The sequence below is a fragment of the Cupriavidus sp. MEYA8 genome (assembly GCF_059278825.1).
The window spans coordinates 3,310,774-3,364,589 of record NZ_CM181221.1 but is presented as its reverse complement, the minus strand read 5'-3'; the positions used below and the strand labels follow the sequence as shown (position 1 = coordinate 3,364,589).

57 protein-coding genes (2 of these 57 only partly in view) are annotated in these 53,816 nt (G+C 65.9%); 50 read left to right on the top strand and 7 right to left on the bottom strand.

Annotated elements, in window-relative coordinates:
• The 18 genes from rplE to dsbD all read left to right on the top strand — a co-directional run.
• Nucleotides 1-380: the 3' portion of a 50S ribosomal protein L5 gene (gene rplE, locus AC5WJ1_RS15720; RefSeq protein WP_010812386.1), read on the top strand. It extends 163 nt beyond the left edge of the window; the window shows 380 of its 543 coding nt (coding positions 164-543); its start codon lies off the left edge, out of view; the stop codon is at nucleotides 378-380.
• Between the two features lie 9 nt (nucleotides 381-389).
• Complete coding sequence (gene rpsN / locus AC5WJ1_RS15715; protein ID WP_010812385.1) at nucleotides 390-695, top strand: 30S ribosomal protein S14; 306 nt, start codon at nucleotides 390-392, stop codon at nucleotides 693-695.
• Nucleotides 696-722: 27 nt separating this feature from the next.
• The gene (gene rpsH, locus AC5WJ1_RS15710; protein WP_010812384.1) at nucleotides 723-1,118 is read left to right on the top strand and encodes a 30S ribosomal protein S8; all 396 of its coding nucleotides are present in this window, start codon (nucleotides 723-725) and stop codon (nucleotides 1,116-1,118) included.
• A 10-nt stretch (nucleotides 1,119-1,128) separates the two neighbouring features.
• A complete protein-coding gene (gene rplF, locus AC5WJ1_RS15705) occupies nucleotides 1,129-1,662 on the top strand; it encodes a 50S ribosomal protein L6 (RefSeq protein ID WP_133093429.1) in 534 nt (177 codons plus the stop codon).
• 11 nt (nucleotides 1,663-1,673) lie between these two features.
• Nucleotides 1,674-2,030 carry a 50S ribosomal protein L18 gene (rplR, locus tag AC5WJ1_RS15700; RefSeq protein WP_010812382.1) on the top strand — a complete coding sequence of 119 codons (357 nt, stop codon included), beginning with the start codon at nucleotides 1,674-1,676 and terminating at the stop codon, nucleotides 2,028-2,030.
• A gap of 21 nt (nucleotides 2,031-2,051) precedes the next feature.
• A complete protein-coding gene (rpsE, locus tag AC5WJ1_RS15695; protein ID WP_006160449.1) occupies nucleotides 2,052-2,570 on the top strand; it encodes a 30S ribosomal protein S5 in 519 nt (172 codons plus the stop codon).
• A 10-nt stretch (nucleotides 2,571-2,580) separates the two neighbouring features.
• Nucleotides 2,581-2,763 (top strand): 50S ribosomal protein L30, encoded by a 183-nt coding sequence (gene rpmD, locus AC5WJ1_RS15690; RefSeq protein ID WP_010812381.1) that lies wholly within the window; start codon nucleotides 2,581-2,583, stop codon nucleotides 2,761-2,763.
• Between the two features lie 19 nt (nucleotides 2,764-2,782).
• Entirely contained in the window at nucleotides 2,783-3,217 is a 435-nt protein-coding gene (gene rplO / locus AC5WJ1_RS15685; protein ID WP_063241272.1) for a 50S ribosomal protein L15, read from the top strand.
• A gap of 44 nt (nucleotides 3,218-3,261) precedes the next feature.
• Nucleotides 3,262-4,605: a preprotein translocase subunit SecY gene (gene secY / locus AC5WJ1_RS15680; RefSeq protein ID WP_029047589.1), complete on the top strand. Its 1,344-nt coding sequence runs from the start codon at nucleotides 3,262-3,264 to the stop codon at nucleotides 4,603-4,605.
• A 23-nt stretch (nucleotides 4,606-4,628) separates the two neighbouring features.
• Nucleotides 4,629-4,847 carry a translation initiation factor IF-1 gene (infA, locus tag AC5WJ1_RS15675; RefSeq protein ID WP_116320343.1) on the top strand — a complete coding sequence of 73 codons (219 nt, stop codon included), beginning with the start codon at nucleotides 4,629-4,631 and terminating at the stop codon, nucleotides 4,845-4,847.
• A 30-nt stretch (nucleotides 4,848-4,877) separates the two neighbouring features.
• The gene (gene rpmJ / locus AC5WJ1_RS15670; RefSeq protein WP_008642959.1) at nucleotides 4,878-4,994 is read left to right on the top strand and encodes a 50S ribosomal protein L36; all 117 of its coding nucleotides are present in this window, start codon (nucleotides 4,878-4,880) and stop codon (nucleotides 4,992-4,994) included.
• 19 nt (nucleotides 4,995-5,013) lie between these two features.
• Nucleotides 5,014-5,379 carry a 30S ribosomal protein S13 gene (gene rpsM / locus AC5WJ1_RS15665; RefSeq protein ID WP_008642961.1) on the top strand — a complete coding sequence of 122 codons (366 nt, stop codon included), beginning with the start codon at nucleotides 5,014-5,016 and terminating at the stop codon, nucleotides 5,377-5,379.
• 24 nt (nucleotides 5,380-5,403) lie between these two features.
• Nucleotides 5,404-5,802 carry a 30S ribosomal protein S11 gene (gene rpsK, locus AC5WJ1_RS15660; RefSeq protein ID WP_010812376.1) on the top strand — a complete coding sequence of 133 codons (399 nt, stop codon included), beginning with the start codon at nucleotides 5,404-5,406 and terminating at the stop codon, nucleotides 5,800-5,802.
• Nucleotides 5,803-6,103: 301 nt separating this feature from the next.
• Complete coding sequence (gene rpsD / locus AC5WJ1_RS15655; RefSeq protein WP_133093430.1) at nucleotides 6,104-6,727, top strand: 30S ribosomal protein S4; 624 nt, start codon at nucleotides 6,104-6,106, stop codon at nucleotides 6,725-6,727.
• A gap of 168 nt (nucleotides 6,728-6,895) precedes the next feature.
• Complete coding sequence (locus tag AC5WJ1_RS15650) at nucleotides 6,896-7,876, top strand: DNA-directed RNA polymerase subunit alpha (protein ID WP_010812374.1); 981 nt, start codon at nucleotides 6,896-6,898, stop codon at nucleotides 7,874-7,876.
• Nucleotides 7,877-8,013: 137 nt separating this feature from the next.
• A complete protein-coding gene (gene rplQ, locus AC5WJ1_RS15645; RefSeq protein WP_010812373.1) occupies nucleotides 8,014-8,409 on the top strand; it encodes a 50S ribosomal protein L17 in 396 nt (131 codons plus the stop codon).
• Nucleotides 8,410-8,546: 137 nt separating this feature from the next.
• The gene (cutA, locus tag AC5WJ1_RS15640; protein WP_133093431.1) at nucleotides 8,547-8,912 is read left to right on the top strand and encodes a divalent-cation tolerance protein CutA; all 366 of its coding nucleotides are present in this window, start codon (nucleotides 8,547-8,549) and stop codon (nucleotides 8,910-8,912) included.
• Between the two features lie 73 nt (nucleotides 8,913-8,985).
• On the top strand, nucleotides 8,986-10,896 hold the full coding sequence (dsbD, locus tag AC5WJ1_RS15635; protein WP_135706072.1) for a protein-disulfide reductase DsbD: 1,911 nt from the start codon (nucleotides 8,986-8,988) through the stop codon (nucleotides 10,894-10,896).
• An 18-nt stretch (nucleotides 10,897-10,914) separates the two neighbouring features.
• On the opposite strand, the gene AC5WJ1_RS15630 is transcribed toward dsbD, so the two are convergent.
• From AC5WJ1_RS15630 to yihA, 3 genes are all read right to left on the bottom strand, one after another.
• Nucleotides 10,915-12,132 carry a magnesium transporter CorA family protein gene (locus tag AC5WJ1_RS15630; RefSeq protein WP_195431104.1) on the bottom strand — a complete coding sequence of 406 codons (1,218 nt, stop codon included), beginning with the start codon at nucleotides 12,130-12,132 and terminating at the stop codon, nucleotides 10,915-10,917.
• A 47-nt stretch (nucleotides 12,133-12,179) separates the two neighbouring features.
• A complete protein-coding gene (gene hemB / locus AC5WJ1_RS15625) occupies nucleotides 12,180-13,172 on the bottom strand; it encodes a porphobilinogen synthase (RefSeq protein ID WP_063241266.1) in 993 nt (330 codons plus the stop codon).
• Nucleotides 13,173-13,440: 268 nt separating this feature from the next.
• A complete protein-coding gene (yihA, locus tag AC5WJ1_RS15620) occupies nucleotides 13,441-14,154 on the bottom strand; it encodes a ribosome biogenesis GTP-binding protein YihA/YsxC (protein WP_135706070.1) in 714 nt (237 codons plus the stop codon).
• Between the two features lie 506 nt (nucleotides 14,155-14,660).
• Here yihA and AC5WJ1_RS15615 point away from each other — a divergent pair.
• The 8 genes from AC5WJ1_RS15615 to msrQ all read left to right on the top strand — a co-directional run bounded on the left by AC5WJ1_RS15615 (nucleotide 14,661) and on the right by msrQ (nucleotide 22,728).
• The gene (locus AC5WJ1_RS15615; protein ID WP_133093435.1) at nucleotides 14,661-15,320 is read left to right on the top strand and encodes a c-type cytochrome; all 660 of its coding nucleotides are present in this window, start codon (nucleotides 14,661-14,663) and stop codon (nucleotides 15,318-15,320) included.
• Nucleotides 15,321-15,489: 169 nt separating this feature from the next.
• On the top strand, nucleotides 15,490-17,679 hold the full coding sequence (locus AC5WJ1_RS15610) for a cytochrome c biogenesis protein ResB (protein ID WP_195431098.1): 2,190 nt from the start codon (nucleotides 15,490-15,492) through the stop codon (nucleotides 17,677-17,679).
• Nucleotides 17,680-17,727: 48 nt separating this feature from the next.
• A complete protein-coding gene (ccsB, locus tag AC5WJ1_RS15605) occupies nucleotides 17,728-18,915 on the top strand; it encodes a c-type cytochrome biogenesis protein CcsB (RefSeq protein WP_494476547.1) in 1,188 nt (395 codons plus the stop codon).
• Nucleotides 18,916-19,076: 161 nt separating this feature from the next.
• Nucleotides 19,077-19,514, top strand: a complete 438-nt coding sequence (locus AC5WJ1_RS15600; protein ID WP_195431093.1) for a COG4315 family predicted lipoprotein — start codon at nucleotides 19,077-19,079, stop codon at nucleotides 19,512-19,514.
• 38 nt (nucleotides 19,515-19,552) lie between these two features.
• Entirely contained in the window at nucleotides 19,553-20,092 is a 540-nt protein-coding gene (locus AC5WJ1_RS15595; RefSeq protein WP_133093439.1) for an RNA polymerase sigma factor, read from the top strand.
• The gene (locus AC5WJ1_RS15590) at nucleotides 20,089-20,928 is read left to right on the top strand and encodes an anti-sigma factor family protein (RefSeq protein ID WP_135706068.1); all 840 of its coding nucleotides are present in this window, start codon (nucleotides 20,089-20,091) and stop codon (nucleotides 20,926-20,928) included. The genes AC5WJ1_RS15595 and AC5WJ1_RS15590 overlap by 4 nt, the downstream gene beginning before the upstream one ends.
• A gap of 109 nt (nucleotides 20,929-21,037) precedes the next feature.
• On the top strand, nucleotides 21,038-22,039 hold the full coding sequence (gene msrP / locus AC5WJ1_RS15585) for a protein-methionine-sulfoxide reductase catalytic subunit MsrP (RefSeq protein WP_135706067.1): 1,002 nt from the start codon (nucleotides 21,038-21,040) through the stop codon (nucleotides 22,037-22,039).
• The gene (gene msrQ / locus AC5WJ1_RS15580; protein WP_133093442.1) at nucleotides 22,039-22,728 is read left to right on the top strand and encodes a protein-methionine-sulfoxide reductase heme-binding subunit MsrQ; all 690 of its coding nucleotides are present in this window, start codon (nucleotides 22,039-22,041) and stop codon (nucleotides 22,726-22,728) included. The genes msrP and msrQ overlap by 1 nt, the downstream gene beginning before the upstream one ends.
• Before the next feature lie 48 nt (nucleotides 22,729-22,776).
• Here msrQ and lysA read toward each other — a convergent pair whose 3' ends face one another.
• Nucleotides 22,777-24,036: a diaminopimelate decarboxylase gene (gene lysA, locus AC5WJ1_RS15575; protein ID WP_135706066.1), complete on the bottom strand. Its 1,260-nt coding sequence runs from the start codon at nucleotides 24,034-24,036 to the stop codon at nucleotides 22,777-22,779.
• A 2-nt stretch (nucleotides 24,037-24,038) separates the two neighbouring features.
• Nucleotides 24,039-24,266, bottom strand: a complete 228-nt coding sequence (locus AC5WJ1_RS15570; RefSeq protein ID WP_133093444.1) for a hypothetical protein — start codon at nucleotides 24,264-24,266, stop codon at nucleotides 24,039-24,041.
• A 166-nt stretch (nucleotides 24,267-24,432) separates the two neighbouring features.
• On the opposite strand from AC5WJ1_RS15570, the gene cyaY reads away from it, so the two are divergent.
• Nucleotides 24,433-24,768: an iron donor protein CyaY gene (cyaY, locus tag AC5WJ1_RS15565; RefSeq protein WP_135706065.1), complete on the top strand. Its 336-nt coding sequence runs from the start codon at nucleotides 24,433-24,435 to the stop codon at nucleotides 24,766-24,768.
• Nucleotides 24,769-24,843: 75 nt separating this feature from the next.
• Here the strand turns inward: cyaY and AC5WJ1_RS15560 are convergent, their stop codons facing one another.
• A complete protein-coding gene (locus AC5WJ1_RS15560) occupies nucleotides 24,844-27,216 on the bottom strand; it encodes a penicillin-binding protein 1A (protein WP_167884601.1) in 2,373 nt (790 codons plus the stop codon).
• A 379-nt stretch (nucleotides 27,217-27,595) separates the two neighbouring features.
• Here AC5WJ1_RS15560 and pilM point away from each other — a divergent pair, with 379 nt between their 5' ends.
• From pilM to AC5WJ1_RS15505, 11 genes are all read left to right on the top strand, one after another.
• A complete protein-coding gene (pilM, locus tag AC5WJ1_RS15555) occupies nucleotides 27,596-28,666 on the top strand; it encodes a type IV pilus assembly protein PilM (RefSeq protein ID WP_195431139.1) in 1,071 nt (356 codons plus the stop codon).
• Nucleotides 28,667-28,684: 18 nt separating this feature from the next.
• Nucleotides 28,685-29,368 (top strand): PilN domain-containing protein, encoded by a 684-nt coding sequence (locus tag AC5WJ1_RS15550; protein WP_133093446.1) that lies wholly within the window; start codon nucleotides 28,685-28,687, stop codon nucleotides 29,366-29,368.
• A 2-nt stretch (nucleotides 29,369-29,370) separates the two neighbouring features.
• Entirely contained in the window at nucleotides 29,371-30,042 is a 672-nt protein-coding gene (locus AC5WJ1_RS15545; protein ID WP_135706064.1) for a type IV pilus inner membrane component PilO, read from the top strand.
• Entirely contained in the window at nucleotides 30,039-30,617 is a 579-nt protein-coding gene (locus AC5WJ1_RS15540; RefSeq protein ID WP_431189891.1) for a pilus assembly protein PilP, read from the top strand. The genes AC5WJ1_RS15545 and AC5WJ1_RS15540 overlap by 4 nt, the downstream gene beginning before the upstream one ends.
• Nucleotides 30,614-32,743, top strand: coding sequence for a type IV pilus secretin PilQ (locus AC5WJ1_RS15535; RefSeq protein ID WP_135706063.1), 2,130 nt, complete (start codon nucleotides 30,614-30,616; stop codon nucleotides 32,741-32,743). Before AC5WJ1_RS15540 ends, AC5WJ1_RS15535 begins: the two co-directional genes overlap by 4 nt.
• 352 nt (nucleotides 32,744-33,095) lie before the next feature.
• Nucleotides 33,096-33,629: a shikimate kinase gene (locus AC5WJ1_RS15530; protein WP_133093536.1), complete on the top strand. Its 534-nt coding sequence runs from the start codon at nucleotides 33,096-33,098 to the stop codon at nucleotides 33,627-33,629.
• Nucleotides 33,626-34,732 carry a 3-dehydroquinate synthase gene (gene aroB / locus AC5WJ1_RS15525; protein ID WP_494476211.1) on the top strand — a complete coding sequence of 369 codons (1,107 nt, stop codon included), beginning with the start codon at nucleotides 33,626-33,628 and terminating at the stop codon, nucleotides 34,730-34,732. Before AC5WJ1_RS15530 ends, aroB begins: the two co-directional genes overlap by 4 nt.
• A 57-nt stretch (nucleotides 34,733-34,789) precedes the next feature.
• On the top strand, nucleotides 34,790-35,926 hold the full coding sequence (locus tag AC5WJ1_RS15520; protein ID WP_063241249.1) for a deoxyguanosinetriphosphate triphosphohydrolase: 1,137 nt from the start codon (nucleotides 34,790-34,792) through the stop codon (nucleotides 35,924-35,926).
• 84 nt (nucleotides 35,927-36,010) lie between these two features.
• Complete coding sequence (locus AC5WJ1_RS15515; protein ID WP_494476210.1) at nucleotides 36,011-36,736, top strand: transposase; 726 nt, start codon at nucleotides 36,011-36,013, stop codon at nucleotides 36,734-36,736.
• Nucleotides 36,737-37,023: 287 nt separating this feature from the next.
• The gene (locus AC5WJ1_RS15510; RefSeq protein WP_371703147.1) at nucleotides 37,024-41,829 is read left to right on the top strand and encodes a glutamate synthase-related protein; all 4,806 of its coding nucleotides are present in this window, start codon (nucleotides 37,024-37,026) and stop codon (nucleotides 41,827-41,829) included.
• 115 nt (nucleotides 41,830-41,944) lie between these two features.
• Nucleotides 41,945-43,408, top strand: a complete 1,464-nt coding sequence (locus AC5WJ1_RS15505) for a glutamate synthase subunit beta (RefSeq protein ID WP_133093451.1) — start codon at nucleotides 41,945-41,947, stop codon at nucleotides 43,406-43,408.
• A gap of 85 nt (nucleotides 43,409-43,493) precedes the next feature.
• On the opposite strand, the gene AC5WJ1_RS15500 is transcribed toward AC5WJ1_RS15505, so the two are convergent.
• Nucleotides 43,494-44,033 carry a GNAT family N-acetyltransferase gene (locus tag AC5WJ1_RS15500; RefSeq protein ID WP_494476209.1) on the bottom strand — a complete coding sequence of 180 codons (540 nt, stop codon included), beginning with the start codon at nucleotides 44,031-44,033 and terminating at the stop codon, nucleotides 43,494-43,496.
• Nucleotides 44,034-44,283: 250 nt separating this feature from the next.
• On the opposite strand from AC5WJ1_RS15500, the gene AC5WJ1_RS15495 reads away from it, so the two are divergent.
• The 12 genes from AC5WJ1_RS15495 to hisG all read left to right on the top strand — a co-directional run.
• Nucleotides 44,284-45,372 (top strand): Bug family tripartite tricarboxylate transporter substrate binding protein, encoded by a 1,089-nt coding sequence (locus AC5WJ1_RS15495; protein WP_135706059.1) that lies wholly within the window; start codon nucleotides 44,284-44,286, stop codon nucleotides 45,370-45,372.
• A gap of 135 nt (nucleotides 45,373-45,507) precedes the next feature.
• Nucleotides 45,508-46,326 (top strand): ABC transporter ATP-binding protein, encoded by an 819-nt coding sequence (locus AC5WJ1_RS15490; RefSeq protein WP_135706058.1) that lies wholly within the window; start codon nucleotides 45,508-45,510, stop codon nucleotides 46,324-46,326.
• A complete protein-coding gene (mlaE, locus tag AC5WJ1_RS15485; protein ID WP_434033957.1) occupies nucleotides 46,326-47,102 on the top strand; it encodes a lipid asymmetry maintenance ABC transporter permease subunit MlaE in 777 nt (258 codons plus the stop codon). The genes AC5WJ1_RS15490 and mlaE overlap by 1 nt, the downstream gene beginning before the upstream one ends.
• A 77-nt stretch (nucleotides 47,103-47,179) precedes the next feature.
• The gene (mlaD, locus tag AC5WJ1_RS15480; protein ID WP_133093456.1) at nucleotides 47,180-47,701 is read left to right on the top strand and encodes an outer membrane lipid asymmetry maintenance protein MlaD; all 522 of its coding nucleotides are present in this window, start codon (nucleotides 47,180-47,182) and stop codon (nucleotides 47,699-47,701) included.
• Nucleotides 47,698-48,702: an MlaA family lipoprotein gene (locus AC5WJ1_RS15475; protein ID WP_371703153.1), complete on the top strand. Its 1,005-nt coding sequence runs from the start codon at nucleotides 47,698-47,700 to the stop codon at nucleotides 48,700-48,702. The genes mlaD and AC5WJ1_RS15475 overlap by 4 nt, the downstream gene beginning before the upstream one ends.
• 211 nt (nucleotides 48,703-48,913) lie before the next feature.
• The gene (locus AC5WJ1_RS15470) at nucleotides 48,914-49,543 is read left to right on the top strand and encodes an MlaC/ttg2D family ABC transporter substrate-binding protein (protein ID WP_133093457.1); all 630 of its coding nucleotides are present in this window, start codon (nucleotides 48,914-48,916) and stop codon (nucleotides 49,541-49,543) included.
• A gap of 153 nt (nucleotides 49,544-49,696) precedes the next feature.
• Entirely contained in the window at nucleotides 49,697-50,014 is a 318-nt protein-coding gene (locus AC5WJ1_RS15465) for an STAS domain-containing protein (RefSeq protein ID WP_133093458.1), read from the top strand.
• Nucleotides 50,015-50,275: 261 nt separating this feature from the next.
• Nucleotides 50,276-51,226 (top strand): ABC transporter ATP-binding protein, encoded by a 951-nt coding sequence (locus AC5WJ1_RS15460; RefSeq protein WP_133093459.1) that lies wholly within the window; start codon nucleotides 50,276-50,278, stop codon nucleotides 51,224-51,226.
• Nucleotides 51,223-52,044, top strand: a complete 822-nt coding sequence (locus AC5WJ1_RS15455) for an ABC transporter permease (protein ID WP_133093460.1) — start codon at nucleotides 51,223-51,225, stop codon at nucleotides 52,042-52,044. Before AC5WJ1_RS15460 ends, AC5WJ1_RS15455 begins: the two co-directional genes overlap by 4 nt.
• Nucleotides 52,045-52,095: 51 nt before the next feature.
• Entirely contained in the window at nucleotides 52,096-52,344 is a 249-nt protein-coding gene (locus tag AC5WJ1_RS15450; RefSeq protein ID WP_133093461.1) for a BolA family protein, read from the top strand.
• Between the two features lie 81 nt (nucleotides 52,345-52,425).
• Nucleotides 52,426-53,676: a UDP-N-acetylglucosamine 1-carboxyvinyltransferase gene (gene murA / locus AC5WJ1_RS15445; RefSeq protein WP_133093462.1), complete on the top strand. Its 1,251-nt coding sequence runs from the start codon at nucleotides 52,426-52,428 to the stop codon at nucleotides 53,674-53,676.
• Between the two features lie 19 nt (nucleotides 53,677-53,695).
• A protein-coding gene (gene hisG / locus AC5WJ1_RS15440) for an ATP phosphoribosyltransferase (protein WP_029047631.1) crosses the window boundary here: on the top strand, nucleotides 53,696-53,816 show its start. Its footprint extends 554 nt past the window's final position; 121 of the gene's 675 nt are visible here — the first part of the coding sequence; it begins with the start codon at nucleotides 53,696-53,698; the stop codon falls past the right edge of the window.

Sequence of the window (53,816 nt, the reverse complement as noted above, 5' to 3'; positions counted from 1 at the left end):
TCGGCGACCTGACCAAGATCGCCGGTCAGAAGCCGGTCGTGACGAAGGCCAAGAAGGCCATCGCCGGCTTCAAGATCCGCCAGGGCTACCCCATCGGTGCGATGGTGACCCTGCGCGGCGAGCGCATGTTCGAATTCCTCGATCGTTTCGTCACCGTGGCCCTGCCGCGCGTGCGTGACTTCCGTGGTGTGTCGGGCCGTTCGTTTGACGGTCGTGGCAACTACAACATCGGTGTGAAAGAGCAGATCATTTTCCCCGAAATCGAGTACGACAAGATCGACGCACTGCGTGGTCTGAACATCAGCATCACGACGACGGCAAAGAACGACGAGGAAGCCAAGGCACTCCTCGGTGCGTTCAAGTTCCCGTTCCGCAATTAAGGGGTAACCGTGGCTAAACTGGCTCTGATTGAACGTGAGAAGAAGCGCGCCAAGCTGGTGGCGAAGTACGCCGCCAAGCGCGCCAACCTCAAGGCCATTATCGACGACCAAGAGAAGTCGGAAGAAGAGCGTTACAGCGCGCGTCTCGAGCTGCAACAGCTCCCGCGCAACGCGAACCCGACTCGCCAGCGTAATCGCTGCGCGATCACCGGTCGTCCCCGCGGTACCTTCCGCAAGTTTGGCCTGGCGCGTAACAAGATCCGCGAAATCGCCTTCAAGGGCGAAATCCCGGGTCTGACGAAAGCCAGCTGGTAATTACGCACAGGCTACAGGAGAAACAGTATGAGCATGAGCGATCCTATCGCCGATATGCTGACGCGCATCCGCAACGCCCAGGGCGTGCAGAAGGCGTCGGTTGTCATGCCGTCGTCGAAGCTGAAAGTGGCAATCGCCAAGGTCCTGAAGGACGAAGGCTACATCGACGATTACGCCGTCCAGGAAGATGGCGGCAAGGCACAACTGAGCATCGGCCTGAAGTACTACGCCGGCCGTCCGGTGATCGAGCGCATCGAGCGCGTCTCGAAGCCCGGCCTGCGCGTGTACAAGGGCCGCAGCGACATCCCGCAAGTGATGAACGGCCTGGGTGTGGCGATCATCTCGACCCCGCAGGGTCTGATGACCGACCGCAAGGCTCGCGCCACCGGCGTGGGCGGCGAAGTTCTCTGCTACGTCGCTTAAGGAGAGAACCATGTCCCGTGTAGGTAAGGCTCCCATCGCGCTCCCCAAGGGCGCGGAAGTGAACGTGGCAGCTGGCGTGCTCTCCGTGAAGGGTCCGCTGGGTACGCTGTCGCAACCGATCCACAGCCTGGTCAAGGTCAATGTCGAGAACGACACGCTGACCTTCTCGCCGGCTGACGAGTCGCGTGAAGCAAACGCCCTGCAAGGCACCATGCGCGCCCTGGCGGCGAACATGGTCAAGGGCGTGACCACCGGTTTCGAGCGCAAGCTGAACCTCGTTGGCGTGGGCTACCGTGCCCAGCTGCAAGGCGCTGCGCTGAAGCTCCAGCTTGGTTTCTCGCACGACGTGATCCATGAGATGCCGGAAGGCGTGAAGGCGGAAACGCCGACGCAGACCGAGATCATCATCAAGGGTGCGGACAAGCAGAAAGTCGGTCAGGTTGCCGCGGAAGTCCGCGCGTACCGCCCGCCTGAGCCCTACAAGGGCAAGGGTGTGCGCTACAGCGACGAGCGCGTCATCCTGAAGGAAACCAAGAAGAAGTAAGGGGTGCAATGATGAACAAGAAAGACGCTCGTTTGCGCCGTGCACGTCAGACCCGCGCCAAGATCGCGGAGATGAAAGTCAATCGTCTGACCGTGTTCCGTACGAATTCGCATATTTACGCCCAGGTCTTCTCCGAGTGCGGCACCAAGGTGCTGGCTTCGGCTTCGACCGCAGAGGTGGAAGTGCGCAAGGAACTGGATGGCAAGGGCGCTACCGCCGCTGCCGCCACCGTGGTTGGCAAGCGCATCGCCGAGAAGGCGAAGGCTGCCGGCGTGGAAACCGTCGCGTTCGATCGCGCCGGCTTCCGTTTCCATGGCCGCGTGAAGGCCCTGGCAGACGCCGCCCGCGAAGCCGGCCTGAAGTTCTAAGCGCATAGAGAGAGATACGTCATGGCAAAGATGCAAGCAAAAGTCCAACAGGACGAACGCGACGACGGCCTCCGCGAGAAGATGATCTCGGTCAACCGTGTCACCAAGGTGGTGAAGGGTGGCCGGATTCTCGGTTTCGCAGCGCTGACCGTGGTTGGTGACGGCGATGGCCGCATCGGCATGGGCAAGGGCAAGGCCAAGGAAGTGCCGGTTGCTGTTCAGAAGGCAATGGACGAAGCCCGTCGCAAGATGGTCAAGGTCTCGCTGAAGAACGGCACGCTGCAACACGAAGTCGTTGGCAAGCACGGCGCCGCCAAGGTGCTGATGATGCCCGCCAAGGAAGGTACCGGCGTGATCGCCGGCGGCCCGATGCGCGCGATCTTCGAAGTGATGGGCGTCACCAACGTGGTGACCAAGTCGCACGGCTCCACCAACCCGTACAACATGGTTCGCGCCACGCTGGACGGCCTTCAGAAGATGAGCACGCCGGGCGAAATCGCCGCGAAGCGTGGCAAGTCGGTCGAAGACATCCTGGGTTAAGGTGAACGCAATGTCGCAGAAAACCGTAAAAGTGCAACTCGTGCGCAGCCTGATCGGCACGCGCGAGGATCATCGCGCCACCGTTCGTGGCCTGGGCCTGCGCCGCATCAACTCGGTGTCGGAGCTGCAGGACACGCCCGCCGTGCGCGGCATGATCAACAAGGTCTCGTACCTGGTGAAGGTTCTGGCCTGATCGGGACTTGGAGAGCAAGATGCAACTGAACAACCTGAAACCGGCTGCCGGTTCGAAGCACGCCAAGCGTCGCGTCGGCCGCGGTATCGGCTCCGGCCTGGGCAAGACCGCCGGTCGCGGTCACAAGGGTCAGAAGTCGCGTTCGGGCGGCTTCCACAAGGTGGGTTTCGAAGGCGGTCAAATGCCGCTGTATCGTCGCCTGCCGAAGCGCGGCTTCACCTCGCTGACCAAGGCGTTCACCGCCGAAGTCACGCTGCGTGACATCGAGCGCCTGGAAGCGGCCGAAGTCGACCTGCTGGTTCTGAAGCAGGCTGGCCTGGTCAGCGACCTGGTCAAGAGCGCCAAGGTCATCAAGGCCGGCGAGCTGACCCGCAAGGTGACGATCAAGGGTCTGGGCGCCACCGCTGGCGCCAAGGCCGCGATCGAAGCCGCTGGCGGCCAGATCGCAGCCTGACAAGGCATTTATCGCAGCATAGGCAGTCATAGTCGGAGCATCGTTTGGCCACGGCGAAACCCAATGCAAGCGCGCAAGCCAGGAACACGGCGAAGTACGGCGACCTCAAGCGCCGGCTGATGTTTCTGGTGCTGGCCCTGATCGTGTACCGCATCGGCGCTCATATTCCGGTGCCCGGTATCGATCCGGAGCAGCTTGCGAAGCTTTTCCAGAGTCAGTCGGGTGGCATCCTCGGGATGTTCAACCTGTTCTCGGGCGGGGCGCTGTCGCGCTTTACCGTCTTCGCGCTCGGCATCATGCCGTACATCTCGGCGTCGATCATCATGCAGTTGCTGACGATCGTGCTGCCGCAGCTGGAGTCGCTGAAGAAGGAAGGGCAGGCAGGCCAGCGCAAGATCACGCAGTACACGCGCTACGGCACCGTGGTCCTGGCCACGTTCCAGGCGCTGTCGATTGCGGTGGCGCTGGAGTCGCAGCCGGGGCTGGTGCTGGATCCTGGCCTGATGTTCCGGGCCACGGCGGTGATCACGCTGGTGACCGGCACGATGTTCCTGATGTGGCTGGGTGAGCAGATCACCGAGCGGGGTCTGGGCAACGGCATCTCGATCATCATCTTCGGCGGTATCGCGGCGGGCCTGCCCAACGCGATCGGCGGACTGTTCGAACTGGTCCGCACGGGTTCCATGAGCATCATCGCGGCGATCTTCATCGTGGCGATCGTGATCGGTGTGACCTTCGCAGTGGTGTTCGTCGAGCGTGGCCAGCGCAAGATCCTGGTGAACTATGCCAAGCGTCAGGTCGGCAACAAGGTGTACGGCGGACAGTCGTCGCACCTGCCGCTGAAGCTGAACATGGCAGGGGTGATTCCGCCGATCTTCGCGTCGTCGATCATCCTGTTCCCGGCAACGATCGCGGGCTGGTTCACGTCTGACGCGACTGGATCGGTGGGCGGGTTCATCAAGGACCTGGCTGCCACGCTGTCGCCGGGCCAGCCGGTCTACATCCTGCTGTACGCTGCTGCGATTGTATTTTTCTGCTTCTTCTACACGGCCCTGGTCTACAACAGCCGTGAAGTGGCAGACAACCTGAAGAAAAGCGGTGCCTTCATTCCGGGCATTCGTCCGGGCGAGCAGACGACGCGCTATATCGACAAGATCCTGGTGCGTTTGACGCTGGCTGGTGCGATCTACATCACACTGGTCTGCCTGTTGCCGGAATTCCTGGTGCTGCGCTGGAACGTTCCGTTCTATTTCGGCGGAACCTCCCTGCTGATCATCGTGGTCGTCACGATGGACTTCATGGCCCAGGTTCAGTCCTATGTCATGTCGCAGCAGTATGAGTCGCTGCTGAAGAAGGCGAATTTCAAGGGTAATCTGACCTTGCGCTGACTTCGGATCGGTACAGGCTAGGTATGGCAAAAGACGACGTCATCCAGATGCAGGGCCAGGTCCTGGAGAACCTGCCCAATGCGACGTTCCGAGTCAAGCTGGAGAATGGCCATGTAGTGCTGGGCCACATCTCCGGCAAGATGAGAATGAACTACATCCGGATTCTTCCGGGTGACAAGGTGACGGTCGAGCTGACCCCATATGATCTGTCGCGCGCACGAATCGTCTTCCGGACGAAGTGAGCGAACAGGAATTGAAGGAAGAGGAAAATTATGAAAGTGCTGGCTTCTGTTAAGCGCATTTGCCGCAACTGCAAAATCATCAAGCGCAACGGTGTCGTGCGCGTGATCTGCTCGTCGGATCCCCGCCACAAGCAACGCCAAGGCTAATCGGAAAGAGGATTGACGAATGGCACGTATCGCAGGGGTTAACATCCCGAACCACAAGCATACCGAAATCGGCCTGACCGCCATTTACGGTATCGGCCGCTCGCGCGCCCGCAAGATTTGCGAGGCCACCGGTGTACCGTTTGACAAGAAGGTCAAGGATCTGACCGACGCCGACCTGGAAAAGCTTCGTGACGAAGTGGGCAAGGTCACGGTCGAGGGTGACCTGCGTCGTGAAACCACGATGAACATCAAGCGTCTGATGGACCTTGGTTGCTATCGTGGCATGCGTCACCGCAAGGGCCTGCCCATGCGCGGTCAGCGTACCCGTACCAACGCACGTACCCGCAAGGGTCCGCGCAAGGCCGGCGTGGCTCTGAAGAAGTAAAGCCGAAGGCAGAGGAAGAAACTAATGGCAAAAGGTCCGAATAACGCCGCTCGCGCGCGTAAGAAGGTCAAGAAGAACGTTGCCGACGGCATTGCGCACGTCCACGCCTCGTTCAACAACACCATCATCACGATCACCGACCGTCAGGGCAATGCCCTGTCGTGGGCGACCGCCGGTGGCCAGGGCTTCAAGGGTTCGCGCAAGTCGACCCCGTTCGCTGCCCAGGTTGCTGCCGAGAACGCCGGCCGCGTGGCGCAAGACCAGGGCATCAAGAACCTGGAAGTGCGCATCAAGGGCCCTGGCCCTGGCCGTGAGTCGGCTGTCCGCGCGCTGAACGCGCTGGGCATCAAGATCGCGATCATCGAAGACGTCACGCCGATTCCGCACAACGGCTGCCGTCCGCCGAAGCGCCGCCGCATCTAAGCGATGGCGTGTCCGAGCCCGGTGGGTTTACCTGCCGGTTTCGGATATGGTAGTATGGCGCGTTGACCTGCTGCATTTGATGCGGCAGGTTTTCGTTTTGCATCGAGGGAATGTCGCATAAAGCACATTCCGGTGTCGATGCACTGTAAATGCTTTCAGCGTCGTATCCCGGCCCCAACAGGCCAGGTCGCGCTTCATAAGCCCACCGTCCGTCACGGTCTTCCCGGGTTTCCGGGAGGTACTGCGTTGGCGGACTCGCGGCGCGTCAAGAAGGCGCCGTGATCGATCAAAGGAAGACAACGTGGCACGTTATACCGGCCCGAAGGCCAAACTTTCCCGCCGTGAAGGCACCGACCTGTTCCTGAAGAGCTCGCGCCGCTCGCTGGCCGACAAGTGCAAGCTGGACAGCAAGCCGGGCCAGCATGGCCGCACCTCGGGTGCACGCACCTCGGACTACGGCAACCAGCTGCGCGAAAAGCAGAAGGTCAAGCGCATCTACGGCGTGCTCGAGCGCCAGTTCCGCCGCTACTTCGCCGAAGCCGATCGCCGCAAGGGCAACACCGGCGAAAACCTGCTGCAACTGCTGGAATCGCGCCTGGACAACGTGGTGTACCGCATGGGCTTCGGCTCGACCCGCGCTGAAGCGCGCCAGCTGGTTTCGCACAAGGCGATCCTGGTGAACGGTCAGACCCTGAACGTGCCGTCGGCCCAGATCAAGTCGGGCGACATCATCGCCATCCGCGAGCAGTCGAAGAAGCAAGTCCGTATCGCCGAAGCGCTGTCGCTGGCCGAGCAGTCGGGCTTCCCGACCTGGGTTGCCGTGGATGCCAAGAAATTCGAAGGTACCTTCAAGCAAGTTCCGGATCGCGCCGATATCTCTGGCGACATCAACGAAAGCCTGATTGTCGAACTGTACTCGCGTTAATCCGCGAGGCAGACGGCCCAGCGCTTGCGTTCTCCGCAAAGCTTCTCTTTCAGCCCGACGCGCGCTACGCGCGGTCGGGCTTCGCCCATCGTTACGATGGGTATTTTCAGGTTCCAAACGTCAGCCTTATCGGTGTAACGAGCCGAGGGTATTGAAAAGGACAACCTAATGCAAACAGCACTCCTCAAGCCAAAAATCATCGCCGTCGAGCCTCTGGGCGACCATCACGCCAAAGTCGTGATGGAGCCGTTCGAGCGCGGCTACGGCCATACGCTCGGTAACGCCCTGCGTCGCGTGCTGCTGTCGTCGATGGTCGGCTATGCCCCGACCGAAGTCACGATCGCTGGGGTGGTCCACGAGTATTCCACCATCGACGGCGTGCAGGAAGATGTCGTCAACCTGCTGCTCAACCTGAAGGGCGTGGTGTTCAAGCTGCACAACCGTGATGAAGTCACGGTGTCGCTGCGCAAGGATGGCGAAGGCGTTGTCACGGCTGCCGATATCGAGCTGCCGCACGACGTCGAGATCATCAACCCGAACCACGTGATCGCCCACCTGTCGGCCGGCGGCAAGCTGGACATGCAGATCAAGGTCGAGCAGGGCCGTGGCTACGTGCCGGGCAACGTGCGCAAGTTCGGCGACGAGTCGGGCAAGGTCATCGGCCGCATCGTGCTGGACGCCTCGTTCTCGCCGGTGCGCCGCGTGTCGTATGCCGTTGAATCCGCTCGCGTGGAGCAGCGTACCGATCTGGACAAGCTGGTGATGAACATCGAAACCGACGGTGTGATCTCGCCCGAGGAAGCGATCCGCCAGTCGGCCCGCATCCTGGTCGACCAGCTGTCCGTGTTCGCCGCGCTGGAAGGCACCGAGTCGGCAGCCGAGGCTGCTTCGAGCCGCACGCCGCAGATCGATCCGATCCTGCTGCGCCCGGTCGACGACCTGGAGCTGACAGTGCGTTCGGCCAACTGCCTGAAGGCCGAGAACATCTACTACATCGGCGACCTGATCCAGCGTACCGAGAACGAGCTGCTGAAGACCCCGAACCTGGGTCGCAAGTCGCTCAACGAGATCAAGGAAGTCCTCGCCTCGCGTGGCCTGACCCTCGGCATGAAGCTCGAGAACTGGCCGCCCGCAGGTCTGGAAAAGTAATTGTGGCGCGGGGGCGTTAGCCCCTGCACCGCGGTAACCGCCCTGGCTTCGGCCGGGGCTCGTATGACTACCGGCCCGCGTCCGCCCGTATCGGACGATAGAAGAGCTGGTCAAACACTTAACTGAAAGGAATCATCATGCGTCACCGTCATGGTCTGCGGAAACTGAACCGCACCTCGTCGCACCGCCTCGCGATGCTGCGCAACATGTCCAACTCGCTGTTCCAGCACGAGCTGATCAAGACCACCGTGCCCAAGGCCAAGGAACTGCGCAAGGTCGTCGAGCCGCTGATCACGCTGGCCAAGAAGGACACCGTTGCCAACCGCCGCCTCGCCTTCGCCCGCCTGCGCGACCGCGACATGGTCACCAAGCTGTTCACCGAACTGGGCCCGCGCTACGCCACCCGCCCGGGCGGCTACACCCGCATCCTGAAGTTCGGCTTCCGTCAGGGCGACAATGCGCCGATGGCGCTGGTCGAACTGGTGGATCGCCCGGAAATCACCGAAGCCCCGGCCGAAGAAGCCGCGGAATAAGTGCGTTTCCTGCCCGCTGCCGTCGTGAGACGGTTCCGGGCACACCGCTTACAATCGAGCCAGGCATCCGCCTGGCTCTTTTGTTTTGGGCGCCAGCCGCCCGTGCCACCCTTGCCAGCCGTACCAGGAGAGTGCCGATGCCCGATGCCAGCCAGTCACCCGACCCCGCGGAGGTGCTCGTGGTGATCACCAATACCCCTGATGCCGAGACGGCAGCGCGGCTGTCCCGGACAGTGCTGGAGGCGCGCGCGGCGGCCTGCGTGAACCGTCTGGCCCCGGTGGAATCCGAGTACTGGTGGCAAGGCGTGCTGGAGCAGGCGCGCGAATGGCCGCTGCTGATCAAGACCACGCGCGCGCGCTACGCTGCACTCGAGGCCGTGATCCGGCAACATCACCCCTATGACGTGCCGGAGATCATCGCCGTGCCGGTGACGGCGGGCTTTGCACCGTACCTGGCGTGGGTTGGCAGCGAGACGGATACCGGCGCGCAGGCGGCGGGATAATGGGCGAAGGGGGCTGCCGCGCAGCAGTAGGTACGGCAGGGCCCATCGGCCAGGACAGACAGGAAACAGCTTCATGAACATCGGTTTGGCACTTCCGGAGCGGGCACGCGGGCTGGTTCAGGCGCGGCATATTGCCGCAGGCCTGCTGGCGGTACTGGCCTGGCTTTGCCTGGCTGGTGCGGCGCTGGCGGCAACGGAGGACGACTTCCTGCCGCCGGAGCAAGCCTTCCGCTTCGCCGCGCGCCAGATCGACGACAACACCGTGGAGGTGCGTTTCGATGTCGCGCCCGGCTACTACATGTACCGGGAGCGATTCGCCTTTGCGACGGAGCCTGCCGCCGTGAAGCTCGGCACGCCGGACCTCCCGCACGGCAAGGTCAAGTTCGACGACACCTTCGGCAAGGAGATGGAGACGTACCGGGACAGCGTGACCATCCGCGTGCCGGTGGCGGCGGCGCCGGCGGACGGCAAGTGGACGCTGACGGTCACCTCGCAGGGCTGCGCCGACAAGGGCCTGTGCTATCCACCGATGGAAAGCGTCTACAAGGTCGGTGGCACCGGCCTGGCCGACCTGTTCGGCAAGCGCGGGCGCTCCGATGCGACCGCTGCCGCCCCGCTGCAGGCCCAGCCAGCCCAGCCGGCTGCCGCCGCATCGCTGCGTGCCGACGACTCCGACCGCATCGCCGGCGCGCTGGCGAGCCGCAACATGGGCCTGATCGCGGCGCTCTTCTTCGGCCTGGGCCTGCTGCTGACCTTCACGCCGTGCGTGCTGCCGATGGTGCCGATCCTGTCGTCGATCGTCATCGGCGAGCATGTCACGCGCAGCCGTGCGCTGGTGGTGTCGCTGGCCTATGTACTGGGCATGGCGGTGGTGTACACCGCCGTCGGCGTGGCTGCAGGGCTGCTGGGCGAAGGCCTGTCGGCCGCGCTGCAGACGCCATGGGTGCTGGGCCTGTTCGCCGCGCTGATGGTGGCGCTGGCACTGTCGATGTTCGGCCTGTACGAGCTGCAGCTGCCGCAGCGCTGGCAGGCGCGGCTGACGGAATCGTCCAACCGCCGCCAGGGTGGTCAGGTGGCTGGCGCGGCAGCGATGGGCGCGATCTCCGCGCTGATCGTCGGGCCCTGCGTGACCGCGCCGCTGGCGGGGGCGCTGGCCTATATCGCGCAGACGCGCGATGCGGTCATCGGTGGCGCAGCGCTGTTTGCGATGGCGATCGGCATGGGCGTGCCGCTGGTGCTGGTGGGCGTGGGTGCGGGCAACCTGCTGCCGCGCGCAGGCCGCTGGATGGAGGTGACCAAGCGCTTCTTCGGCTTCCTGCTGCTGGGGGTGGCGTTGTGGATGCTCGGGCCGGTGCTGCCGGCATGGACGACGATGCTGCTTTTGGCGGCATTGCTGCTGGTGGCCGCGGTGTTCCTCGGCGCCTTTGACGGGCTCGGGGCCGATCCGCGCAACCTGGCGCGCGTGGGCAAGGGGCTTGGTGTCTTGTTCGCGATCGCCGCGGCCATCGTGCTGATCGGCGTGGCGTCGGGCGGGCGCGATCCGCTGCAGCCGTTGTCGCACCTGAGCGCAGGCCGCGGTGGTGTGGAAAGCGCGGGCGCCGCTCAGGCGGTGCGCTTCGAGCGCGTGCGCAGCGTCGCGGAACTGGATGCCCGCGTGGCGCAGGCCGCCGCGGCCGGCAAGCCGGTGCTGCTCGATTTTTATGCCGACTGGTGCGTCAGCTGCAAGGAAATGGAGCGCATGACCTTCGTCGACCCGCGCGTGCGCGCGCGGCTGTCCGAGATCGTGCTGCTGCAGGCGGATGTGACCGCCAACAATGCCGACGACAAGGCGCTGCTCAAGCGCTTCGGGCTGTTCGGGCCGCCGGGGATCATCCTGTTCGGATCGGATGGGCGCGAGCGGCCGGTGCGGGTGATTGGCTACCAGTCGGCCAACCGCTTCCTGGAGAGCCTGGAGCGCGCCTTCGGCAAGCGCACCAGCACCTGAGGTGTACCTGCGCCTGCGCTAGTGCTCCAGCTGCCGCGCCACGGCCCACAGCGCGCCCAGCACCACCACCACCGCCCCCATCAGGCCGATCGACCACCAGAATCCGTCCGGCGCCTGCAGCCAGGGCATGCGCTCGAAATTCATGCCGAAGATGCCGGTGATCAGCGTCAGCGGCATGAACAGCGCCGTGATCAGCGTCAGCATGCGCATGGTGCGGTTGGTGCGGTGGGCCACCGCCGAAAAGTGGATCTGCACCGCCGACTCGATTGAATCCTCCAGCCGCCGCGCATGCGCGAGCACGCGCTGGATATGTTCCATCACGTCGTTGATGCGCACCAGCAACAGTTCGTCGCGACCCGGGACATCTACCGGGGTGCCGTGCTGGTCGCTGCTGTAGCGGTTGTCGAGCAGGCTGTCGCGGAATTCCTGCAGCGCGTCGCGCTGTTCCTCGCTCAGGTGCTCCAGCTTGCGCAGCTGGATGCGCGCGTCGAGCAGCCCCTCCCAACTGGAAAAACTGCGGCGCGAGTTCAGCAGCGCGCGCTGCCAGCGGTCGAGCTGGCGCGTCAGCGGGGCGCGCAGTTCCAGATAGCGGTCCACCATCGCATTGAGCAGGCGCAGCATCAGATCCTCGGGCCGGTTGGGCGGGCGCACGCCGTGCAGCAGCGTCTGGCCGTTGCCGCGCGCGGGCGACGCCTGCGGCCGCGGCGCCTGGCAGAGCTCGAGCAGGCGCTGGCGCACCTGGTCGACGGTGCGCGACGGGCCGTTGCGTACCGTGACCAGCAGCGTATCGAAGACGAAGAACGTGACCGGCTGCGTATCGATTTTGGCCAGTGCGGGCAGGAAGCCCGGCGGATACCGGCGCGCACGCGCCGTCGTCGCATCGCCAGACGCTCTGGGGTCATTGGCCGGCGTTGCCTCCTGCGGCTCGGCCTCGGCGATCGCGCGGCTGGTCTCGAAGGTCAGCTTGCGGAAGATCACCATGTCATACGCGTTGGTCGTGTCGAAATACGACGGATGCGCGGCATTGGTGGCGTCGGCCAGGTGCAGGTCGAGGACCGAAGCGCCGGCGAGCTGGCGCACGTTCTCGCGCCAGGCGTCCGGGGCAGCCGTGACTTCCTCGGTGGAAAAGTCCGCCCAGACGAACAGCGCGGCGGCATTGCCGCCGAGGAAGCTGGCCGCTTCGGTCAGCGAGGCGAGCGGGTGTACCTGGCTGGCCGAGAAGCCGAGCAGTTCCATAGGCGCTTGGGTTCCCACAGAGCGATAGAGCGATCGTGCGATGCAGGTCAGGCGGCCAGCAGGCGCGCGGCGTCGCGTGCGAAATAGGTCAGGATGCCGTCGGCGCCGGCGCGGCGGAAGGCCAGCAGCGATTCCATCATGACCTTGTCGTGGTCGAGCCAGCCGTTCTGCGCGGCGGCCTTCAGCATCGCGTACTCGCCGCTGACCTGATAGACGTAGGTCGGGAAGCGGAACTCGTCCTTCACGCGGCGCACGATATCGAGGTAAGGCATGCCGGGCTTGACCATCACCATGTCGGCGCCTTCGAGGATGTCCTGCGCCACTTCGCGCAGCGCTTCGTCGGTGTTGGCCGGGTCCATCTGGTAGGTCATCTTGTTGCCCTTGCCGAGGTTGGCGGCCGAGCCCACTGCATCGCGGAAGGGGCCGTAGAAGGCCGATGCGTACTTGGCCGAGTAGGCCATGATGCGGGTATGGATGTGGCCGTTGTCTTCCAGCGCCGTGCGCACCGCGCCGATGCGGCCGTCCATCATGTCGGACGGGGCCACGATATCGACGCCCGCGTCGGCCTGGGCCAGCGCCTGGCGCACCAGGATCTCCACGGTGGTGTCATTGATGACGTAGCCGTTTTCATCCAGCACGCCGTCCTGGCCGTGGCTGGTGTAGGGATCGAGCGCAACGTCGCAGAGCACGCCGAGTTCGGGAAAGCGGTCTTTCAGCGCCCGCACCGCGCGCGGCACCAGGCCGTCGGGATTGATGGCCTCGATGCCATCGGGCGTTTTCAGCGAGGGGTCGATCACCGGGAACAGCGCGAGCACCGGGATGCCGAGCTTGACGCAATCTTCGGCCACCGGCATCAGCAGGTCCACGGAGACCCGCTCGACGCCCGGCATCGACGCCACGGACTGGCGCTGGTTCTGGCCGTCGAGGATGAACACCGGGTAGATCAGGTTGTCCGGCGACAGGCGATGTTCGCGCATCATGCGGCGGGAGAAATCGTCGCGGCGCATGCGGCGCGGGCGGTACTCGGGGAAGGTCGACATGGCAGGCTTCTTGTGCTGGAGACGGGACAGAAATGTCCAATTTGCCAGCCGGCAAGCACTGCGCGCGCGGCGCAAAGTTGCCGGCTGAAGAAAAACTAAACTTTTATGCGTGCCCGCCATCATACTCGCGGACACTATGTGCGTTGCGCTTGCGTGGCGCGGTGTCCCCCGCTACTCCTCCCTGAGCGGGTACCCGCCCCAGCGGCGGGAAAGTTCGCCCCCGTTGCTTGCAACGGGGCTTTTTTTGCGCGCTGGCTACGCTGCGGCGTTATGCCGCAGGGTCTGTGGTGGCAGGAGGTTCAGCCGCCGTTGGTGCCGTGGCACCGTCCTGCGCCGCGTTCTTCTGCGCTTCCGGCAGGTTGAGCCAGCCGGCGATCACGCCCTGCGCTTCTTCGATGCCGCGACGCTTGAGGCTCGAAAACAGCTGTGCGGTCAGGGGCACCGGCGTTTCCAGCTGCTCTGCGTAGCCCTGCAGCATCTTGCGCGTCTCGCGCAGCGCCTTGGCGTTCTCGCTGTTGGTGAGCTTGTCGGCCTTGGTCAGCAGAACGTGGATCGGCTTGCCGGTGGGCAGGAACCACTCGACCATCTGGCAATCGAGATCGGTGAACGGACGGCGCGCATCCATCATCAGGATCAGTCCCGAGAGTTGCGGCCGCGTCTGCACGTAGTCGCTGAGCAGGCCCTGCCAGTGGTATTTGGCCGAGCCCGACACCTCTGCATAACCGTAGCCCGGCAGGTCGACCAGGAATGCCTGCGGGTCCGGTGCCTTGACCGGGGCCACCGTGAAATAGTTGATGTGCTGCGTGCGCCCGGGCGTGCGCGAGGAAAACGCCAGCCGCTTCTGGTTGCACAGGATGTTGATGGCGGTGGACTTGCCGGCGTTGGAGCGGCCGGCGAACGCTACCTCGGGCACGGCCGTGGCGGGCAGGTCGCGCAGGTGGTTGACGGTAATGAAGAAGCGGGCCTGGTGGAGAAGGGACATGCGCTGGAGAGGTAGGGCGGGGCGCCGCGCGGCGCGCATTGGCGCGGCCGTGGCCGGGGTACCGCCAAGGGTGGGCAGGGCTGCGGCGGGGCCGCTCGCCGGGTTTGATCTGGCGCAGCGCGAGACCGTTTCAACACGGCATAGCAGGGCGCAAGGCATCAATCCGGCACATAACTTATTGTACAATACGCCGGTTTACGGTCTCCTGACCGGGTGACGCGCGACATCCTTTGCCGCGTGGCTCGGCTGCCGTTGTCCGGACGGGAAGCCTCGTTGTGTCGTCCTATCGTGGGCACGGCCTTGTTTCGCATCACGCGTTGCACCTCGGGTGCCGCGGCGGCGGAGCAGGGGCTGGCGGAGGTCTGCCGCCAGGCAAACCGCAGCGGATCGGTCATCCGCGCGGGTCGCCCCGATGTCAGGCCTTTGCCCCGGCGCGTCCTCACCGCCGGCAGAGTGCCGGTCGGCATGCATCACGGTATCCAAAACAATTCAGAGAAGGTGTGCGAATGAACCGCATTGCGAAGATTCTGGGTGTCCTGGCACTGGCCGTTCCTGCAGCCGCCCTTTCCGGACTGGCATCTGCCGCAGAGCAGGCCGCCGCGAAGGCCGACCCGGCCAAGGGTGAGACGCTGTACACGCAAGGCGCCCCCGATCGCAATGTGCCTGCCTGCCTGAGCTGCCACGGCGCAGCCGGCAACAGCGCGGCCGCCGCCAACCCCAAGCTGGCCGCCCAGCATCCGGAATACGTCCACAAGCAACTGGCCGATTTCAAGTCCAAGGCGCGCAACAACGCGATCATGGTGCCGATGGCATCGGTGCTGACCGACGACGAAATGCGCAACATCGGCGCCTACCTGGCCAAGCAGCCGATCAAGCCGGCCACCGCCAAGAACAAGAACACGATCGAGGAAGGCCAGAAGATCTACCGTGGCGGCATCGCCGCCAAGGGCGTGCCGGCCTGCGCCGCCTGCCATGGCCCCACCGGCGCCGGCATTCCGGCCCAGTATCCGCGTATCGGCGGACAGTGGTCGGAATACACCGAGGCACAGCTGGTGGCGTTCCGCCAGGGCACCCGCAAGAATAATTCGGTCATGACGACCATCGCTGCCAAGATGTCGGATGCCGAGATCAAGGCGGTGGCGGACTACGTCGCCGGCGTCCGGTAACGACGTTAGCGCAGTACGCTGGCGCCGCCGGGCGCCGGCGCTTCGGCGTGCAGCCCGCGCGGCATGCAACCGAACGCGCCTGTCAAAATCGAAAAGGGTGGCCTGCTCGTTCAAGCAAGTCCACCCTTTTTCATTTCAAAGCAGCATGTTGTCTTAGGTGTCACTGCACATGTCGACCGCTTCCACTTCAGGGCTGCACCTGAAGACCTCTCACCGCGTGTTGCGCGACGCGGTCGAATTGTTGTCCTCGATGCGCTTCGCGATCGCGCTGCTGACGGTGATCTCCATCGCCAGCGTGATCGGTACCGTGCTCAAGCAGAATGAGCCGTATCCGAACTACGTCAACCAGTTCGGTCCGTTCTGGGCCGATGTGTTCCATACGCTATCGCTGCAGAAGGTCTACGGCTCGTGGTGGTTCCTGCTGATCCTGGCCTTCCTGGTGGTGTCCACCACGCTCTGCCTGGTGCGCAACACCCCCAAGATGATCGGGGACATGCGCTCATGGAAGGACCATGTGCGCGAGCGCAGCCTGCGCGCCTTCCATCATCGCGGCGAGTTCGACGGCGCGCGCGCGCGCACCGAGGCGGTCGGCAGGCTGTCGGCGCTGCTGCGCAACCGCGGCTACCGCATCAAGGCCGTCGACCATGACGGCGCCACGCTGCTGGCGGGCAAGGCGGGGGCCGCCAACAAGGTCGGCTATATCCTGGCGCATACCGCCATCGTGGTGATCTGCATCGGCGGCCTGCTCGATGGCGACATGCTGATCCGCGCGCAGATGTGGCTGGGTGGCAAGACCCCGATCAGCGGCAACGCGGTGATCAGCGAGATCCCGCCGCAGCACCGGCTGCCGGCGACCAACCCCGGTTTCCGCGGCAATGCCTATGTGCCCGAGGGGCAGACCGTGTCCACGGCCATCCTGAACGTCGCCGACGGCGCGCTGGTGCAGGACCTGCCGTTTGCGCTGACGCTCAAGAAGTTCTCGATCGACTTCTACGAGACCGGCATGCCCAAGCTGTTCGCCTCGGACGTGATCGTCACCGACCGCGTCACCGGCAAGCAGACCGAGGCCACCATCAAGGTGAACGAGCCGTTGATCGTCGACGGCATCGCCATCTACCAGTCCAGCTTCGAAGATGGCGGCTCGCGCCTGAAGTTCGTCGGCTACCCGATGCAGGGCACCGCTCGTGGCACCTTTGCCATCAATGGTGCCGTGGGCGGCAATGCGCCGCTGAAGGGCACCGGCACCGGCGCGGACAACGAAGGCGTGACGGTCGAGTTCAGCGACTTCCGGCTGATGAATATCGAGAACGTCACCGATGCCTCGGGCAAGCCTGACGCACGCGGCGTCGCGCGCAAATCGCTGAACGAGACGCTGGAAAAGCACCTGGGTGCCGCGGCCAGCGCCGACCGCGCCAAGACGCTGCGCAACGTAGGCCCGTCCGTGCAGTACAAGCTGCGCGATCGCACCGGGCAGGCACGCGAGTACAACAACTACATGGTGCCGGTGCAGATGGACGGGCAGTCGGTGTTCCTGGCCGGCATGCGCGAATCGCCGAGCGAGCAGTTCCGCTACCTGCGCATTCCCGCCGACGACCAGGGCAGCGTTGCCGACTGGATGCGCCTGCGCGCCGCGTTGCAGGACCGCGCGCTTCGGGGCGAGGCCGCCCGCCGCTTTGCGCTGGCGTCGATGCCGGGAGACGACAAGGCCGACCTGCGCCGCCAGCTTGCCGAAAGCGCACTGCGCGCGCTCGACCTGTTTGCGGGCGCCACGCGCCCGACGCCGGACTCGCCCCCGGGCGGCTTCACCGCAATCGCGGCATTCCTGGAAAAGTCGGTGCCGCAGGCCGAGCAGCAGAAGGCCGCCGACGTCCTGCTGAAGATACTGAATGGCTCGATGTGGGAGCTGTGGCAGCTGGCGCGCGCCCAGGACAAGCTGCCGGTGGTGCCAAACAGCGCACAGAGCGGCACCTTCCTGCAGCAGGCGATCAGTGCGCTGTCAGACAGTTTTTTCTACGGCGCACCGGTATTCCTGCAACTTGACGAGTTCAAGGAGATCAAGGCCAGCGTGTTCCAGATGACCCGTGCGCCGGGCAAGAACATCGTGTATCTTGGCTGTCTGCTGCTGACACTGGGGGTGTTCGCGATGTTCTATATCCGCGAGCGCCGCGTCTGGATCTGGATCAAGGACAAGCCCGCCGAGGGAGACGCCGTGCCGTCCAGCAGCCATGTACTGATGGCGATGTCGACCCAGCGCCGCACGATGGATTTCGAAAAGGAATTCACGGCACTGCGCGACGACATCGGCCGTGCTGCCGGCGGGACCCCCGCGGAAACGCCACATCAAAACGGCAGCGATTAAACGAGCAGGTACGCTATGTCTTCAAATCTGAATCCCGGCGACCAAACCATGCGCGGCGCCACGCAAGCCACGCGCGCAACGCCTGCCCCTGGGGACGCCGGCGACGAGGCCTATCTCGAACCTTCCTTCCTGCGCCGGCTGACGTGGGTGGATTGGCTGTTCGCGCTGGCGCTGGCCGTCGGCGCGGGCGTTGCGCTGTCGCGATACGGGCAGTGGATGGATGGCTACGACAAGGCGGTGCTGATCGGCGCCGTGCCTACCTTTGCACTGCTCGGCTGGCACTGGAAGGCGGTACGTCCGCTGATGCTGGGGCTGACGGTGCTGTCGCTGTTCGCGATCCAGCTCTACCAGGGCCAGCTCGCGCGTGCGGACCAGGTGTTCTTCCTCAAGTACTTCCTGTCGAGCCAGTCGGCCATCCTGTGGATGAGCGCGCTGGTGTTCCTGTCCACGCTGTTCTACTGGGTCGGGCTGGCCACACGCTCGAACACCGGCTACAGCATCGGCAGCAAGCTGTGCTGGGGCGCGATCGTGCTGGGCTTCACCGGCATGCTGGTGCGCTGGTACGAGTCGTACCTGATCGGCACCGACATCGGCCATATCCCCATCTCGAACCTGTATGAAGTGTTCGTGCTGTTCACGCTGATCACTTCGCTGTTCTACCTGTACTACGAAGGCCGCTACGGCACGCGCGCGCTGGGGCCGTTCGTGATGCTGGTGGTATCGGCCGCGGTGGGTTTCCTGCTGTGGTACACGGTCACCCGCAACGCGCAGGAAATCCAGCCGCTGGTGCCTGCGCTGCAGAGCTGGTGGATGAAGATCCACGTGCCGGCCAACTTCATCGGCTACGGCACCTTTGCGCTGGCGGCGATGGTGTCGGTCGCATACCTGCTCAAGCAGCGCGGCATCCTGGCAGAACGGCTGCCGTCGCTGGAGCTGCTCGACGACGTGATGTACAAGGCCATCGCGGTCGGGTTTGCCTTCTTCACCATCGCCACCATCCTCGGCGCGCTGTGGGCGGCAGAAGCCTGGGGCGGTTACTGGAGCTGGGATCCGAAGGAGACCTGGGCACTGATCGTGTGGCTGAACTACGCGGCGTGGCTGCACATGCGGCTGATGAAGGGGCTGCGCGGGACGGTGGCTGCGTGGTGGGCGCTGGTCGGACTGCTGGTGACGACCTTTGCGTTTCTCGGCGTCAACATGTTCCTGTCTGGCCTGCATAGCTACGGCGAACTCTGACCGCCACTTACGACGCACCATGGTGCGATGCAAGAAAACCTGCCTCCGGGCAGGTTTTTTTTCGACTTTTTTACAAGGTGACGGAATAAAGGCATCACATCCGGTGTTTACTGTAGGAGCGGTGCCGGCTGGCGGCACCGGTTAGCATGGAGAACAAGATCATGGCACGTGTGCGTCTTACCTCTGCAGCATCCCTCGTTCGTCCCGCCGCGCTGGCGCTCGGCTGCGCGGCTGTCCTGCTCGCCGGCTGTTCCGGCATGGGCATGGGCGGCAGCAGCGCCGGCACCATGCCGCCCACGGTGAAGGTGACCGGTGGCGTGCTGACTGACCCGCAGGGCCTGACGCTGTACACCTTCGACCGCGACACCGCCAACAGCGGCAAGAGCGCCTGCAACGGCCCCTGCGCCACCAACTGGCCGCCGCTGATGGCCGCGCCAGGCACCAACGCGTCGGGCCAATACACCATCATCACGCGCGATGACGGCGGCAAGCAGTGGGCCTACCGCGGCATGCCGCTGTACCGCTTTGCCAAGGACGCCAAGCCTGGCGACAAGACCGGCGACAACCTCAACAACGTCTGGCACGTCGCCAAGCCCTGATGGGCTGATGCCCCGGACGTACTGAAGCAAGCCACGGCATGGAAGGCTTTGAAGGCCAGCTCGTCGCGCTGGCGCCGCGGCTGCGGCGCCACGCGCGCGGCCTTACCGGCGACTCGGCGCAGGCCGACGACCTGGTGCAGGACACGCTCGAGCGCGCGCTGCGCTACCGCTGGCGCTTCCGCCTGCGCCCCGGCGCCTGGTGGGGCGACGGCGCCGACGGCCTGTTGCCGTGGCTGCTGACCCTGATGCACCGGCTGCGCCTGAACAGCTTGCGCCGCAAGGACCTGGTGGTGGCCACCGATACCCTGCCCGAGGTCAGCGCGCCCGCGGCCGACCCCGGCCTGCGCCGCGATCTGCTGCAGGCGCTGGCGCAGCTGCCCGAAGCCCAGCGCGCGGTGCTGCTGCTGGTCAGCCTGGAACAACTGACTTATGCCGAGGCGGCGCGCGTGCTCGACATCCCGCAAGGCACGGTGATGTCGCGCCTGGCGCGTGCGCGCGAGCAGATGCGGCGGCTGCTCGACGGCGGTGCCCCCGCCCAGCCGATACCTGCCGCCAGCTCACTGCAGCGGGTGAAATGATGTCCGCGATCCACGAAGCCGATCTCCATGCCTACGCCGATGGCCAGCTGTCTGGCGCGCGCCGCGCCGCGGTGGAAGCGTACCTGGCGCAGCACCCGGATGCAGCGGCGCAGGTCGCCGCGTGGCGCCGCCAGGCCGATGCGCTGCACGGCATGCTGGATCCCGTATTGAACGAGCCGGTGCCGATGGCCGCGCTGCCGCCCGCCCTGCATGGCGAGCCGCGCCAGGCCGGGCGCCGCCGCGCGCCGCGCTGGACCATGGCGCTGGCCGCGAGCTGTGCCTCGGTGGCATTGCTGGCGCTCGGGGGCGCGCTCGGCTGGATGGCCCACGATCGCATGGACACCACCACCACCGTGGCGATGGCACCCGGCGAGCGCTTTGCGCGCGAGGCGCTTGCCACGCATGTGGTGTACGCGCCGGAAATGCGCCACCCGGTGGAAGTCGCCGCCAGCGACGAGGCGCACCTGATCGCGTGGTTGTCCAAGCGCCTCGGCATGGCGCTGCAAGTGCCCGACCTGCGCGCGCAGGGCTTCCACCTGATCGGCGGACGGCTGGGCGTGGCCGAAGGCGGCCCGTCGGCCATCCTGATGTACGAAGCGGACGACGGCACGCGCCTGTCGCTGCAGTTGCGGCGCATGGCGCAAGGCACGCCCGACACCGGCTTCCGCGTCGAACGCATGGCGCGCGAAGGTTCTCGGCGGCCGGCTCCAGGCCCGGCGCCGATGGCGTTCTACTGGATCGACCGCGACCTCGGCTTTGCGCTGGCCGGGCCGCTGGAGCGCGCCCGGCTGCTGACGCTGGCGCAGGCGGTCTACCAGCAATACCAGGGCGGCTAGCCCCTGGCGTGGTGACTACGCCGCATCGAAAAAATCTGTCAGGACTGGCCCGCACGCCACGACCAAGCACTGAGTCCAACCCTGCAAGCGCCAGGCAACGAGGAAAACCATGTTGATTCCTTCCCCCAAATGGCTCCGCGGCGGCGATATCGCCGCCGACGAGATCACCCCCCGCGATGTCTTCGAGTCGCGCCGCCGCATGCTCGCGCTGGCCGCTGCAGGTGCCGCCGGCGCCACGCTGGCGCCATGGTTTGCCCGCAACGCCTGGGCGCAGGGACAGCACGGCCCGAAGCTGGCGGCCACGCCCAACAACGCCTACGTCGTGACCGAGAAGCGGACGCCCTACGAGGACGTGACCAACTACAACAACTTCTACGAGTTCGGCACCGACAAGTCCGACCCGGCCCGCAACGCCGGCACGCTGCGCCCGCGCCCGTGGCAGGTGTCGGTGGAAGGGCTGGTGAAGAAGCCCAAGGTCTACGATCTCGATGAGCTGATGAAAGTCGCGGCGATGGAGGAGCGTGTCTACCGCCTGCGCTGCGTCGAAGGATGGTCGATGGTGATCCCCTGGATCGGCTATCCGCTGGCCGAGCTGATCAAGCGCGTCGAGCCGCAACCCGGCGCGAAATACGTGCAGTTCATCACGCTCGCCGACAAGAAGCAGATGCCCGGCGTCAGCAGCAGCGTGCTCGACTGGCCCTACAGCGAAGGCCTGCGCATGGACGAGGCGATGCACCCGCTGGCGCTGCTGACCTTCGGCCTGTACGGCGAGGTGCTGCCCAACCAGAACGGCGCGCCGGTGCGCATGGTGGTGCCGTGGAAATACGGCTTCAAGAGCGCCAAGTCGATCGTGAAGATCCGCTTTGTCGACAAGCAGCCGCCCACCAGCTGGAACCTGGCGGCGCCGCAGGAATACGGCTTCTATTCCAATGTGAACCCCGACGTCGACCACCCGCGCTGGAGCCAGGCGACCGAGCGCCGCATCGGCGAGGACCGCGGCGGCGGTTTCGGCGCGCTGTTCGCGCCCAAGCGCAAGACGCTGCCGTTCAACGGCTACGGCCAGCAGGTGGCATCGCTGTACCAGGGCATGGACCTGAAGAAGAACTTCTGATGCCGGGTGAACGCATGGCCTCCACTTCCAACGCAGTGACCGCCGCGGGCGGCGTGGCGCGCAAGCCGGCCGGCCTGGCTGCCTTGTCGCCGCAGCGCGTGCGCGCCATCAAGATCGTACTGTGGCTGCTGGCCCTGTTGCCGTTCATCCGCCTGCTTTACCTGGGCGCAACCGGGCAATATGGCGCCAACCCGCTGGAATTCGTCACCCGTTCCACCGGCACCTGGACCCTGGTGATGCTGTGCCTGACGCTGGCGATCACGCCGCTGCGCCGGCTGACCGGCTGGAACTGGCTGATCAGGCTGCGCCGCATGCTGGGTTTGTTTGCGTTCTTCTATGGGGTGCAGCACTTCCTGCTGTGGATCGGCGTGGATCGCGGCTTCGACCTGGCCTACATGATCAAGGACGTGTACAAGCGCCCCTTCATTACGGTGGGGTTCACGGCCTTCATGCTGATGGTGCCGCTGGCGTTGACGTCGACCAACGGCATGGTGCGCCGCCTGGGCGGCAAGCGCTGGCAGGCGCTGCACAGGCTGGTCTATGCGACCGCCGTGCTGGCGATCCTGCACTACTGGTGGCACAAGGCGGGCAAGAACGACTTCGGCGAAGTCTCCATCTATGCCGCGGTGATGTTCGTGCTGCTGGGGATGCGGGTCTGGTGGTGGGCGCGCAAGGGCAGGGCTGCCTGATGAACTGCAGCGCCGCAGCCGGCCCCATAGCCGGCTGCGCTGCGCAGATCAGTCCTGCAGCAGGCGCTCGTCGCGGAACAGGTCTTCGACCAGTTCGCGCTCGCGCACCAGGTGCACGCGGGCGCCGTCCACCATCACTTCGGCGGCGCGCGGGCGGGTGTTGTAGTTCGAGCTCATGGTGAAGCCGTACGCGCCCGCGGACATGACCGCCAGCAGGTCGCCCGGCTGCACCGACAGCGCGCGGTCGCGGCCAAGCCAGTCGCCCGACTCGCACACCGGCCCGACGATGTCGTAGGTCACCATCGCAGCGTCGCGCAGCGCGACCGGCTCGATGCGGTGGTACGCCTCGTACATCGCGGGGCGGGCCAGGTCGTTCATCGCCGCATCGACGATGCAGAAATTCTTGGCTTCGCCAGGCTTGAGGAATTCCACCTGCGTCAGCAGCACGCCGGCATTGCCCACCAGCGAACGGCCCGGCTCGAACAGCACCTCGCGGTGGCCGTGGCCTCGCGCGGCCACGCGTTCCAGCAGCGTGGTGGCAAAGCCGGTGATGTCGGGCGGGGTCTCGTCGGTATAGGTGATGCCGAGGCCGCCGCCCACGTCGATGTGCTCGAGGTTGATACCCTCGCGCTCGAGCGCCTCGACCACGTCCAGCACCTTGTCCAGCGCTTCCAGGTAGGGCTCGACCTCGGTGATCTGCGAGCCGATATGGCAGTCGATGCCGGTCACTTCCAGGTGCGGCAGCGCGGCCGCGGCGCGGTAGGTCGGCAGCACGTCCTCGAAAGCGATGCCGAACTTGTTACCCTTCAGGCCGGTGGAAATATACGGATGGGTCTTGGCGTCGACATCCGGGTTGATGCGCAGCGACACCCGGGCGCGCTTGCCGATACGGCCGGCAACCTCGTTCAGGCGGTCCAGCTCGGGGATCGACTCGACATTGAAGCAGCGTACGTCGTGCGCCAGCGCCAGTTCCATCTCCGCCGCGCTTTTGCCCACGCCCGAGAACACCACCTTGCGTGCGTCGCCGCCGGCGGCCAGCACGCGCTTGAGTTCGCCGCCCGAGACGATGTCAAACCCCGCCCCCAGCCTGGCGAACACTTGCAGCACGGCCAGGTTGGAGTTGGCCTTCATGGCGTACTGGACCTGCGCCTTGCGGCCCTGGCAGGCGGCGGCGTAGGCCTGGTACGCGGCGGTCAGCGCCGCGCGCGAATAGACATAGGTGGGCGTGCCGAACTCAGCGGCGATCTGCGCCAGCGGCACCTGCTCGACGGCAAGCGCACCGTCCTGGCGATGGAAAAAAGCGGTCATGGTTATCGGGTAGTGGGGGCGGCGGGCGACGATGCCGGCTGGCTGGCCGGAGCCTGCGCCGGAAGGGGCACCGCGTCGGTACGGCCCAGGCCGGGATCGGCCGCGGTGGGCGCAGTCGGCTCGGGCGGTACCTTGGGCATGGTCAGCGGCCCGCGGATGCCGCATCCGCCCAGCAGGGGCATCGCAAGGGTGGCGGCAAACGCCGATACAATCGCAACACGACGCAGCATCGGTTGTCCCATCGGTCGTCCTTTAGGCTGTTGGCATGACGTTGGCGGGGTCCGGCGCGGCCGGATCGCCGAGGCGCTGCGCAACATGAATTCTCAACAAAAAAGCCGTTCGCGCCACGTACGCCCGGTCCGGGCAGCGGCGGCAACGGCGGTCTCGGAGTTTAGCATGCCCCCCTTGAGCGAAAGCGAGTTCCTGGCCCTGGCCACCGAGGAACTGGACCGCATCGAAGCCGCGGTCGAAGCGGCCGCCGACGCGGCCGATGCCGATGTGGAAATCAGCCGCACCGGCAACGTGATGGAACTGGAGTTCGAGAACGGCTCCAAGATCATCATCAACAGCCAGGCGCCGATGCAGGAACTGTGGGTGGCGGCGCGCTCCGGCGGCTTCCACTTCCGCCGCGACGGCGAGCGCTGGGTCGACACGCGCAATGGCGGCGAACTGTACGCGGCGCTGTCGGGCTATGTGAGCGAGCAGGCCGGCGCCATCCTCAAGCTGGGCTGAAGCAAAGCACGCGTTGCGCAAAGAAAAAGCCGGCCATGGCCGGCTTTTCTGCATTCTGGCGATACTGCGGAGCAATCAGGCGCCGCCGAACATTTCCAGGATCTTCTTCTTCTCCTGCTCGGTATCCGGCGCCGGTGCCGTCGAGGATTCGTCCGGCTTGCCCGGCCACGGGTCGCCCAGGCCGACCGAGGCCACGCCGGCTCCGCCCGCGTTCTCCTCAAAGGTCCAGTCGCCGCCCACCATCAGCACGCCTTCGGGCGCCGGCCGCTCCGGCGACTCGGGCACGCCCTTGAGCGCCTTGCTCATGTAGCCGACCCAGATCGGCAGCGCCAGCCCGCCACCGGTCTCGCGCACGCCCAGGCTCTTGGGCTGGTCGTAGCCCATCCAGGCAATCGCCACCAGGTTAGGCGTGTAGCCGGCGAACCAGGCATCGACCGCATCGTTGGTGGTACCGGTCTTGCCGGCCAGGTCGTTGCGGCCCAGGCGCTGCTTGGCGCTGTTGGCGGTGCCAAAGCGGACCACGTCGCGCAGCATGGTGTCGGCGATAAACGCGGTGCGTGCGTCGAGCACGCGCACGGCATCGGTGCCGGCGCGTTGCGGATGGGTTTCGGAGATCACGTTGCCGCGCGCGTCCACAACCTTCTGGATCAGGTAAGGGTTGACGCGGTAGCCGCCGTTGGCAAACACCGAGTATGCGCCCGCCATCTGCAGCGGCGTCACGGCGCCGGAGCCCAGCGCCATCGGCAGATAGGCGGGATGCTTGTCGGCCTCGAAGCCGAAGCGGGTGATGTAGTCCTGCGCATACTGCGTGCCGATCGCGCGCAGGATCCGCACCGAAACCAGGTTCTTGGATTTGGCCAGCGCGCGGCGCATGGTCATCGGGCCTTCGAAGCGGCCGTCGTAGTTCTTCGGCTCCCACACCTGCCCGCCGGTATCGGGACCGATCGTCAGCGGCGCGTCGTTGATCACCGTGGCCGGCGAGAAGCCCTTCTCCAGCGCCGCCGAATAGATGAACGGCTTGAAGCTCGAACCCGGCTGGCGCCAGGCCTGCGTCACGTGGTTGAACTTGTTGCGGTTGAAGTCGAAGCCGCCCACCATGGAGCGGATCTCGCCGTCCTGCGGGTTCAGCGACACGAACGCGGCGGCTACTTCCGGCAGCTGCGTGACCGACCAGTTGCCCTTGTCATCCTGCGTCACGCGGATGATCGCGCCGGGGCGCATCTTCATCTTGGGCTGCGCGTTCGCCGACATAGACGGCGAGATAAAGCGCAGCGCCGAGCCTTCGATGGTCGCCACCTCGCCCGACAGCAGCGTGGCCTTGACCTGCTTGGATGACACGCTGGTGACCACGGCCGAGCGCAGGTCGCCGCTGCCCGGGTGCTCGACCAGCGCATCGTCGATCGCCTGCTCGCGCTCGGCCGGATCGGAAGGCAGGTCGACAAAGGCCTCGGGGCCGCGGTAGCCGTGCTTGCGCTCGTAGTTCATGATGCCGGTGCGCACGGCTTCGTACGCGGCATCCTGGTCGGGCTTGGTCAGCGTGGTGTAGACGGTCAGGCCACGCGTGTAGGTTTCTTCACGGTACTGCGCGTACATCAGCTGGCGCACGATTTCGGCGACGTACTCGGCATGGGTCGAGAACTCGTTGCCCTCGGTGCGCACCTTCAGTTCCTCGCGCACCGCCGCGTCGTATTGCTCGGGGCTGATGTAGCGCAGGTCGCGCATGCGCTGCAGGATGTATTCCTGGCGCACCTTGGCGCGGCGGGGGTTGACCACCGGGTTGTACGCCGACGGCGCCTTGGGCAGGCCGGCCAGCATCGCGGCCTCGGCCGGCGTCACGTCGCGCACCGACTTGCCGAAGTACACGCGCGCGGCGCTGTCGAAGCCGTATGCGCGCTGGCCCAGGTAGATCTGGTTCATGTACAGCTCGAGGATCTGGTCCTTGTTCAGGTTGGCCTCGATCTTGTACGCCAGCAGCATTTCGTAGATCTTGCGGGTGTAGGTCTTCTCGCTCGACAGGAAGAAGTTGCGCGCCACCTGCATGGTGATGGTCGACGCACCTTGCGACAGGCCCCCGCGCAGGTTGGCCAGTCCCGCGCGCATCACGCCGACGAAGTCGACGCCGCCGTGTTCGTAGAAGCGGTCGTCCTCGATCGCCAGGACGGCCTTTTTCATCACGTCGGGGATTTCGGCGATCGGCACGAAGTTGCGGCGCTCTTCGCCGAACTCGCCGATCAGCACATTGTCCGCCGTGTAGATCCGCAGCGGGATCTTGGGCCGGTAGTCGGTGATGGTGTCCAGCGAGGGCAGGTTGGGCGCGGCCACCAGCAGCGCATAGCCGAGCAGCAGCGCGATCATGACGGCACCGGCAACAACCAGCCCCACCGCCCAGAACATGAAGCGCGCCCAGATCGGGCGGCGGGCAGGATGCTTCTGTTGTGCTGTGGCCATAAGGAAAATACCTAGTCAGGGGTGCCGGGCATTATATCTTCCGGCATCGGGCGTGCCGGGCGCGCAGTGCCCCGCGCGTCGCTACAGTGCTGTTACAAGATGTAAGACAGCGGAAGGCGGCATGCAGGGCGAAGTTACATGCAGCAAGCTTAGGCGGAAGGGAACCCGACGACCGTGGGGTTTTGACAACGGATTGGCGAGAGCCGTCTGAAAAAGGAATCGTGGTCAGACCGGCACATTGCCACCGGTGCCGGTTTTTGTGAGAATCGGCCAACATATAAGAGCAAGTGTTTCGGTCAAGAAACAAGGCTCGCCCGATTAGAGCGTACAAGCCGTGGGCGAGTTCAAAGTCAGGGGGGTCACCTTGCGACGGGGCATTTTGTCGGGGCTTCTGCGCCGGACTACGGTCGGCGTGGATATCGGGTCTTCCAGTATCAAGGTAGTCGAGTTGTCCGTCGGTGGCGGCAAGCACGACTATCGGCTGGAAAAGTGCGCCAGCGAACTGCTGGACCGCAATGCCGTTGCCGATGGCAACGTCATCAACATTGAAGCCGTCGGGATCGCGCTCAGGCGTGCGCTCGGCAAGGCCGGCATCCGCTCGAAAGACGTGGTGCTGGGCGTGCCGTCCATGCTGACCGAGTCGCAGACCGTCAGCCTGCCGGACAACCTGTCCGAGGACGAACTGTATTCGCAGGTCGAGTCCGAGGCACACCGGCTCTATCCGCCATCGCAGGCGGTCAATTTCGACTTCGCCGTGATCGGCCCCAGCGAGACCGAGGGCGGCATCGGCGTGCGCGTCACCGCTGCCAACAGCGACCGCGTGCAGGAGCGCGTGACCGCCGCCGAGATGGCCGGGCTCAAGCCGCAGGTGATGGACGTCGAAGAGTACGCGGTGCAGCGCTCGATCGTGCAGATGCTGGGCGTGCCCCAGGAGATGTCCGAAGCCGATGCCCGCGCGCTGCCCGTGGTGGCGGTGGTCCACCTGGGCGGCAGCCGCTCCAAGGCGATCTTCTACCAGGGCTGGAAAGAGCTCTACGAACAGCCGCTGAACAGCTACGGCGACCAGCTCACGCAGAGCGCGGCGCGCATGTTCACGCTCGATGCGCTCAAGGCCGAGATCAAGAAGCGCAAGAACACGCTGCCCGAAGCGTGGCGCGCGCAACTGCTCAAGCCGTCGCTCGATGCGCTGGCGCTGGAAGTGCAGGCCGCGATCGGCAACTTCATCGCCAGCTCCAGCCTGGGACGCGTCGACGAGATCCTGCTGTCGGGCGGCCATGCCTCGCTGCTGGGCGTGCAGGCGGCGATCCAGCAGCAGACCAAGATCACCACCACGCTGGCGAATCCGTTCGCCAACATGGCGACCAACGCCAAGGTCAACGAGCGCTACCTGCAGCGCGACCTGCCGGCGTATATCGTCAGTGCCGGCCTGGCCCTGCGCGGCCTGCAATAACGCACCGGAGGCATTCGAATGTCCACGAACACGCTGCCTTCGGTCAACCTGCTGCCTTACCACGAAGCCCGCAAGGCGGCGCGGCGCAAGAAGGTCTATTCCCTGCTCGGCGGTGCGGCCGCGGCCGGTGCCGCCGTCGTGCTGCTGGGCGGGCTCTATATCGACGGTCGTATCGACTCCGTGGTCGCGCTGAACCAGGTGCTGAGCGCGGAGAACGCCAGGCTCGATGGCCAGATCCGCGAGGTCAACAACCTCAAGAAGGATATCGACGCGCTGCTGCAGCGCCAGAAGGCGGTGGAAAGCCTGCAGACCGAGCGCAACCGCCCGGTCCAGCTGCTGGAAGAACTGGTGCGCCAGGTGCCGGAAGGGGTCTACCTGACCAGTCTGAAGCAGGCGGGCGAGGCCTTCACCATCGCCGGCGTGGCCCAGTCCAACGAGCGCATCTCCGAACTGCTGCGCAACCTTGGCGACGTGCCGTGGCTGGACAAGGCCGAGCTGGTCGAGTCCAAGGCGGTCACGATGACCAACAACCTGCGCGAGCAGCGCCGGCTGTTCGATTTCTCGATGCGCTTCGCGTACCGCGCGCCGGAGGCGCCGGACGCCAATGGCAAGAAGGGTACGGCGGGCAATCCCGCCGGCGCACCTGCTTCAGCACCCGCTTCAGCTCCCGCACCTGCAGCCGCATCCGGAAAGGCAGCCTGACCATGGCGCTCAATACCGAAATCAACCTGGCCGACCTGACGAGCCAGTTCCGCGGGCTCAACCTCAACGAGCCGGAAACGTGGCCGGCCGCGCCGCGCGTGCTGTTCGCCGTGATGGCCGCGGCGCTGGTGCTGCTGCTCGGCTGGCAGTTCTACTGGAGCGGCAAGTTCGACGAGCTCGGCCGCCAGCGGCTGGAACAGGAAAACCTGAAGCAGGCGTACCAGACCAAGGTGGCGCAGGTGGCCAACCTCGACGCATTGCGCGAGCAGAAAAAGCAGGTCGAGCAACGCGTCGCGCTGCTGGAGCGGCAACTGCCCAACAAGACCGAGATGGACGCGCTGCTGGCCGACGTCAACCATGCCGGCGTGGCGCGCGGCCTGCAGTTCGAGCTGTTCAAGCCACAGGCGGCGGTGCTCAAGCCTTACTTTGCCGAGATCCCGGTGAACCTGCGCGTGACCGGCCGCTACCACGAGGTGGCGCAATTCAACGCCGACGTGGCCGCGCTGTCGCGGATCGTGTCGATGCAGAGCCTGCAGCTTGCCCATACCAAGGAGGGTGGACTCTCCATGGAGGCGGTCGCAATGGCGTACCGTGCGCTCGATCCTGACGAGCAGGCCGCGCAACGCAAGGCCGCCGCGGCTGCCGCCGCGGCCAAGACGGGAGGTGCCAAATGAGCCGCACCCATCGCACCCATTGCGCCCATCGTCCTGGCGGCCCGGCATGGCGGCGCCTGCGGGCATCGCCCCGCGTGATGGCGGCAGCGGCGCTGGCCGTCGGCCTGCTGGGCGCGTGTGGCGCCAGCGACGAAGACGCGCTGCGCCAGTGGATGGACGCCACGCGCAACGCCCGCGCCAAGCCGCCCGAGCCGTTGCCCGAAGCCAAGCCCTACGTGGCGCGCGAATATGCCGCGGCCAATGCGCCGGAGCCCTTCGCCCAGGCCAAGATCGGCGAACTGAACAAGACGCTGTCGGATTCGCCCGAAGCCGGGCGGCCGCGCCAGCCGCTGGAAGACTACCCCCTCGAGAATTTCAAGATGCTCGGGATGCTGAAGAAGCAGGGGGAAACCTTCGGCATCGTACGCGTCGATAACAAGATCCACCACGTAAAGGTGGGTCAGTATCTCGGCCAGAGTTACGGCCGGGTGGTCCGCATCACCGATCAGGAGATCGTGTTGCGCGAATTAGTCCGGGAGGGGGTATCCGAGTGGAAAGAGAAAATGACCAGCCTCAAGCTGGAGGTGTCGGCATGACCCCCGCGCGCTGGTACCGTGCGCTCGCGGGCGCCGCAAGCGCGACGCTCGCGCTGTTGCTGCTCAGTGCCGCACCGGCGGCACTGGCACAGAGCAACCGGATCAAGGCGGTGGACGTCAGCACGGTCGGCGAGCAGACCGTGTTCACGGTCGAACTCGAACGGCCGCTGGCGCAGAAGCCGATCGATTTCACCACCCAGAACCCGGCACGGCTCGCGATCGATTTTGCCGATACCGGCGTTGCCAACGGGCGCGCGCAGTATGACTACGGCGGCAAGCTGGTCAAGGCCGCCAACGTGCTGCAGATCGGCAACCGCACCCGCGTGATCCTCGAGCTTACCCGCAACGCCACCTATCGCACCGACCAGCGCGGCAATGTCTTCGTGGTGGCGCTGGATAATGTGGCGCCGGCGGTCAAGAACGCCGTGCCCACGTTCGCCCCGGCTGCGGCGACGACGCCTGCAGCCGCGGCGGCGCGGCCGTCGGTGCGCCATATCGACTTCCGGCGCGGCGCGGACGGGGCCGGGCGCGTGGTGGTGGACCTGTCCTCGCGCGATTCGGGCATCAATATCGCGCAGCAGGGTAAGAACGTGGTGGTCGATTTCCTCGGCACCACGCTGCCTGACCACCTGCGGCGGCGCTTCGATGTCAGCGACTTCGGCTCGCCGGTGCAGAGCATGCTTGCCTCCGACACCAACGGCAATGCGCGCCTGACCATCGAGCCGCGCGGCCACTGGGAATACAGTTCCTACCAGACCGACACGCAGTTCGTGGTCGAGGTGCGGCCCGTCAAGGAAGACCCGACCAAGCTGATCAGCGGCCCGGGCTACCGTGGCGAGCGCCTGTCGCTGAATTTCCAGAATATCGACATCCGTTCGCTGCTGCAGGTGTTCGCGGACTTCACCAACCTGAACATCATCACCAGCGAAAGCGTGCAGGGCAATATCACGCTGCGGCTGAAGGATGTGCCGTGGGACCAGGCCCTGCAGATTGTGATGGATGCCAAGGGGCTGGCGTCGCGCCGCAACGGCAATGTGCTGTGGGTGGCGCCCAAGGCTGAACTCCAGACCAAGGAAAAGCTCGAGCTCGAGTCGCAGCAGCAGATCAATGACCTCGAGCCCATCCGCAGCCAGGTGTTCCAGCTCAACTACCAGCGCGCCGAAGACGTGCGCCGGATGCTGTTGGGCATGGGTGCCGGCGGCGGCAGCGCTGTGACCCCCGTTGGGGCGGCGGGCGGCGCGGGGGCGAGTGCGCGCATGTTGTCCAAGCGCGGCTCGCTGACCGCCGATGCGCGCACCAACCAGCTGTTCGTGTCGGATATCGCCAGCAAGCTCGAAGAGGTGCAGAGCTTTATCGGCAAGATCGATATCCCGGTGCGCCAGGTCATCATCGAGGCGCGCATTGTCGAGGCCACCGATTCCTTCAGCCGCAACCTCGGCGTGAAGCTGGGCTTTGCCGGGCAGTACAACAACGCCAAGGTCGGCAACACCTATAACAACGTGCTGCCGGGCTCGACCTCGGACAACGGCCCGTTCCTGAGCCTGCCGGCCGCCTCGATCAACGGCACCAACCCGGCCAACATCGCGGTCAGCCTGTTCAACAGCGCGGCCACCCGTTTCCTGGCGCTGGAGCTGTCGGCGCTCGAGGCGGACGGCAAGGGCAAGATCATTTCCAGCCCGCGCGTGGTCACGGCCAACAACATCAAGGCGCTGATCGAGCAGGGCACCGAGCTGCCGTACCAGGCCGCCACCTCCAGCGGCGCCACCTCGGTGCAGTTCCGCAAGGCCAACCTGAAGCTGGAAGTGACGCCACAGATCACGCCTGAAGGCAATGTGCTGCTGGACGTGGACGTGAACAAGGACAGCGTCGGTATCCAGACCACGTCGGGCTTTGCCATCGACACCAAGCACGTGCAGACGCAGGTGCTGGTGGAAAACGGCGGCACCGTGGTGATCGGCGGCATCTACACGCAGACCGAGTCCAACGACACCGACAAGGTGCCGCTGCTGGGTGATATCCCGGTGCTGGGCTACCTCTTCAAGAACAACGCCAAGGTCCGCAACCGGACCGAGCTGCTGGTGTTCCTGACGCCGCGGATCCTGAACGAAAGCGTGTCGCTGCGGTGATCGCACCGGGGGTTCGACGCCGGATACAGTAGACTGGCAGGCCGCATCGACAGATGCGGCCTTTTTTGTTGCCGCCGGGCTGGACCGGTGGCCAGCCAGGCCAGGAGGAGGCCGGCATGCGCGGCAATACACGCGGGGATGTGGTCGATGCTGCATCCGGCACTTGCCGTGCGCACCACAACATAAGAAGATGATGCAGTTCCTAACCGGGGAGGGCGGCCCAGGCGCCGCGCTCCCGAACGACAGTCCCGTGACAGCTTCTGCGACAGGGTCGGCACCGCGCCCGCACCCCGATCGACAGGAATCCGACCGACCGGAATCCGATCGACCCAATCTCTTTTTCGTCGGCCTGATGGGCGCCGGCAAGACTACCGTGGGCCGCACGGTGGCGCGGCGTCTGCATTATCCGTTTTTCGATTCCGACCACGAGATCGAGGCGCACTGTGGCGTGCGCATCCCGGTGATCTTCGAGGTCGAGGGCGAAGCCGGCTTCCGCGACCGCGAGACCGCGATGATCCGCGAACTGGCCGGGCGCCAGGGCATCGTGCTGGCCACCGGCGGCGGCGCGGTGCTGCGCGCCGAAAACCGCGAGGTGCTGAAGGCCCGCGGCACCGTGGTCTACCTGCGCGCGAGCCCCCACGACCTGTGGCTGCGCACCCGCCACGACCGCAACCGCCCGCTGCTGCAGACCGAAGACCCCAAGGGCAAGCTCGAGGCGCTGTACGCCCAGCGCGACCCGCTCTACCGCGAGGTGGCGGATTTCATTATCGAAACCGGCAAGCCTTCGGTGGCGCAGCTTGCTAATATGGTGCTGATGCAACTCGAAATGGCCGGCTTCGCGATCGATCCCCCGCAACCGGCGCCGCAGGACCCCACCCATCCATGATCACGCTTGAAGTCGACCTGGGAGCGCGCAGCTACCCCATCCATATCGGTACCGGCCTGCTCGACAACGCCGAACTGCTGCGCCCGCACGTGCGCGGCCAGCACGCCGTCATCGTCACCAATGAGACCGTGGGGCCGCTCTATGCGGCGCGCGTCGAGGCCAGCCTGAAGTCGCTCGGCAAGATTGTGCGCACGGTCACGCTGCCCGACGGCGAGGCCTTCAAGCAGTGGGAAACGCTGAAACTGATCTTCGACGCGCTGCTGCAGGCCGGCGCCGACCGCAAGACCACGCTGGTCGCGCTGGGCGGCGGGGTGGTGGGCGACATGACCGGGTTTGCCGCCGCCTGCTATATGCGCGGCGTGCCGTTCATCCAGGTGCCGACCACGCTGCTGTCGCAGGTGGATTCATCGGTGGGCGGCAAGACCGGCATCAACCACCCGCTTGGCAAGAACATGATCGGCGCGTTCCACCAGCCCAACGCGGTGATCGCCGATATCGACACGCTGCGCACGCTGCCCCCGCGCGAACTGGCCGCCGGCATGGCCGAGGTGATCAAGCACGGCGCCATTGCCGACGCCGAGTACTTTGCCTGGATCGAGCGCAATATCAAGGCGCTGAACGACTGCGACCCCGAGCTGATGGCGGTGGCGGTGCAACGTTCGTGTGAAATCAAGGCCGGCGTGGTGGCGCAGGACGAGCGCGAGGGCGGCCTGCGTGCCATCCTCAATTTCGGCCACACCTTTGGCCATGCGATCGAGGCCGGCATGGGCTACGGCGCCTGGCTGCACGGCGAGGCGGTGGGCTGCGGCATGGTGATGGCCGCAGACCTCTCGCACCGGCTGGGCTTTATCGACACCGAGACCCGCGCCCGCATCCGCGAACTGACGCTGGCAGCCAACCTGCCGGTGGTGGCGCCGGAACTGGGCACCGACCGCTATATCGAAATGATGAAGGTCGACAAGAAGGCCGAGGCCGGCAGCATCAAGTTCATCCTGCTGAAGAAGCTCGGCGAGGCGTTCATCACCACGGTGCCGGACGCCGACCTGCGTGCCACGCTGCAGCACGCGGTGCTTAAACCTCCCACCGAGGCCACGGTCGCTTGAGTGACCGGTTATGCCTCGCAACCCAGGCCCACAAACCTACAGCCAACGGATTGCCGCATGACCGACTTTGAAAGCCACCTCGCCCCGTACGCCGCCCGCTCCGCGCAGACGCGCGGGCGGGTGCACGCCGAACCTGCGTCGCAGTCGCGCAGCGAATTCCAGCGCGACCGGGATCGGGTCATCCACAGCACCGCGTTCCGGCGGCTCGAATACAAGACCCAGGTCTTCGTCAACCATGAGGGGGACCTGTTCCGCACCCGGCTAACCCACAGCCTGGAGGTGGCGCAGATCGCCCGCTCGATCGCCCGCAACCTGCGCCTCAACGAAGACCTGGTCGAGGCCATCTCGCTGGCGCACGACCTTGGCCATACTCCCTTCGGCCACGCCGGGCAGGATGCGCTCAACGCCTGCATGAAGAACCATGGCGGCTTCGAGCACAACCTGCAGAGCCTGCTGGTGGTGGATGAGCTGGAGGAGCGCTACGGCGGCTTCAATGGCCTGAACCTGACCTTCGAGACCCGCGAGGGCATCCTGAAGCATTGCTCGCGCGTCAATGCCGCGGCGCTGGGCGAGCTGGGCCGGCGCTTCCTGGAGGGCACGCAGCCGTCGCTGGAGGCGCAACTGGCCAACCTGGCGGACGAGATCGCCTACAACAACCACGATATCGACGATGGCCTGCGCTCCGGCCTGCTGACGCTGGAGCAGCTGGACGAGGTCCCGATGTGGGCGCGCCATCGCGCCGAGGTAGCCGATGCCTTCCCCGGCGTGAATGGCCGGCGCGCCATCAACGAGACGGTCCGGCGCATGATCAATACTCTGATCGTGGACCTGATCGAGACCACCAGCCGCAACATCGCCGCCGCCAACCCGCGCAATATCGACGCGGTGCGGGCCGCCGGCCCCCTGGTGGGCTTCAGTCCCCAGCTCCATGAGGAAGCGGCGGCATTGAAGCGCTTCCTGTTCCGGCACCTGTACCGGCATTACCTGGTGATGCGAATGTCGGCCAAGGCCCAGCGCATCGTCGGCGACCTGTTCGGGGCCTTCATGTCCGATCCGCGCCTGCTGCCGCCCCAGTACCAGGCCGGCCACGGCGCCGACCAGCCGCGGCTGATCGCGCATTACATCGCCGGCATGACGGACCGCTATGCGATCCGCGAGCACCGGCGCATCTTCGCGGTCAGCGAGGGCAACTGATACGCAAGGAAGGGCTTGGGCACCTTCGGATAATTGGGGACGGATCAGGCTATCATGCGGGCATCGACGCTCGCATGACCTGCCATGGCCCGCCTTCCCCGTTTCTCCCCCGCCGGACTTCCCGCCCTGGTGTTGCAACGTGGCAACAATCGCCAGGACGTCTTCCTCGGCCCGGACGATTACCTGCATTACCTCGACTGCCTGCGCATGGCCGCGCGCGAGCATGACCTCGCCGTCCACGCGTACGCCCTGCGGCCCAATCATGTCCACATCGTGGCCACGCCCAAGGGGGCGGACTCGCTAAGCCTGACCATGCAGGCGGTCGGCCGCCGCTATGCACGCTACTTCAATCGCGTGGCCAACCGCACCGGCACGCTGTGGGAAGGGCGCTTCCGCTCGGCGGTATTCGAACCGGCGCCATGGATGCTGCCGGCCATGCTGTATGTCGAAGGCAATGCGCTGCGCGCGGGTGAGGTCTCGACGCCCGAGGCCGACCGCTGGAGCAGCTATCGCCATCACGCCGGCATCGAGGCAAGCCCACTTGTGAGCGATCACTCCGCGTACTGGGAGCTGGGCAATACCCCGTTTGAACGCCAGTCGAATTACCGCATGCTGACCGCCGAGGGCCTTTCCGGCCGCACGCTGCAAGCGCTCCGCAGCCATGCCCACAGCGGTTGGCCTCTTGGTGACGAGGTATTCTTGGCGCAGCTTGAGCGGGGTGCAACGCGACGCGTGCAGCCGCTCCCGAAAGGGCGCCCCAAAAAGGTGCAAGTTTCGGCGGAAGAGGTGCTGCCCGCCACGCAAAAGTGATGTGTCCCCATTTAAATCCGTCACCGAAACGGTGCGATATTAAATGTGTTCTGACCCCATTTAAAATTTTTGCGAGGCTTTCAGGATTCCCATATAGTTGCTCCACCCACAGTCATTGTGCGGCGCGTCACGCTCGTGTACGCCGCTGCGGCCCGCAGACAGCTTCGTCCCCATTTTCCTACCCGCCGGATCCAGTCCAGGGTGGATCTGATTAGAAAGCGCGCGGTCCCCGTTCCGGTAGTCCAGCAGTGCGCGCAGCCTTCACCGGAATTCAGCCCGTGGACCAAATGAAGAACCTTTCGGCCCAAGCGCAGACCAGCGAGCAAATCAGCGAGTCTTCCTCCGCCCTCGACCTGCACCAACTGCGTCCGCAGGCGCAAGGCATGTACGACCCGACCAACGAGCATGACGCCTGCGGCGTCGGCATGGTCGCGCACATCAAGGGCAAGAAGTCCCACGAGATCATTTCCCAGGGCCTGAAGATCCTGGAGAACCTGGACCACCGGGGTGCGGTCGGCGCGGACGCGCTGATGGGCGACGGCGCCGGCATCCTGATCCAGATTCCGGACCAGTTCTACCGCGAAGAAATGGCAGCGCAGGGCGTGAGCCTGCCGCCCGCCGGCGAATACGGCGTGGGCATGATCTTCCTGCCGAAGGAACACGCCTCGCGCCTGGCCTGCGAGCAGGAGCTGGAGCGCACGGTCCGCCTGGAAGGCCAGGTCGTGCTGGGCTGGCGCGACGTGCCGGTAGACGCCAACATGCCGATGTCGCCGACGGTGCGCAAGACCGAGCCGGTGATCCGCCAGATCTTCATCGGTCGCGGCCGCGACATCATGACCACGGACGCGCTGGAACGTAAGCTCTACGTCATCCGCAAGACCGCCAGCCACGCCATCCAGGCGCTCAAGCTCAAGCACGGCAAGGAATACTTCGTGCCGTCGATGTCGGCCCGTACCGTTGTGTACAAGGGCCTGCTGCTGGCCAACCAGGTCGGCGAGTACTACCTGGACCTGCAGGACCAGCGCGCCGTGTCGGCCCTGGCCCTGGTGCACCAGCGCTTCTCGACCAACACCTTCCCGGCCTGGGAGCTGGCCCACCCGTACCGCATGGTCGCCCACAACGGCGAAATCAACACGGTCAAGGGCAACGTCAACTGGATCAACGCGCGTACCGGCGCGATCTCGTCGCCGGTGCTGGGCGACGACCTGCCCAAGCTGTGGCCGCTGATCTACCCGGGCCAGTCCGATACGGCATCGTTCGACAACTGCCTCGAACTGCTGACGATGGCCGGCTACCCGCTCGTCCACGCGATGATGATGATGATCCCGGAAGCCTGGGAACAGCACACGCTGATGGACGACAACCGTCGCGCCTTCTACGAATACCACGCCGCCATGATGGAGCCGTGGGACGGCCCCGCCGCGATCTGCTTCACCGACGGCCGCCAGATCGGCGCGACGCTGGACCGCAACGGCCTGCGCCCGGCACGTTTCTACGTGACCGAGGACGACGTCGTGGTGCTGGCCTCGGAAGCCGGCGTGCTGCCGTTCCCCGAGTCGCGCATCGTTGAGAAGTGGCGCCTGCAGCCGGGCAAGATGTTCCTGATCGACATGGAGCAGGGCCGCATCATCGACGACAAGGAACTGAAGGACAACCTGGCCAACGCCAAGCCGTACAAGAGCTGGATCGACGCTGTCCGCATCAAGCTGGACGAGATCGACGCCAAGCCGGAAGACGTCGCTGCCGAGAAGAAGCCGGTGGCCAAGCTGCTGGACCGCCAGCAGGCCTTCGGCTACACCCAGGAAGACGTCAAGTTCCTGATGGCGCCGATGGCGCTGGCCGGCGAAGAAGCCACCGGCTCGATGGGCAACGACTCGCCGCTGGCGATCCTGTCGTCCAAGAACAAGACGCTGTACCACTACTTCAAGCAGCTGTTCGCCCAGGTCACCAACCCGCCGATCGACCCGATCCGCGAGAACATGGTGATGTCGCTGGTGTCGTTCATCGGCCCGAAGCCGAACCTGCTCGAGCTGAACAACATCAATCCGCCGATGCGCCTCGAAGTGTCCCAGCCGGTGCTGGACTTCAAGGACATCGCCAAGATCCGCAACATCGAGCACTACACCGGCGGCAAGTTCCGTTCGTACGAACTGAACATCTGCTACCCGACCGCGTGGGGCAAGGAAGGCATCGAAGCGCGCCTGGCCTCGCTGTGCGCCGAAGCCGTGGATGCGGTGCGTTCGGGCTACAACATCCTGATCGTGACCGACCGCCCGGTGGATGCCGACCACGTTGCCATCCCCGCGCTGCTGGCCACCTCCGCGATCCACCACCACCTGGTGGAGAAGGGCCTGCGCACGTCCACCGGCCTGGTTGTCGAGACCGGCACCGCGCGTGAAGTGCACCACTTCGCGCTGCTGGCCGGCTATGGCGCCGAAGCCGTGCACCCGTACCTGGCGATGGAAACCCTGGCCGACATGGCCAGCGGCCTGTCGGGCGACCTGTCGCCCGAGAAGGCGGTCAAGAACTTCGTCAAGGCGGTCGGCAAGGGCCTGTTCAAGGTGATGTCCAAGATGGGCATCTCCACCTACATGTCGTACACCGGCGCGCAGATCTTCGAAGCCATCGGCCTGTCGCGCGAGCTGGTGCAGAAGTACTTCCACGGCACGCCGTCGAACGTCGAGGGCATCGGCATCTTCGAAGTGGCCGAGGAAGCACTGCGCCTGCACAAGGACGCCTTCGGCAACAGCCCGGTGCTGGAGAACATGCTGGACGCCGGCGGCGAGTACGCCTTCCGCATCCGCGGCGAAGAGCACATGTGGACCCCGGACTCGATCGCCAAGCTGCAGCACTCGGTGCGCGCCGACGACGGCAAGGGCGCCTACCAGACGTACAAGGAATACGCAAACATCATCAACGACCAGAGCAAGCGCCACATGACGCTGCGCGGTCTGTTCGAGTTCAAGGTCGATCCGGCCAAGGCGATTCCGCTGGAAGAAGTCGAGCCGGCCAAGGAGATCGTGCGCCGCTTTGCCACGGGCGCGATGTCGCTCGGCTCGATCTCGACCGAAGCCCACACCACGCTGGCGCTGGCGATGAACCGCATCGGCGGCAAGTCCAACACCGGCGAAGGTGGCGAGGACGAGAAGCGCTACCGCAACGAGCTGCGCGGCATCCCCATCAAGCAGGGCGATACCCTGAAGAGCGTGCTGGGCGACGGCGTGATCGAGACGGACCTGGAACTGAAGGACGGCGATTCGCTGCGCTCGAAGATCAAGCAGGTGGCGTCGGGCCGTTTCGGCGTGACCGCCGAGTACCTGGCTTCGGCCGACCAGATCCAGATCAAGATGGCGCAGGGCGCCAAGCCGGGCGAAGGCGGCCAGCTGCCGGGCCACAAGGTCTCGGACTACATCGGCAAGCTGCGTTACTCGGTGCCGGGCGTGGGCCTGATCTCGCCGCCCCCGCACCACGACATCTACTCGATCGAAGATCTGGCGCAACTGATCCACGACCTGAAGAACGTCAACCCGTCGTCGGATATCTCGGTCAAGCTGGTGTCCGAAGTGGGCGTCGGCACGGTGGCCGCGGGCGTGTCCAAGGCCAAGGCCGACCACGTCGTGATCGCCGGCCATGACGGTGGCACCGGCGCCTCGCCGTGGTCGTCGATCAAGCACGCCGGCACGCCGTGGGAGCTGGGCCTGGCCGAGACGCAGCAGACGCTGCTGCTCAACGGCCTGCGCAACCGCATCCGCGTGCAGGCCGACGGCCAGATGAAGACCGGCCGTGACGTCGTCATCGGCGCGCTGCTGGGCGCCGACGAGTTCGGCTTCGCCACGGCACCGCTGGTTGCCGAGGGCTGCATCATGATGCGCAAGTGCCACCTGAACACCTGCCCGGTGGGCGTGGCCACGCAGGATCCGCAGCTGCGCAAGAAGTTCCAGGGCAAGCCGGAACACGTGGTCAACTTCTTCTTCTTTGTTGCCGAAGAAGCCCGCGAGATCATGGCCCAGCTGGGCATCCGCACCTTCGACGAGCTGATCGGCCGCGCCGACCTGCTCGACACCAAGGCTGGCATCGAGCACTGGAAGGCGCGCGGCCTGGACTTCAGCCGCATCTTCCACCAGGTGTCGCTGGGCGCGGACGTGCCGCTGTACCACACCGACGTGCAGGACCACGGCCTGTCGGCCGAAGCCGGCAAGGCGCTGGACCACGTGCTGATCGCCAAGGCCCGTCCGGCGATCGAGAAGGGCGAGCGCGTGTCGTTCATCCAGCCGGTCAAGAACGTCAACCGTACGGTGGGCGCGATGCTGTCCGGCGTGGTCGCCAAGCAGCATGGCCACGAAGGCCTGCCCGATGACACCATCCACATCCAGCTGCAAGGCACCGCCGGCCAGTCGTTCGGCGCGTTCCTGGCGCACGGCATCACGCTGGACCTGGTGGGTGACGGCAACGACTACGTCGGCAAGGGCCTGTCGGGCGGCCGCGTGATCGTGCGCGCTCCGCACGAGTTCCGCGGCGACCCGACCCGCAACATCATCGTCGGCAACACCGTGCTGTACGGTGCCATCGCCGGTGAAGCGTTCTTCAACGGCGTGGCCGGCGAGCGCTTCGCGGTGCGTAACTCGGGCGCGGTGGCAGTGGTGGAAGGCACCGGCGACCACGGTTGCGAGTACATGACCGGCGGCACGGTGGTGGTGCTGGGCGGCACGGGCCGCAACTTCGCGGCCGGCATGTCGGGCGGCGTGGCCTACGTCTATGACGAGGACGGCCTGTTCGACAAGCGCTGCAACACCTCGATGGTGGCGCTGGAAGCGGTGCTGGCCTCGGCCGACCAGGAGAAGGGCCAGCCCCAGGCTTCGTGGCACAAGGTCGACGGCAAGCGCGTGCTGGATGAAGTCATCCTGCGCAACCTGATCGAGCAGCACTTCCGCTATACCGGTTCCGAGCGCGCCAAGGCGCTGCTGGCTGACTGGACCACGGCACGCCGCAAGTTCGTCAAGGTCTTCCCGACCGAGTACAAGCGCGCGCTGGGCGAGATGTACGCCAAGGAACAGGCCGCCCGCGACAGCGACCGCGAAGCCATCGCGGCCTGAGCGCAGAACCAAGCAGCGATGGGCCGCGGCAGCCGCCGCGGCCCTGACAAGATACTGACCCCACCGCAGGCCCGGCGAAGCCGCCGGTCCCGCGCAGCATGACCAAGGACGCAACATGGGTAAGGCGACTGGCTTTCTCGAATTTCCGCGCCAGAATGAGGGCTACGAACCGGTAGTCAAGCGCGTGAAGCACTACAAGGAATTCGTGTTCGCGCTGTCCGACAGCGAAGCGAAGATCCAGGGTGCGCGCTGCATGGACTGCGGCATCCCGTTCTGCAACAACGGCTGCCCGGTCAACAACATCATTCCCGACTTCAACGACCTGGTGTACCGCCAGGACTGGAAGTCGGCGATCGAGGTCTTGCACCAGACCAACAACTTCCCCGAGTTCACCGGCCGCATCTGCCCGGCACCGTGCGAGGCCGCGTGCACGCTGGGCATCAACGAGCTGCCCGTGGGCATCAAGTCGATCGAGCACGCCATCATCGACAAGGCCTGGGAAGAAGGCTGGGTTGCACCGCAACTGCCGCGCCACAAGACCGGCAAGACCGTCGCCGTGGTCGGCTCCGGCCCCGCCGGCATGGCTGCCGCGCAGCAGCTGGCACGCGCCGGCCATGACGTAACCGTGTTCGAGAAGAACGACCGCATCGGCGGCCTGCTGCGCTACGGCATTCCCGACTTCAAGATGGAGAAGTCGCTGATCGACCGCCGCATGGAACAGATGCAGGCAGAAGGCGTGACCTTCCGCGCCGGCGTGATGGTGACCGATGGCGAACTGCCGGCCGGCATCAAGAACTACGCGCGTGAAACCATCTCGGCCCAGGCCCTGATGGACCAGTTCGACGCCGTGGTGCTGGCGGGCGGCGCGGAAGTGCCGCGCGACCTGCCGGTGCCGGGCCGCGACCTGGACGGCATTCACTTCGCGCTGGAAATGCTGATCCCGCAGAACAAGGAAGTGGCTGGCGATGGCGCCAACGACATCCGCGCCGAAGGCAAGAACGTGATCGTGATCGGTGGCGGCGATACCGGCTCCGACTGCGTGGGCACGTCCAACCGCCACGGCGCCACCTCGGTGACCCAGTTTGAGCTGCTGCCGCAGCCGCCGGAAGAAGAGAACAAGCCGCTGGTGTGGCCGTACTGGCCGATCAAGCTGCGCACCTCGTCGTCGCACGACGAAGGCTGCGAACGCGACTGGTCGGTCGCCACCAAGGAATTCATCGGCGAGAACGGCAAGGTCACCGCGCTGAAGGCCTGCCGCGTCGAGTGGAAGGATGGCCGCATGCAGGAAGTGGAAGGCAGCGAGTTCATCCTGCCGGCCGACCTGGTGCTGCTGGCGATGGGCTTCACCAACCCGGTGGGCTCGATGCTGGAAGCCTTCGGCGTCGACACCGATGCGCGCAAGAACGCCAAGGCCGCCACCGAGGGCGAGCGTGCTTACCACACCAACGTGCCCAAGGTGTTCGCCGCCGGCGACGTGCGCCGTGGCCAGTCGCTGGTGGTGTGGGCCATCCGCGAAGGCCGCCAGGCCGCGCGTTCGGTCGATGCATTCCTGATGGGGCATACCGACCTGCCGCGCTGATCCACAGCTCATTGCCGCAACAAAAAGCCCGCCTGGCGCAAGCCGGCGGGCTTTTTTCGTTGTGGACTCGGCGCCGCGGCGGGCCTCAGCCGGCCAGCGCCTTTTCCATCAGGACCGCGGCGGCGCCATAGTCCGCCAGCTTGCCAGCGTGCCGCGCCGCCGTTTCCACCGCCGCCGGCGCGTACCCGAGCCTGCGCCACCAGGGCGCCGCCGACTGTACGGCAATCAGCCGCGAATGCTTCAGTCCGGCCGCCAGCGCAGCCGCCTGCGCTGCCGCGTACAGGCGTGGCGCCAGCCCGCCGCCGCGGCCGCCAGGCGCCACGGCCATGTCGTGGACGAACCAGGTCAGGGGCGCCGGCGTTGGCGGCTGGCGCCAGCCGTCGTCGAGCACGCCATCGAGCGGGGGCAGGCTGGTCTCGGGCCAGGCGTGGGTGAACAGGTAGGCGGCCAGCGTGCCGGGCCGGTGCGGATCGTCGGCGACCCAGCAGGTGGTGGGGGAGAGCGCCAGCCGGCTGGCCAGCGCGCCGCGGCTTTCCAGCAGCACCTCGGTATAGCAGGCGGCCTGCACGGCCAGCACGGCGGGCAGGTCGGCGGCTGTCATGCGCCGCAGGGGAAACATCGTCATCGCGCGATTATAGCCGGCGGTTCATGCCGGGCCGCGGTGCGGCAGGCACTGGGCGGTGACCTGGTCATGGCGCGTTTGGCTAGGCTGGACAAGGCCTTCAGGGTTCTCCCGGCTATGGTTTACGTGCCTGTGGCCGTCCCGGCAATGTACTTACAATTTTCAAAAAAACAACTCACGGAAACCGCCTCGCGAATCCTTTTTCCCCAGAACCAGCTCGCCGTCCCCTCAGGGGATGGGTGGGAGGAAATTGATGACCGAAGTGCGCAATATGCCGCAGCTTTGGCGAGGTAACGCAAAGTTCGCGTCGTGGCAATCCACGTGGACATTGCTCCGGCGCTGGCTCAAGCCTTTCCTGTGCCTGTATGTCCTGGGCTGTGCCACGCTCGCGCTCGCCGTACCCGCGACGCCGGTGGTAGCCGGGCCGCAGTTGGTACGCAGCATGTCGTTCCCGAACCGGCCGATGCGCCTGATCGTGCCGTTCCCGGCCGGCGGCGTGGCCGACGCGGTCGCCCGCCTGCTGGCGGAGCGCCTGTCTGAGCGGCTGGGTGTGCTGATGGAGGTCGACAACCGCCCTGGCGCAGCCGGCACTACCGCCGGCGATGTCGTCGCCAAGGCCAGCTCGGACGGCCACACGCTGCTTTTCCACCAGGCCAATATGCTGATCCAGCCGGGGCTGGAGCCGGTGCCATATGACGTGGTGCGCGATTTCACCCCGGTGGCGCGGGTCGCCACCACGCCGCTGTTCCTGGTGATCGACGCCCGGCTGCCGATGCGTACGCCGGAGCAGTGGATGACCGCGGTGAAATCCAACCCGGCTTCCTACAGCTACGGCTATGGCCAGCCGGGCAGCCCCTCCCACCTGTACGCCCAGTACGCCGTGCGCGGCATCCGCAACGGCGTGCCGCTGGTCACCGCCAAGGGCGAGGCCGCGGTGGTGCAGGAGATGCTCGCCGGCCGCATCAGCGCCTGCTTCTGTTCGTATGCCGCGGTGCAGAGCCAGGTCCGCAGTGGCGGGCTGCGGCTGATCGGCGTTACCGGCGTGGCGCGCTCGCCGCTGGCGCCGCTGGTGCCAACGCTGCAGGAGTCTGGGTTGGAAGGGTACGCGGCGGCCGCCTGGTTTGGCGTGATGGCGCCCGCCAAGACGCCGCGGGCGATCGTTGCGCGGCTGGCAATCGAACTCGACGCGGTGATGTCCGAGCGCGAGGTGCGCTCCCGGCTGCAGGCCGCCGGGCTGACGACGCTGCGCGATTCGCCGGAGGCGTTCGCCACGGCGATCCGTTCGGAATCGATCCAGTGGCAGGTGATCCTGCGGGACGTCAGCCAGGTGCAGGAACCTTAAAGCGAGAATTTTCGCTCACAGAATCAGACCCTTTCCTATTGCATCGGTCGGCAGCGATGTGGTGCCCGGCACACGGGTGCCAGCAGGGCTAGGTAGTACACCTTATAATGCGCCCCTGTCCCGACCGGTGCCAACGTGACCGACCCTGCTCAAAACCTCGTCGAACTGAATGCGGTGGATTTCGCCTATGCGGACCACGGCAAGCCCATCCTGTCCGGCCTCACCATGCAGTTCCCGCGTGGCAAGGTGATCGCGGTCATGGGCGGTTCGGGGTGCGGCAAGACCACGGTGCTGCGGCTGATCGGCGGCCAGGTGCGCCCGCAGGCGGGCACGGTCCGCTTCGACGGCACCGATATCCACCGGCTGGATACCCGCGGCCTGTACGGGGTGCGGCGCCAGATGGGCATGCTGTTCCAGTTCGGCGCGCTGTTTACCGATTTGTCGGTCTTCGACAATGTGGCCTTCCCGCTGCGCGAGCATACCGACCTGCCGGACTCGATGATCCGCGACCTGGTGCTGATGAAGCTGAACGCGGTCGGCCTGCGCGGCGCCCGCGACCTGATGCCGTCGCAGATCTCGGGCGGCATGGCGCGGCGCGTGGCGCTGGCGCGCGCGATCGCGCTCGATCCCGCGCTGCTGATGTATGACGAGCCCTTCGCCGGCCTCGACCCGATCTCGCTCGGCCTGACCGCCCGCCTGATCCGCAGCCTCAACGACGCGCTCGGCGCGACCACGATCATCGTCTCGCACGACGTGCACGAGACCTTCCAGATCGCCGACTACGTGTATTTCATTGCCGACGGGCGCATCGCCGCGCAGGGCGAGCCCGAGGCGCTGCGCGCCTCCACCGACCCCTTCGTGCACCAGTTCGTCCACGCCGAGGCCGACGGCCCGGTGCCGTTCCACTATCCGGGACCGTCGCTGGCCGAGGACTTTGCCGGAGGTGCGCGGTGATCGGCTTCCTTGCCACCATCGGCGCGGCCGTGCGCCGCAGCGTGACGGGCCTGGGCCATGCCACGCGCATGTTCCTTGCCGTGCTGGGCCTGTCGCCGGCGCTGCTGCGCCGATTCCGGCTCGTGACCGACCAGGTTTTCTTTGTCGGCAACCTGTCGCTGGTGATCATCGCCGTGTCGGGCCTGTTCGTCGGCTTCGTGCTCGGCCTGCAGGGCTATTACACGCTGAACCGCTACGGCTCGGAGCAGGCGCTGGGCCTGCTGGTGGCGCTGTCGCTGGTGCGCGAACTGGGGCCGGTGGTGACCGCGCTGCTGTTTGCGGGCCGCGCCGGCACTTCGCTGACCGCCGAGATCGGCCTGATGAAGGCGGGCGAGCAGCTGACCGCGATGGAAATGATGGCGGTGAATCCGCTGCAGCGCGTGGTTGCGCCGCGTTTCTGGGCGGGCGTGATCGCCATGCCGGTGCTGGCGGCGATCTTCAGCGCGGTGGGCATCCTGGGCGGCTACGTGGTCGGCGTGCAGCTGATCGGCGTCGACGCCGGCGCGTTCTGGTCGCAGATGCAGGGCGGCGTCGACGTGCGCGCCGACGTGCTCAACGGCGTGGTCAAGAGCTTTATTTTCGGCATTGCCGTGACGTTCATCGCCTTGTACCAGGGCTTTGAGGCCAAGCCGACGCCCGAAGGCGTCTCGCGCGCGACCACCCGCACCGTGGTGATCGCGTCGCTGGCGGTGCTGGGGCTGGATTTCCTGCTGACCGCGCTGATGTTCAGCAACTGAGGCCGCACCAGAAGCGCGGGCGATACTGACAAAAAAGACAGCGACAAGACACTACAGGGTTGAAGAAAGAGATTCCAATGAAAAAGATCACACTCGATTTCTGGGTGGGGCTGTTTGTTGCGGCGGGGTTTGTGGCCCTGCTGTTCCTGGCCCTCAAGGCGGGCAACATGAGCGCCTTTACCTTCCAGGACACTTACAGCGTGCAGGCCCGCTTCGACAATATCGGCGGGCTCAAGCCGCGCGCGCCGGTCAAGAGCGCCGGCGTGGTGGTCGGCCGCGTCGCGGCGATCCGCTTCGACGACAAGACCTACCAGGCCACCGTCGAGATGAACCTGGAGAAGCGCTACCAGTTTCCCAAGGACACCTCGGCCAAGATCCTGACCTCGGGCCTGTTGGGCGAGCAATACATCGGCCTGGAAGCCGGTGGCGACACCGCCATGCTGGCCGATGGCGCCCGCATCACCATGACGCAGTCCGCGGTGGTGCTGGAAAACCTGATCGGGCAGTTCCTGTACAACAAGGCGGCGGATGCCGGTGGTGCCAGCGGCTCGCCCGCGGCCGGCGCCAGCGCGCCGGCGCTGGGTGGGGATGCCAAATGAGGGTTGTCCCCCCCGTCAAGCCGGGCCGCGTTGCACGCCGCCCGGTGGCCGGCCTGATGGCCGCGGCGGCAGCCGCTGCGCTGATCGCCGGCTGCGCCACCGGCCCCACGGCCAACCCGAAGGATCCACTGGAGCCCTTTAACCGCGAAGTCTCGAAGATCAACGAGGACTTCGACAAGGGCATCCTGCGCCCGGTGGCCGAGCTGTACGCCGACTACATGCCGACGCCGGTGCAGCGCGCGGTGGAGAATTTCTTCTCCAACGTCAGCGATGCCTATTCGGCGGTGAACAACCTGCTGCAGGGCAAGCCCACGCGCGCCGCCGAGGATTCGATGCGGGTCGCGATGAACTCGGTGCTTGGCCTGGGCGGGCTGATCGACATCGCCACGCCGGCCGGCCTGCCCAAGTACAAGGAAGACTTCGGCCAGACGCTGGGTGTGTGGGGCGTGCCGCCAGGCCCGTACCTGGTGCTGCCGCTGTTCGGCCCGAGCTCGGTGCGCGATACCGGCGGCATGCTGGTGGACCGCCAGTTCGACCCGTCGGCCTATATCTACCCGGTATCGCTGCGCAATTCGCTGGCCGGCGTGCGCATCGTCGCGGGCCGCGCGCAGCTGCTTGGCGCGAGCAACCTGCTGGAGCAGGCGGCGCTGGACAAGTACTCGTTCCTGCGCGACTCCTACCTGCAGCGGCGCCAGTACCTGGTTTACGATGGCAATCCGCCGGAAGCCGACGACGCTGACAGCGATGGCGCCGCACCCGCAGCACCGGCTGCCCCGGATGACGCCGGCGAGAAGCCTGCTGGCGCCACCACGCCCGCGGCACCGGCACCTGCCGCACAACCGGCGGATGCGTCCGCGCCCGCGGCCACGCCGCCGGCCGATGCGTCGGCCCCGGCCGCCACGCCTCCCAAGGGCGACATCCAGCCGGAAAGCCAGAGCCTGCCGGTGCCGCCGGTGGAGCCGATGCAGCGTATCGTCCCCGGCGTGATCCGCATTCGCTAAGCGCCTTGTGCGCCAGTCCCGGGGGCCGGCGCCAGGCTGTGAATGCCCTGTCAGGGCTGAAACAATTTGTTTGGAAGTGGCGGAGAAGGCGCTGGTCCGTGCGACGCGCGGGCCGTGCTTATGTTCCAATCACCGCAAGGCCGCTGCCGGCAGGCGGCGCCAGTCCGGTGTACTTCGCCGGCAAACGTCTTTGAGAAAGAAGGAAAAATCCATGATTAAGCGACTGTTGGTCCCCTTCCTTACGGTAGTAGCCTTCGCCGGCGCTGCCCATGCACAGGTGTCGGGCACGGACGCCGCCACGCCGGACGGGCTGGTGAAGGCCGTGGTCAACGACGTAATGACGACCGTCAAGGCCGACAAGGACATGCAGGCCGGCAATATTGCCAAGATCACCGCGCTGGTCGAGCAAAAGATCATCCCCAACGCCAACTTCCAGAAGACCACGCAGATCGCGATGGGCCGCAACTGGTCGAAGGCGACGCCCGAGCAGCAGAAGCAGATCACCGAGGAGTTCAAGACCCTGCTGATCCGCACCTACGCCGGCGCCATCGCGCAGATCCGTGACCAGGCCGTGCAATACCGCCCGTACCGCGGCACGCCTGAGGACACCGATGCCACCATCCGCACCCAGGTCATCAACAAGGGCGAGCCGATCCAGATGGACTACCGCCTGGAGAAGACCGCGAACGGCTGGAAGGTCTACGACATCAACGTGCTGGGTGCGTGGCTGACCGAGGCCTACAAGGGCAGCTTCAATACCATCGTCGGCCAGCAGGGCGTCGAGGGTGTGATCAAGACGCTGCAGGACCGCAACCGCCAGCTGGCCAACGCCAAGAGCTAAGCCGCGGCGAGCGCGCGCCGCTGCAATGCAGCACAGCGCGCCGATCTTGCACTACAATGGCCGTTCGCGGCACTGGCTCCCGCCTCAGCGCGGGAGCTTTTGTTTGCGCCGCCTTGCTCTCCATCCAAGCCGATTACGTTTCCTGACGCCACCATGCTTTCGCTGGGTACCTCGCTGACCAACCAGAACGCCGCGGCCGTGCTGCGCGACGGGCTGGCGCGCGTGGCGCAGGGCGGGGCGCAGGGCAAGGTGCAGGTCGATTGCACGGGCCTGGCGCAGGTGGATTCCTCCGCAGTTGCCGTGCTGCTGGCGTGGCATCGTGCCGCAGCCGCGCGCAACCTGGCGCTGTCGCTGCGCGGGGTGCCGGCGCAGCTGTCGCAGCTGGCCGGCCTGTATGGCGTCGATGGCCTGCTGGGCCTGGCGAACGGCGCCGACGCGCTTTCCCGTCCGGGCCACCACCACCGACATTGATCCGGCATCGCCGGGCGCAGCGATTGCGTCCGAACGCGATGCCCCGGCGACGGCCTGGTGCGTCGCCGCGCCCAGCGGACCATCCGGTGGGGGATCAAGCGGGACCTACCCCTGATCCCCTATAATTCCGGGTTGTTCGCCCTTCCCCCCGCCTGATTCCGGTGCATGCCAAGCCGGCCCAGGAAATCCGGGCACACAGTAGTTCCCCATTCCAGGCGGCTGGCCCCCCAAAAAAGGCCGGACACGCCACAGACAACGGCCATGAAAGCCATTGAAATCCACGACGTCCGCAAGCGCTACCGCAACCTCCAGGCGCTCAAGGGCGTCAGCTTCACCGTCGAACGCGGCGAATTCTTCGGCCTGCTCGGGCCGAACGGCGCCGGCAAGACCACGCTGATCTCGATTCTCGCCGGCCTGAACCGCGCCGACTCCGGCGGCGTCCGTGTGCTGGGCCACGATGTCGTATCCGACTACCGGATGGCGCGGCGTATGCTTGGCGTGGTGCCGCAGGAGCTGGTGTTCGACCCGTTCTTCACGGTGCGCGAGACGCTGCGGCTGCAGTCCGGCTATTTCGGCCTGACCCGCAACGACGACTGGATCGACGAGATCATGGCCAACCTGGACCTGACCAGCAAGGCCGATTCCAATATGCGCCAGTTGTCCGGTGGCATGAAGCGCCGCGTGCTGGTGGCGCAGGCGCTGGTACACCGCCCGCCGGTGATCGTGCTGGACGAACCCACCGCCGGCGTCGACGTCGAGCTGCGCCAGACGCTGTGGAAATTCATCTCGCGCCTGAACCGGGAAGGCCACACCATCATCCTGACCACGCACTACCTGGAAGAGGCCGAGGCGCTGTGTGACCGCATCGCCATGCTCAAGTTCGGCGAAGTGGTGGCGCTGGACCGCACCAGCAACCTGCTGACGCAGTTCGCCGGGCTGCAACTGGTGCTGACTTTCGCGCAGGGCACCCTGCCGCATGCGCTGGAGCCGCTGCGTATGCCGGCCAACCCGGGCGAGCGCGCGGTGCGGCTGCGGCTGTCGGGCTACCAGGCGGTCGAGCCGATCCTGGCCGCCTGCCGCGAAGCGGGCTGTGACATCGAAGACATGGAAATCAACAAGGCCGACCTCGAAGACGTGTTTGTCCAGATCATGCGCCGCGAGGGCCACATGCCGGGCGCGCTGCCCGACCCCGCCATGGAGGCCGCGGCATGAAGCAGCCTGGCGAAATCGAACTGGTGGAAGACGCCCGCCTGGGCCCGATGGCCGTTGGCGGCCTGGTCGGCTTCCGGACCCTGCTGTACAAGGAAGTGCTGCGCTTCTGGAAGGTCAGCTTCCAGACCGTGGCCGCGCCGGTGCTGACCGCGGTGCTGTACCTGCTGATCTTCGGCCACGTGCTGGAAGACCGCGTCAAGATCTACGACCAGATCAGCTACACCGCCTTCCTGGTGCCCGGCCTGGTGATGATGAGCGTGCTGCAGAACGCCTTCGCCAACAGCTCGTCGTCGCTGATCCAGTCCAAGATCACCGGCAACCTGGTGTTCGTGCTGCTGCCGCCGCTGTCGCACTGGGAGATGTTCGGTGCCTATGTGCTGGCCTCGGTGATCCGCGGGCTGACCGTGGGCCTGGGCGTGCTGCTGGTGACGGCATGGTTTGCCAACCTGCACTTTGCCAACATCGGCTGGATCGTGGTGTTCGCACTGCTGGGCGCGGGCATCCTCGGTACGCTTGGCCTGATCGCCGGCATCTGGGCCGAGAAGTTCGACCAGCTCGCCGCGTTCCAGAACTTCCTGATCATGCCGGCCACTTTCCTGTCCGGCGTGTTCTATTCGATCCATTCGCTGCCGGCCTTCTGGCAGGCGGTGTCCCATGCCAATCCGTTCTTCTACATGATCGACGGCTTCCGCTATGGCTTCTTCGGCGTCTCGGACGTGTCGCCGCTGTTTAGCCTGGCGGTGGTGGGATCGGCCTTCGTGGTGCTGGCGGCGCTGGCGCTGCGGCTGCTGAAATCCGGCTACAAGCTGCGCCACTGAGCGCCGCCGCACTGACATCGCGCACATTCTGAATACGCTGAAGAGAACCCCATGCTGCCTACACCGGAACAAGTCAGGGAATACATTGCCCAAGGATTGCCCTGCGAACATCTGGAAGTCGAGGGCGACGGCCAGCACTTCTTTGCCACCATCGTCAGCAACGAGTTCGAAGGCAAGCGGCTGATCCAGCGCCACCAGCGTGTCTATGCCGCGCTGGGCGACCGCATGCGCGCCGAGATCCATGCGCTGTCGATGAAGACGCTGACGCCCGCCGAGTGGCAGGCAGGTGAGGGCAAGTAAGCTCAGGCCGTGCCGCACCGCGCCGCATGCGCGGTTGAAAACAATGATGCCGGGTCCAGGCCCGGCCAGAACCGACACAACATGGACAAATTCCAGATCCAGGGCAACGGTCCGCTACGGGGCGAAGTCCGCGTTTCGGGCGCCAAGAATGCCGCGCTGCCGATCCTGTGCGCGGGCTTGCTCACGGCCGATACCGTCTCGCTGGATAACGTGCCCAACCTGCAGGACGTGCGCACCACGCTCAAGCTGCTGCGCCTGATGGGCATGCGCGCCGAGCAGGATGGCGCCACCGTCGCGCTCAACGGCGCCGACGTCAACTCGCTCGAAGCCCCGTACGAGCTGGTCAAGACCATGCGCGCCTCGATCCTGGTGCTGGGTCCGCTGGTGGCGCGCTTCGGCGAGGCCCGGGTCTCGCTGCCCGGCGGCTGCGGCATCGGCGCGCGGCCGGTCGACCAGCACATCAAGGGCCTGCAGGCGATGGGCGCCGAGATCAGCATCGAGCATGGCTTTATCCATGCCCGTGCCCGGCGCCTGAAAGGCGCGCGCGTGGTCACCGACATGATCACCGTGACCGGCACCGAGAACCTGCTGATGGCCGCCACGCTGGCCGAAGGCGAAACCGTGCTGGAAAACGCCGCGCGCGAGCCGGAAGTCACCGACCTGGCTCACCTGCTGGTCAAGATGGGCGCGAAGATCGACGGCATCGGCACTGACCGGCTGGTGGTGCAGGGCGTCGACAGGCTGCACGGCGCCCGCCACAGCGTGGTCGCAGATCGCATCGAGGCCGGGACCTTCCTGTGCGCGGCGGCCGCGACGCTGGGCGAACTGGTGCTGCGCGACGTGCGCCCGGACCTGCTCGACGCCGTGCTCGACAAGCTGCGCGAAGCCGGCGCCCGCATCGAGACCGGCGCCGACTGGATCCGCCTGGCGATGCCGCACCGCGCCAGGGCGGTGAGCTTCCGCACCTCGGAATACCCCGCCTTCCCGACCGACATGCAGGCCCAGTTCATGGCGTTGAATGCCGTGGCCGAAGGCACCGCGCGCGTGACCGAGACCATCTTCGAGAACCGGTTCATGCACGTGCAGGAACTGAACCGACTCGGCGCCGACATCGCCGTGGAAGGCAACACCGCGGTGGTCAGCGGCGTGCCGCGCCTGTCCGGCGCCAGCGTGATGGCGACCGACCTGCGCGCCTCCGCCAGCCTGGTCATCGCCGGCCTGGTCGCCGAGGGCGACACCGTGATCGACCGTATCTATCACCTGGACCGCGGCTACGACCGCATGGAAGACAAGCTGTCTGCAGTGGGCGCCAAGATTCGCCGCATTGCCTGAGCACGAGGACTGACGCACGATGAGCCCCACTTTCAACGCATCGCCCAACCAGCTGACGCTGGCGCTGTCCAAGGGCCGCATCTTCACCGAGACGCTGCCGCTGCTCGAAGCCGCCGGCATCCAGGTCACCGAGGATCCCG

What these genes read in the sequence shown, in the direction of transcription:
- rpsH (WP_010812384.1), top strand. Translation starts at nt 723, where the DNA reads ATGAGCATGAGCGATCCTATCGCCGATATGCTGACGCGCATCCGCAAC.
- rplF (WP_133093429.1), top strand. Translation starts at nt 1,129, where the DNA reads ATGTCCCGTGTAGGTAAGGCTCCCATCGCGCTCCCCAAGGGCGCGGAA.
- rplR (WP_010812382.1), top strand. Translation starts at nt 1,674, where the DNA reads ATGAACAAGAAAGACGCTCGTTTGCGCCGTGCACGTCAGACCCGCGCC.
- rpsE (WP_006160449.1), top strand. Translation starts at nt 2,052, where the DNA reads ATGGCAAAGATGCAAGCAAAAGTCCAACAGGACGAACGCGACGACGGC.
- rpmD (WP_010812381.1), top strand. Translation starts at nt 2,581, where the DNA reads ATGTCGCAGAAAACCGTAAAAGTGCAACTCGTGCGCAGCCTGATCGGC.
- rplO (WP_063241272.1), top strand. Translation starts at nt 2,783, where the DNA reads ATGCAACTGAACAACCTGAAACCGGCTGCCGGTTCGAAGCACGCCAAG.
- infA (WP_116320343.1), top strand. Translation starts at nt 4,629, where the DNA reads ATGGCAAAAGACGACGTCATCCAGATGCAGGGCCAGGTCCTGGAGAAC.
- rpmJ (WP_008642959.1), top strand. Translation starts at nt 4,878, where the DNA reads ATGAAAGTGCTGGCTTCTGTTAAGCGCATTTGCCGCAACTGCAAAATC.
- rpsM (WP_008642961.1), top strand. Translation starts at nt 5,014, where the DNA reads ATGGCACGTATCGCAGGGGTTAACATCCCGAACCACAAGCATACCGAA.
- rpsK (WP_010812376.1), top strand. Translation starts at nt 5,404, where the DNA reads ATGGCAAAAGGTCCGAATAACGCCGCTCGCGCGCGTAAGAAGGTCAAG.
- AC5WJ1_RS15650 (WP_010812374.1), top strand. Translation starts at nt 6,896, where the DNA reads ATGCAAACAGCACTCCTCAAGCCAAAAATCATCGCCGTCGAGCCTCTG.
- rplQ (WP_010812373.1), top strand. Translation starts at nt 8,014, where the DNA reads ATGCGTCACCGTCATGGTCTGCGGAAACTGAACCGCACCTCGTCGCAC.
- cutA (WP_133093431.1), top strand. Translation starts at nt 8,547, where the DNA reads ATGCCCGATGCCAGCCAGTCACCCGACCCCGCGGAGGTGCTCGTGGTG.
- dsbD (WP_135706072.1), top strand. Translation starts at nt 8,986, where the DNA reads ATGAACATCGGTTTGGCACTTCCGGAGCGGGCACGCGGGCTGGTTCAG.
- AC5WJ1_RS15630 (WP_195431104.1), bottom strand. Translation starts at nt 12,132, where the DNA reads ATGGAACTGCTCGGCTTCTCGGCCAGCCAGGTACACCCGCTCGCCTCG.
- hemB (WP_063241266.1), bottom strand. Translation starts at nt 13,172, where the DNA reads ATGTCGACCTTCCCCGAGTACCGCCCGCGCCGCATGCGCCGCGACGAT.
- yihA (WP_135706070.1), bottom strand. Translation starts at nt 14,154, where the DNA reads ATGTCCCTTCTCCACCAGGCCCGCTTCTTCATTACCGTCAACCACCTG.
- AC5WJ1_RS15615 (WP_133093435.1), top strand. Translation starts at nt 14,661, where the DNA reads ATGAACCGCATTGCGAAGATTCTGGGTGTCCTGGCACTGGCCGTTCCT.
- AC5WJ1_RS15610 (WP_195431098.1), top strand. Translation starts at nt 15,490, where the DNA reads ATGTCGACCGCTTCCACTTCAGGGCTGCACCTGAAGACCTCTCACCGC.
- ccsB (WP_494476547.1), top strand. Translation starts at nt 17,728, where the DNA reads ATGCGCGGCGCCACGCAAGCCACGCGCGCAACGCCTGCCCCTGGGGAC.
- AC5WJ1_RS15600 (WP_195431093.1), top strand. Translation starts at nt 19,077, where the DNA reads ATGGCACGTGTGCGTCTTACCTCTGCAGCATCCCTCGTTCGTCCCGCC.
- AC5WJ1_RS15595 (WP_133093439.1), top strand. Translation starts at nt 19,553, where the DNA reads ATGGAAGGCTTTGAAGGCCAGCTCGTCGCGCTGGCGCCGCGGCTGCGG.
- AC5WJ1_RS15590 (WP_135706068.1), top strand. Translation starts at nt 20,089, where the DNA reads ATGATGTCCGCGATCCACGAAGCCGATCTCCATGCCTACGCCGATGGC.
- msrP (WP_135706067.1), top strand. Translation starts at nt 21,038, where the DNA reads ATGTTGATTCCTTCCCCCAAATGGCTCCGCGGCGGCGATATCGCCGCC.
- msrQ (WP_133093442.1), top strand. Translation starts at nt 22,039, where the DNA reads ATGCCGGGTGAACGCATGGCCTCCACTTCCAACGCAGTGACCGCCGCG.
- lysA (WP_135706066.1), bottom strand. Translation starts at nt 24,036, where the DNA reads ATGACCGCTTTTTTCCATCGCCAGGACGGTGCGCTTGCCGTCGAGCAG.
- AC5WJ1_RS15570 (WP_133093444.1), bottom strand. Translation starts at nt 24,266, where the DNA reads ATGCTGCGTCGTGTTGCGATTGTATCGGCGTTTGCCGCCACCCTTGCG.
- cyaY (WP_135706065.1), top strand. Translation starts at nt 24,433, where the DNA reads ATGCCCCCCTTGAGCGAAAGCGAGTTCCTGGCCCTGGCCACCGAGGAA.
- AC5WJ1_RS15560 (WP_167884601.1), bottom strand. Translation starts at nt 27,216, where the DNA reads ATGGCCACAGCACAACAGAAGCATCCTGCCCGCCGCCCGATCTGGGCG.
- AC5WJ1_RS15550 (WP_133093446.1), top strand. Translation starts at nt 28,685, where the DNA reads ATGTCCACGAACACGCTGCCTTCGGTCAACCTGCTGCCTTACCACGAA.
- AC5WJ1_RS15545 (WP_135706064.1), top strand. Translation starts at nt 29,371, where the DNA reads ATGGCGCTCAATACCGAAATCAACCTGGCCGACCTGACGAGCCAGTTC.
- AC5WJ1_RS15540 (WP_431189891.1), top strand. Translation starts at nt 30,039, where the DNA reads ATGAGCCGCACCCATCGCACCCATTGCGCCCATCGTCCTGGCGGCCCG.
- AC5WJ1_RS15535 (WP_135706063.1), top strand. Translation starts at nt 30,614, where the DNA reads ATGACCCCCGCGCGCTGGTACCGTGCGCTCGCGGGCGCCGCAAGCGCG.
- AC5WJ1_RS15530 (WP_133093536.1), top strand. Translation starts at nt 33,096, where the DNA reads ATGGGCGCCGGCAAGACTACCGTGGGCCGCACGGTGGCGCGGCGTCTG.
- aroB (WP_494476211.1), top strand. Translation starts at nt 33,626, where the DNA reads ATGATCACGCTTGAAGTCGACCTGGGAGCGCGCAGCTACCCCATCCAT.
- AC5WJ1_RS15520 (WP_063241249.1), top strand. Translation starts at nt 34,790, where the DNA reads ATGACCGACTTTGAAAGCCACCTCGCCCCGTACGCCGCCCGCTCCGCG.
- AC5WJ1_RS15515 (WP_494476210.1), top strand. Translation starts at nt 36,011, where the DNA reads ATGGCCCGCCTTCCCCGTTTCTCCCCCGCCGGACTTCCCGCCCTGGTG.
- AC5WJ1_RS15510 (WP_371703147.1), top strand. Translation starts at nt 37,024, where the DNA reads ATGAAGAACCTTTCGGCCCAAGCGCAGACCAGCGAGCAAATCAGCGAG.
- AC5WJ1_RS15505 (WP_133093451.1), top strand. Translation starts at nt 41,945, where the DNA reads ATGGGTAAGGCGACTGGCTTTCTCGAATTTCCGCGCCAGAATGAGGGC.
- AC5WJ1_RS15500 (WP_494476209.1), bottom strand. Translation starts at nt 44,033, where the DNA reads ATGACGATGTTTCCCCTGCGGCGCATGACAGCCGCCGACCTGCCCGCC.
- AC5WJ1_RS15495 (WP_135706059.1), top strand. Translation starts at nt 44,284, where the DNA reads ATGACCGAAGTGCGCAATATGCCGCAGCTTTGGCGAGGTAACGCAAAG.
- mlaD (WP_133093456.1), top strand. Translation starts at nt 47,180, where the DNA reads ATGAAAAAGATCACACTCGATTTCTGGGTGGGGCTGTTTGTTGCGGCG.
- AC5WJ1_RS15475 (WP_371703153.1), top strand. Translation starts at nt 47,698, where the DNA reads ATGAGGGTTGTCCCCCCCGTCAAGCCGGGCCGCGTTGCACGCCGCCCG.
- AC5WJ1_RS15470 (WP_133093457.1), top strand. Translation starts at nt 48,914, where the DNA reads ATGATTAAGCGACTGTTGGTCCCCTTCCTTACGGTAGTAGCCTTCGCC.
- AC5WJ1_RS15465 (WP_133093458.1), top strand. Translation starts at nt 49,697, where the DNA reads ATGCTTTCGCTGGGTACCTCGCTGACCAACCAGAACGCCGCGGCCGTG.
- AC5WJ1_RS15460 (WP_133093459.1), top strand. Translation starts at nt 50,276, where the DNA reads ATGAAAGCCATTGAAATCCACGACGTCCGCAAGCGCTACCGCAACCTC.
- AC5WJ1_RS15455 (WP_133093460.1), top strand. Translation starts at nt 51,223, where the DNA reads ATGAAGCAGCCTGGCGAAATCGAACTGGTGGAAGACGCCCGCCTGGGC.
- AC5WJ1_RS15450 (WP_133093461.1), top strand. Translation starts at nt 52,096, where the DNA reads ATGCTGCCTACACCGGAACAAGTCAGGGAATACATTGCCCAAGGATTG.
- murA (WP_133093462.1), top strand. Translation starts at nt 52,426, where the DNA reads ATGGACAAATTCCAGATCCAGGGCAACGGTCCGCTACGGGGCGAAGTC.